Here is a 56,415-nt window from a genome sequence, read left to right on the forward strand (position 1 = left end):
GGGCGAGGACTCCGGCGACGAGGTGGCCGAGGACGCCGGTGCGGCGGACGGAGGCGCCGAAGAGGACCGGGCCGCGGACACCGGAATCGCCACCGCCGCATCCTCTTCCGGGTCCGCCGTGGGAGAGGAAGCTCTCGGCGAATCCGTGGAGACCGGATCGGAAACCGCGGACTCCGGTGCGGTGGCGGCGAAGTCCGGTTCGGCGACGGCGGAATCGCCGGCGGCCGAGACCGGGTCATCCGATGATTCGGTGCCGGCCGAGGACGGCGAAGCGGCCGAATCCGCTGCCCCGCGAGGTAAATAGGACTCCGTTCGGCGGTCGGCGCGGGCGTCTGGCAGCATCTTGGCCCAGGGGAGGCGACATCGGGTTGTCTTCCGCTGCCGGGGGTACCGACCAAGGAGGAACGATGACCGATCCGTACCAGCAGGGCGGACCGCAGTACGGCCCACCCGGAACCGGGCCGGACCTGAGCAAATCGCCCGGTGCGCCGGGCTATCCGTCGCAGCCGCAGCCGCAGCCCTACCAGTCCTACCCGTCCCAGCCGCAGCCGTACCCGCCCCAGGGCGGCCAGTACGGGGCGCCTCCCGGCTACGGTCAGCCCCCCGTCGGCTACGGCCCGCCGATGGGTCCGGGCGGGTACAACCCGATGGATCCCGAGGCGCCCTACGGCCGGGATATGAACGGTGTCCCGTACTCGGACAAGCAGAAACTGACCGCCGGCCTGCTGCAGATCTTCCTGGGCGCGTTCGGCGCGGGACGGTTCTACATCGGCGATACCGGTATCGCCATCGCCCAGATCGCCGTCACCTGGCTCACCTGTGGTTTCGGTGGTATCTGGCCGCTGATCGACGGCATCATGATGCTCACCGGCAGTGTGCAGGACCCGCAGGGGCGCCCACTGCGCGAGAACTGACCCGCCACACACTTTCCGCAGACCCCCGGTTCCCCGGGGGTCTGTCCCGTCTTCCGGCCGGTCCACGCGTCGCCGCGATGCGGGTCGTCATCCGGGCGGGCGGGCCCGCGAGATGCCCGATCGCGTGTGGCGTAGCGCGGAGTTCATCAATGTGTAGCTATCCGGTGAATTTTGTATGGCAGAGTTAGCTTCGCAGGTCTGCCCGCTGATTCGCCCGGGTTCCGGTCCGGCGGATCGCCCGGGGGCGGACGGAACGGGACAACGCGGCAGGATTAGGCTCGACACGTGATGCGACGGACGAAGATTGTGTGCACCCTCGGCCCGGCCACTGCCACCGAGGAACGTATTCGAGAGCTCGTCGAGAGTGGTATGGATGTCGCCCGGCTCAATTTCAGCCACGGCGAGCACTCCGACCACGCCGAAAACTACAAGAAGGTGCGGCAGGCCTGCGACGATCTCGGCCGCGCCGTCGGCATACTCGCCGATCTGCAAGGCCCCAAGATCCGGCTGGGTCGTTTCGCCGAGGACCGGACGATCTGGGCGACCGGTGAGACCGTGCGGATCACCGTCGACGAGATCGTCGGCAGCCACGACCGCGTCTCCACCACCTACAAACAGCTCGCCGCCGACGCCAAATCCGGCGACCGGCTGCTGGTCGACGACGGCAAGGTCGGGCTCGAGGTGATCCGCGTCGAGGGCAACGACGTGGTGTGCGAGGTGACCGAGGGCGGCCCGGTCAGCAACAACAAAGGTGTTTCGCTGCCGGGCATGGACGTTTCGGTGCCCGCGCTGTCGGACAAGGACATCGAGGATCTGGAATTCGCCCTCAACCTGGGCGTGGACTTCATCGCACTGTCTTTTGTGCGCTCTCCCTCCGATATCGAACTCGTCCACGATGTGATGGACCGGGTCGGCCGCCGGGTGCCGGTGATCGGCAAATTGGAGAAGCCCGAGGCCATCGACAACCTCGAGGCCGTGGTCCTGGCGTTCGACGCGGTCATGGTGGCCCGCGGCGACCTCGGTGTGGAACTGCCGCTCGAGCAGGTGCCGATCGTGCAGAAGCGGGCGATCCAGATGGCGCGGGAGAATGCCAAGCCGGTCATTGTGGCCACCCAGATGCTCGAATCGATGATCGAGAACTCGCGGCCCACGCGCGCGGAGGCCTCGGATGTGGCGAACGCGGTGCTCGACGGCGCGGACGCGGTCATGCTGTCCGGGGAGACCTCGGTCGGTAAGTATCCGATCGAGACCGTGCGCACCATGGCCCGCATCGTGCACGCGGTGGAGACCGAATCCACCAGCGTCCCGCCGCTCACCCACACCCCGCGGACCAAGCGCGGTGTGATCTCCTACGCCGCCCGCGATATCGGGGAACGTCTCAACGCCAAGGCGCTGGTGGCCTTCACCCAGTCCGGTGACACGGTGCGCCGGCTGGCCCGGCTGCACACGCCGCTGCCGCTGCTGGCGTTCACCCCCCTTCCGGAAGTGCGCAGTCAGCTGGCGCTGACCTGGGGTACCGAAACCTTCATCGTGCCCACCGTGGACAGCACCGATGCCATGATCAAACAGGTCGATCAGGCGCTGCTGAGCATGAACCGGTATCGCAAGGGCGACCTCGTGGTCATCGTCGCGGGCTCTCCTCCCGGTACCGTCGGTTCCACCAACCTGATCCATGTGCACCGTATCGGCGAGGAGGACCACTGATGACCGAGGATCGCGGAGCTGCCCGGTGAGCGCGCCGGTCGGCGACCCGGTGACGGACAACCACACCGATCTCGACACTCTGCTCGAACTGCTGGATCTCGAGATGGTGTCCGAGGACGTCTTCCTCGGACACCATCCGGCGAAGGTGTCCAGCCGGACCTTCGGGGGCCAGCTCGTCTCCCAGGCGGTGATCGCGGCGGGCCGGACCGCCGGACATCGCCCGATCCACGCGCTGAACGCGCATTTCGTGCGCGGCGGCGATGTGAAGAAACCGATCGAGTACCACGTCGAGCGGCATCGCGACGGCCGGGCATTCGCCAACCGTACGGTTACCGCCACCCAGGACGGCCAGGAACTGTTCGTCATGCTGGCCTCGTTCCAGGAATGGGGTAAGGGCCTCGAGCATGCGCACGAGCGGCCCGATGTGCCCGATCCGGAGACGCTGCCGCGGATCCAGGAGAGCTTCGCCGGGTTCGAGGACAAACTCGAGATGTTCGTCAACGCCCCGCATCCGATCGATATGCGGTACACGAACGATCCGGCCTGGATTCTCAAGGGCACCGGGGAGAAGCTCAACCACAACCGGGTGTGGATGCGCGCCGACGGCACCCTGCCCGACGATCCGCTGATCCATGTCGCGGCGCTGAGCTATTCCTCCGACACCACCGTGCTCGATTCGATCCTCACCACGCACGGTCTGTCGTGGGGTCTGGACCGGATCGTGGCCGCCACCGTGAACCATTCCATCTGGTTCCACCGGCCGTTCCGTTTCGACGACTGGGCGCTGTACTCGACCGAGTCCCCGGTCGCCGCGGGATCACGCGGCCTGGCCACCGGCCGGTTCTACTCGCGCGCGGGTGACCTGCTGGCCACCACGGTGCAGGAGGGCGTGATCCGGCACTTTCCGGCCCGCCGCTGAGCGGTGGCGCCCTGCCGGATCAGAGGCGCTCCGGCAGTAGCGGCTCCCATTCGAGATCGGTGCGCTGTTCGGCGCTGAAGGTGAACGGAGCGCCGGGGCCGTGCGCGTCCAGGCCCCGGAGCAGCCGGTGTTCGAGAGCGGCGAGATATCCATCGGTGAGTTCGGCCGGATCGCCGGCCAGGCTCAGCGCGATCTCGAACGTCGCGTGGCCCTGCGGCTGCGCTCCCGGATTGGCCGTGCGCCAGCGATTATCGAACTCGCGGTGCCGGGAATCGTCCTCGGCGACGGGCAGGGTGAAACGCCACGCGCAGATATCACCGTCGCCCAGATGCTCGTCCAGTTCCGCTCTGACGGTGTCGACGAGATCGTCCAGGATTTCCGGTGTCACATAAACATGAAGCGAAACATCCGAAATGCGTTTCGGCATGCCTGATTCCTGTCGTGTGTCGAACCTGCAACGGGATCGGATTCTTCGGATCGATGGTCCGGATGGCGAGTGTAGTGCCCGGAACGTGGAAAGTCAGGTCGCGCGCCGGTATTCGCGGCCGGCCGGGGCGCGCGCGATCCGTACGCGGGCCGGCCGTATGTGGCGGGCCGGGTTCGGCAGCGGAACGGCGCCGCGTACCCGGCGCGCGGGCCGCGCGCCGGGTCACACCGATGTTCGGGCTCGGGTCCTCATGCGTACCAGCCGGTGTGCTGGGCCGCGACCAGCGGCGAGAGCCGGGTCGTCGCGGCATTCGGTCGCACTACCAGGGGCGGCCGGCCCCAGTGCTGATCCCCGGGCGTGGCGGCGGGGGCCAGGGCCACCAGAAGCGGTACCAGCGCATCGGCGATCCGGTCACCGACCTCGCAGTACGCCTTGGCCGACAGGCCGACCGGGTCGGCGATGTTCTCCCGCCCGACCCGGGACAGGTTGTGCCGGTAGCGATGCAGATCGGCCACGGTGCGGGCGCCGGTCACGCGGGCGATCCGATAGGCCTCCGGCAACGTGAAGGTCCGGGAGGCCGAGCCGGCGGCCGTTTCGCCGACCTCGTCGCGAATGTTCTCGCTCATGGTGAGTACGAGATCCGCGCGGTCGATATGCTCGGGCCTGAGTTTGCGAGCACGGAAACCGCTGGGATCCCCACCGAGCCCGGTGATGGCCTCGGCCGCCCGCGGTTCCACCGGGAACCCCACCAGGGCGCGAGTGCCGGCACTTTCGGCGGTGATGCCGGTGAGCCGGTATTCGACCGCGATGGAACGGGTGAGTCGTTCGGCTATCACCGACCGGCACACGTTTCCATTGCAGACGAACAGGATGTGCATGGCGCAACGGTAATTCGTGCTGCCCGCGCCCGGCATCGGTCTCTGTGCGATATCACAGCTCTTCGAGTGTCAATTCATCTGCGTGTAGCGTGCCGTACACGAATCCGGCCGGAGTTTTCCCGGCGGTACGAAAAATGTTTCCGTGAATACCGTGCCGGAGGCTCGGGCGGCAGTGGCATATGACGAAACGATCGACGCCCACCGCGTCGACGGCGGGTTCACCCGGTCCGGGTGAACCGGCACGCACAGCCCGCGCCGTACGGTCGCCGAAGTATGCCCGGAGGACCGTCTGGCAAGGGAAGGTGGCTGCTCATGGCCGGCTCTGTCGGTGTCGCGGGTCCGAAGATGACACCGGACCACGCGCGGGCGGTGGCGCGGACGGCGTACCTGTGGGGCTGGCCGCTGGTGAACATGCACAACCGTCGCGTCGCGATGGCCCAGCTCCCGGAACCCGGGCTGCTGGCCGGGGTCGTACCCGCCGGACCGCCCGGCACGCTGAGCATGCTGGGCGATTACATCCGGCCCGAGGAACGGCTCGTCGCCTGCCCGGACCAGGATGTCGTCTACGGGTTCGGCGTCCTGGACGCGCGGCTGGAGCCCTCGGTGGTGCAGGTGCCCGAATTCGGTGACCGGTTCTGGGTGTACCAGGCGGTGGATCAGCGCACCGATTCGTTCGCCCGGCTCGGCGCCGGGCACGGGACCGCGCCCGGGTTCTATCTGCTCGCCCACGAATCGTGGACGGGCACGGTCCCCGCCGGGGTCACGGGTGTCTTCCGCTACGACACCCGCTGCGCGGTGGTGATCCCACGGGTCTTTCTCGACGACACCGCGCGCGACCGCGCGGCGATCGCCCCACTGCTGGACCGCATCGATATGTATGCCCTGTCGGAGTTCGACGGCAGTGTGCGGATCGCCGACCGGTCGGCGCTGCCCTCCTTCGGTGCCGCCGCCCGGAACCGGAACGAGACGCAGTGGGTGGATCCGGAACAGTTCTTCTCCGTGCTGGGTGAGGTCCTCGACGAGGTGCCGCCGCGGCCGGGCGAACAAGCGCTGTACGGGTGGTTCCGCGCCGTGCTGGCCGCGGCCGCGCACGATCAGGAGATCGCCGAGGCGCTGCGGCGGGCGGCGGTCGACGCCGACGCGGTGGTGGGGGAGTTGTTCGAGTTCCGCAATATCGGCCTCCCGGTGGCCCGGCACTGGACCACCCCGCACAACGGCGCCGCGTTCGGGACCGACTACCTGTCCCGGACCGCGATGGCGAAATCGAATATCTTCGTCAACACCCCGGAGGAAACCGCCTACTTCAATCAGGATCTCGACGACAGCGGCGCCCGGTTGCACGGTGCCCGCACCTACACCGTGCACTTTCCCGCCGGGCAGTTGCCGCCGGTCCGGGGTTTCTGGTCGCTGACGGTCTACAACAGGCAGCACTTCTTCCACTCCAACGAACTGGATCGATATTCGCTGGGGACCAGGAATCAGGACCTCACCTACGGTGACGACGGCTCCCTCACGCTCACGGTCGGCGGCGCCGGTCCCAGCGATCCCGGACAGCTCGCCAACTGGCTGCCCGCGCCCGATGACGAATTCTCGCTCTGCCTGCGTGCCTATTGGCCGGAATCCGGCGTGCTCGACGGCAGCTGGTCTCCGCCCGCGGTCACACCGGGGAGGTGAGCGGGCCTTTCCGGTGCGCCGACCGCCGGTTCTCCGCACCGGTCCTGGGGACCGGCCCGCCGGTGTCGTCGCTCGGCGACGTCGCGGGGGAACCGGCGCACGGCCACCTGTCACCGGGCGAGCCGGACGCGGTGGTGACGGGCAGGGACCTCGGGGCGCGAGCCGCCGCGGATCCACTGCGGATCGGATGAAGGGGAAGGGGCGGCCCGGATCCGGAAATACCGGTCCGACCTTGGTGCCGAGTGTGGGACTCGAACCCACACGTCCTTTCGGACAACGGTTTTTGAGACCGTCGCGTCTGCCAGTTCCGCCAACTCGGCGCACCGGGTGCACATAGTAGCCGCTGCGCGCCCGGAACACCGAATCGCGGGTGCCGCGATAGCGCCGGAACCGTGATACGCAGGGTATATGCACCGCCGATCACGGTGAAAGGTAGTCTCTACACCACCCGATCGCGTGACGGCGGATCGACGGCCGTGCCCCGGCCGGGATCCGTCGTCCGTGCTCTCGGGACGAGGCATCGGAACCAGAGGGGTCGTTTATGAGCACTAGTGCGGACGCCGCGGCGAAACGCGTGGTCGTCGCCGAAGACGAGGCGTTGATCCGGATGGATCTGGTCGAGATGCTGACCGAAGAGGGATACCAGGTGGTGGGGGAGGCCGGGGACGGCCAGCAGGCGGTGGATCTCGCGGTGGAGCACCGGCCGGATCTGGTGATCATGGATGTGAAGATGCCGCGCCGGGACGGAATCGACGCCGCGGCCGAGATCGCCTCGAAACGTGTTGCGCCCGTGGTCATCCTGACCGCGTTCAGCCAGCGCGATCTGGTCGAGCGGGCGCGCGATGCCGGTGCCATGGCCTACCTGGTGAAGCCGTTCACCAAATCCGATCTGGTGCCGGCGATCGAGCTGGCGGCCAGCCGGTTCCACGAGATCACCGCGCTGGAGAGCGAGGTCGCCGGGCTGTCCGAGCGGTTGGAGACCCGGAAGCTCGTCGAGCGGGCCAAGGGTGTGCTCATGCAGACGCAGGGGCTCAGTGAGCCGCAGGCCTTCAAATGGATCCAGCGCACCGCCATGGATCGCCGCACCACGATGAAGGCGGTGGCCGAGGTCGTCCTGGAGAATCTCACCCCGCAGTAATCCCCGCGGCGAGGCGCGGAGCGGCCTTAACAGCGCGGAAACACAAGCCCGAAAATAATTTGCGGCGACATCATCCCGATGATCCGAATGTGACACGGGATCAACATGCCGGAGTTATGTTTCTCACGAGTCGGAGTCTTCGGCTCCCTCGGCCGGCCGAGGTTGATGAGGAACATAGGGGTAGATCGTGCTCGGTTCGATATGGCTGTCGGGTGCCCCCCGGCGCGGACGCACGGTACGCGGAATAGCGAGTATCGGGGCCGCCGCCGTGCTGGTCCTGACCGGATGTGGTGACAAGACCACCGAGAATGCGGATACGTCGAATGCGGGGGGACTGTCCATCCAGCCGCTGATGCAGATCGACTCGGCGGGTAAGGAAGTACCGTCCGCCGATACCGCCGCCGCGGCCGATCCGGCCGGCAACGGGGCGGCGACCTGCCCGCCGACCACCACCATCGCCATGGCCGGCGCGCTGACCGGCCCCGACGCGGCGCTGGGCATCAATATCGTCAACGGCGTGAAACTGGCGCTGGACCAGCACAACAAGGCGAACCCGGGCTGTCAGATCAAGCTGAAGGAATACGACACCGAGGGCGATCCGCAGAAGGCCAGTCAGGTGATCCCGCAGATCGTGAACGATCCGTCGGTGATCGGTGTGGTCGGCCCCGCCTTCTCCGGCGAGACCAAGGCCACCGGTCAGATCCTCAGCGACGCCGGGCTGGTCGCGGTCTCCTCCTCGGCCACCAATGCCACGCTGACGAAGAACGGCTGGAAGACCTTCTTCCGCGGCCTGGCCAATGACGACGTGCAGGGTCCCTCGGTGGCGAAGTACCTGGTCGGCACGGCCGGCTACAAGAAGGTGTGTGTGGTCCAGGACAACACCGATTACGGGGTGGGCCTGGCCCAGAGCATCACCGCCGGCCTGGGCGCGGCCGCCGATCCGGCCTGCGCGGCCAGTATCAAGAAGGGCGACAAGGACTTCTCCGCCACCGTCACCAAGATCTCCGCCGCCCAGCCCGACGCGGTTTTCTACTCCGGGTACTACGCCGAGGCGGCGCCGTTGGTACAGCAGCTGCGCTCCGGTGGCGTGGACGCCACTTTCGTCGCCGCCGATGGCACCAACGATCCGCAGTTCGTCTCCCAGGCGGGCGGCTCGTCGGAAGGTGCGCTGCTGTCGTGCCCGTGCGGTCCCGGACCGGAGGAGTTCACCCGGGCCTATGAGGAACTGAACGGTCAGGCGCCGGGCGTGTACTCGGTGGAGGGTTACGACCTCACCACCATCCTCGCGGCCGGTATCGATGCCGGCAAACTCACCCGCCCCGCCCTGCTGGAGTTCGTCCGCGGCTACAGCGGCGACGGTCTGGCCCGGCACTACCAGTGGAATGCCGACGGAGAACTGTCCTCCGCGCTGATCTGGGTCTACAAGGTCGGATAACGGCCGGCGGGCGGTACGCGCCACCGGCACCGGCCGGTGGCGCGTACCGCGCGCTGCTCGGGTGAGGGTCCGATGATGATGAGGGCGGATTTCCAATGACAGCATCCTTGCCGGCCGCCGCGGCCGTACTGGCGCAGGGATCGATCGACTTCAACTACCAGGGTGTTATCGATCAGTTCTGGCGGCTCACGGTCGACGGTTTGTCCTACGGCGCGATATATGCGCTGGTAGCGGTGGGGTACACCCTGGTCTACGGCGTACTCCGATTGATCAATTTCGCGCATTCCGAAGTGTTCATGCTCGGCATGTTCGGGCAGTACGTGGGCCTGATGCTGCTGGGGTTCGCGCCGAGCGGCAATGTCTACAGCCAGGGCGTGATCCTCACGGTGACCTATATGGGCCTGGCGATGATCTTCGGAATGGCGGTGTCCGGGGCGGCCGCGGTCGGTTTGGAGCGTGCGGCCTATCGGCCGCTGCGCCGCCGCGGCGCCAAACCACTGACCTTCCTGATCACCGCGATCGGTATGTCGTTCGTACTCCAGGAGTTCGTGCACTTCGTACTGCCGAAGCTGTGGCCGGACCTGGGCGGTACCAATGCACAGCAGCCGATCATGCTGGTCGAACCGACGGTGCAGTTCACCATCGGCGGCGCGGACGTCACCAATGTGACGCTGGTGATCGTGGTGTCGGCGGTGACACTGGCCGTCCTGGCCGAGGTGCTCATCAACCGCACCCGGTTCGGGCGCGGGATCCGCGCGGTGGCCCAGGATCCCGATACCGCCACGCTGATGGGGGTTTCGCGGGAACGGGTCATCATGTTGACCTTCCTCATCGGCGGTCTGCTGGCCGGCGCCGCCGCGATGCTGTACGTGATGAAGATTCCCAACGCCATCATCTTCTCCGGCGGGTTCGTGCTCGGTATCAAGGCGTTCAGTGCCGCGGTGCTGGGCGGTATCGGCAATCTGCGCGGCGCTCTGCTCGGCGGTCTGCTGCTGGGCCTGGTCGAGAACTACGGCCAGATGCTGTTCGGCACCGAATGGCGTGACGTGGTGGCGTTCGTGGTGCTGGTGCTGGTGCTGTTCTTCCGGCCCACCGGCATTCTCGGTGAGAGTCTCGGGAGGGCCCGCACATGAGTACGGTGCAGATCGAGAAGGCCGCGGGGCACGGTCTGGGCGACGAGATCCGCGCCTGGTGGGCCGGGCTGAGCCGGCCGGCGCAGTGGGCGGTGGGCATTCCCGCGCTCGCCGTGCTGGCGCTGCTGCCGTTGTTCCCGCCGCCGCTGCTGGACACCCCGGGGACCAGTTTCGGCGGGGTCATGGCGCAGTTCGCCATGTACGCCCTGATCGCCATCGGCCTGAACGTGGTGGTCGGTCAGGCCGGGCTGCTGGACCTCGGATATGTCGGCTTCTACGCGGTCGGCGCCTATACCGTCGGGCTGCTGACCAGCCCGAACAGTCCGTGGAACCAGACCGACGGCGGCTGGCTGCACTCCGATTGGGCATGGCTGGCCTGCGTTCCGCTGGCCATCCTGGTCACCGCGGTGTCCGGCCTCATCCTCGGTTCGCCGACGCTGCGGTTGCGCGGGGATTATCTGGCCATCGTGACCCTCGGTTTCGGTGAGATCGTCCGCCTGCTCGCCGACAACCTGGGTGAACTCACCAACGGCAGCCTGGGTCTGTCCGGAATCGCCTATCCGCATATCGGCGAATCGGAAACCCGGCCCAACGGCGTGTTCTCGGCCGGCAATGTCGGTAACCCGGACAGTGCCGACCTGCTCGACCGCGCCAACTCCGGGACCTGGTGGTACTGGGTCGGCATCCTCGCCGTGGTGGCGGTGCTGCTGCTGGTCGGCAATCTGGAGCGCAGCCGGGTCGGCCGGGCGTGGGTGGCCATTCGCGAGGACGAGGACGCCGCGGAGATCATGGGCGTCCCCACCTTCAAGTTCAAATTGTGGGCGTTCATGATCGGCGCCGGGATCGGTGGCCTGTCCGGGGCCCTGTTCGCGGGGCAGGTCCAGTTCATCAATCCCACCGGGTTCAACATCATCAATTCGATGCTGTTCCTGTGCGCGGTGGTGATCGGCGGCCAGGGCAACAAACTCGGGGTGATCGTCGGGGCCTTCCTGGTGGTCTACCTGCCGAACCGGTTGATGTCGGTGGAGATCACCGACGACGAGACCACCGGATACGTCCAGCTCGTGGTCGCGGTGGTGGTGGTCGCGGCGCTGACGGTGGGCTGGCGGCTGCGCGCCCGGCGGCTGGCCGGACCGTGGCGCTGGGGGTATCTCGCGGTGACCGTGCTGGCGGCGGTGTACGCCGTGCTCCTGCTGAGCAGTGTGCTCATGTTCTATTCCGGGGGTGCGCAGAGTCTCGGTGACCTCAAATATCTGTACTTCGGAATCGCACTGGTGGTGATGATGATCCTGCGACCCCAGGGCCTGTTCCCGGTCCGGCAGAAACTGCTCGCCTACGGCCGCCAGATCGTGCGGGCCGTCCGCCGGCCCACCGGGGAGGTGACGTCGTGACCGGGCCGAACGCGGGGGACGCGCTGTTCGACAATGAGGACCTGGCCGCCGGATACGCGGCCGGGCAGCCGGTCGAATCGGCCGGTGAGGTCGATGTGACCGCTGTCGATCCGGCGCTGGCCGACGCGGCGACGGTGGCCGAGGTGGTGGCCGCGCACCGGGAGATCCGCACCGAGGTCGGGGCGCCGCTGCTGCGTACCGAGAATCTCACCGTGAAATTCGGCGGGCTCACGGCTCTCGAGGCGGTGAGTTTCGAGATCCGGCGCGGTGAGATCCTGGGCCTCATCGGGCCCAACGGTGCCGGGAAGACCACCTGTTTCAACGCGATCACCGGGGTGTACCGGCCCGCCGCGGGCGCGGTGTACTTCGACGGGAAACCGCTCACCAAGAGCAAACGTAACGCGATCACCCGGCTCGGGATCGCCCGGACCTTCCAGAACGTGCGGCTCTTCGGCGAGATGACCGCGCTGGAGAACGTGGTGGTGGGCACCGACGCCCGGCACCGGACCTCGGTGCCCGGGGCGATCCTGCGGACGCGGCGGCATCGCCGGGAGGAACGCGACGCGCTCGAACGCGGGATGGCGCTGCTGGAGTTCGTGGGGATCGCGCCGCGCGCGGTGGAGAAGGCGCGCAATCTCTCCTACGGCGATCAGCGGCGCCTCGAGATCGCGCGGGCGCTGGCGACCGAACCCAAACTGCTGTGCCTGGACGAGCCGGCCGCCGGGTTCAATCCCAGCGAGAAATCCGCCCTCATGGACCTGATCCGCAAAATCCGCGACGACGGCTTCACCGTGCTGCTGATCGAGCACGATATGCGGCTGGTGATGGGGGTTACCGATCGGATCGTGGTGCTGGAGTTCGGGCGCAAGATCGCCGACGGTCTGCCCGAGCAGATCCGCGCCGATCCCGCGGTTATCGCCGCCTACCTGGGCGTACCCGACGAGGAGCTGACCTCGGCGGATATCTCGGTGTCCACGGCGGCGCTGCGCGCGGAGCAGGACGCGGCCGGCGATACCGGGCGCGGAGCGGAGGAGCGGGAATGACCACGACGGCATCGGACCAGTTCACGAAGGATCCCGGCACCGCGCCGCTGCTCGAGGTCACCGATATGGTCGTCGCCTACGGCAGAATCGAAGCCCTGCACGGCATTTCGCTGCGGGTCGCACCGGGGGAGCTGGTCACGCTGCTGGGCGCGAACGGCGCCGGGAAGACCACCACCATGCGCGCCCTGTCGGGGCTGCTGCCGTTGACCCGCGGGCAGATCCGGTTCGAGGGCCGCGATATCAGCCGGTTGAAGGCGCACGAACGGGTGATCGCCGGGCTGGTGCAGGCGCCCGAGGGTCGCGGTGTGTTCCCGGGGATGACCGTGCAGGAGAACCTCGATATGGGCTGCTACGCGCGGCCTTTCGCGAAGAAGGCCGAGTACGCGGCCGCCCTGGACCGGGTCTTCGAACTGTTCCCGCGGCTGCTGGAGCGGCGCAGGCAATCCGGCGGCACGCTCTCGGGCGGCGAGCAGCAGATGCTCGCCATCGGACGGGCGCTGATGGCCCGGCCGCGGTTGCTGCTGCTGGACGAGCCGTCCATGGGCCTGGCGCCGATGGTGATCCAGCAGATCTTCCGGATCATCGCCGAGATCAATGCCACCGGCACCACCGTGCTGCTGGTGGAGCAGAACGCCCGGCAGGCGCTGGCCCGCAGCGACCGCGCCTACATCGTGGAAACGGGAGAGATCACCAAGACCGGGCGCGGTCCCGAGCTGCTCGACGATCCCGCGGTCCAGGCCGCTTATCTGGGGGTCGGCTGAGGTCGGCCACCGACTTCCGGGCGGACCTTCGGTCACCGGGCCTCGGAGGCGCGTGGGAGGCCGGGTAAATATCCGCCGGGGCGGCTCCGGCCCCGGATGGTGTCAGCGGAGGCGAGCCGGAACCGAGTGGCGTCGGCGGGCCGGTGCGGTACCAGGTGGGTCGGCTCGAGCCGACGCGGTACCAGGTGGGCGGTCCGGTATGGGGTGGCTCCGGCTCGGGACGGCCCAGTTGTCGGGCGTCGGCGGGGCCGGTCCGAGGTGGGGGCGGTGCGGAATCGGGAATGGCCCGGTGACAGGGCGCCGCCGTGGCCCATCGGATACGGGACGGCACCGGCCCGGGCCGACCTGGTACGGGTGTGGGCGGGTGTCGGTGGGGGTCCCTAGACTCTCGGGGTGTGACCTCACCGACCACTGCGCAGCCGACGACCTCCGCCTCCGCCGCCCCGGGTTCCTCGGGAGAGCGGCCCACGCTGCTGCTACTGGACGGGCATTCGCTGGCCTACCGGGCCTTCTTCGCGCTGCCCGCGGAGAATTTCCAGACGGTCACCGGGCAGACCACCAACGCGGTATACGGGTTCACCGCCATGCTCATCAATCTGCTGCGCGACGAGAAACCGACCCATGTGGCGGCCGCTTTCGACGTCTCCCGGCAGACCTTCCGGGTGGAGGCCTACCCGGAGTACAAGGCGAACCGGTCGGCGACTCCCGATGAATTCCGCGGGCAGGTCGAGCTCACCAAAGAGGTGCTGGGGGCGCTCGGTATCCCGGTGATGGCCATCGAGGGGTACGAGGCCGACGACATCATCGCCACCCTCACCACCCAGGCCGTCCCGCAGGGGTACCGGGTCCTGGTGGTCACCGGCGACCGTGACTCGATCCAGCTGGTCTGTGACGATGTGACGGTGCTGTACCCCCGCAAAGGGGTCTCCGACCTCACCCGCTTCACCCCCGAGGAGGTCGAGAAGAAGTACGGGCTCACCCCGGCGCAGTACCCGGATTACGCGGCCCTGCGCGGTGACCCCAGCGACAATCTCCCCGGTATCCCGGGCGTGGGGGAGAAGACCGCCGCCAAATGGATCCGGGAGTACGGCGATCTGAACACCCTCGTGGACAAGGTGGACGAGGTCCGCGGCAAGGTTGGCGATGCGCTGCGTGCCAATCTGAGCAGTGTGGTGCTCAACCGGCAGCTCACCGAGATGGTTCGCGATGTCCCGCTGCCCTATACCCCGGATCAGCTGGCCCAGGGGGCCTGGAACCGGGAGCGGATCCACCAGCTCTTCGACGATCTGGAATTCCGGGTACTGCGCGATCGGCTCTTCGAAACCCTGGCCCCACCGACCGTGGAGGCCGAATCGGGTTTCGAGATCAGCGGGCAGACGCTGGAACCGGGCAGTGTGGCGGACTGGCTCGCCGAGCACGCGAAATCCGGTGCCCGGCACGGCCTTTCCCTGTCGGGTACGACCACGCCCGCGGCCGGTGACGTGCGGGCGCTCGCCATCGCCGCCGCCGACGGCGAATCCGCCTACATCGATATCACCGCCCTCACCGCCGAGGACGAATCGGCGCTCGGCGCCTGGCTCACCGATACCTCGCATCGCAAGGCCTTGCACGAGGCCAAGGGCGCGCTGCACGCGCTGCGCGGTCGCGGCTGGACGCTGGGCGGTCTGAGTAGCGATACCGCGCTGGCGGCCTATCTGGTCCGGCCGGGGCAGCGCAGCTTCAACCTCGACGATCTGTCGCTGCGGTACCTGCACCGGGAACTGCGCACCGAGACCGAGGCCGCGCCGCAACTCTCCCTGCTCGACGCCGAGGACGCGGTCGACGCCGAACTCGCGCAGAACGAGATGCTGCGCGCCCGCGCGGTCGCCGATCTGGCCGACGCCCTGGACGAAGCGCTTGCCGAGATCGAATCCACGCCGCTGCTCGACGAGATGGAACTGCCGCTGCTCGGCGTGCTCGCCGAACTCGAGGACGCCGGTATCGCCGTCGACACCGATCAGCTCGGCGAATTGCAGCGGCAGTTCGCGGACAAGGTCGCCGAGGCCGCGAACGCGGCCTACGACGTGATCGGTAAGCAGATCAATCTCGGGTCCCCGAAACAGCTACAGGTCGTGCTGTTCGACGAACTCGATATGCCCAAGACCAAGCGCACCAAGACCGGCTACACCACCGACGCGGACGCGCTGGAATCGCTCTACGAGAAGACCGAGCATCCCTTCCTGCAGCATCTGCTCGCCCACCGCGACGCCACCCGCCTCAAGGTCACCGTGGACGGCCTGCTGAAATCCGTGGCCGACGACGGCCGGATCCACACGACCTTCAACCAGACCATCGCGGCCACCGGGCGGCTGTCGTCCACCGAACCGAACCTGCAGAACATTCCGATCCGCACCGACACCGGCCGGATGATCCGTGACACCTTCGTGGTGGGTCCGGGCTACGAGTCGCTGATGACCGCCGACTACAGCCAGATCGAGATGCGGATCATGGCCCACCTCTCCGGTGACGAGGGCCTGATCGAAGCCTTCAACTCCGGCGAGGATCTGCACAGTTTCGTCGCCTCCAAGGCGTTCGACATCCCGATCTCCGAGGTCTCCCCGGAGGTGCGCCGCCGGATCAAGGCCATGTCCTACGGCCTCGCGTACGGCCTGAGCTCCTACGGTCTGTCCGCCCAGTTGAAGATCAGCACCCAGGAGGCGAAGGAGCAGATGGACATCTACTTCGCCCGGTTCGGCGGTATCCGCGACTATCTGCACGCCGTGGTGGAGCAGGCCCGCAAGGTGGGCTACACGCAGACCCTCTTCGGCCGCCGCCGCTACCTGCCCGACCTCGACCACAGCAACCGGCAGCGCCGCGAGGCCGCCGAGCGGATGGCGCTCAACGCCCCGATCCAGGGCACCGCCGCCGATATCATCAAGGTCGCGATGATCAATGTGCACACTGCGCTCACGGAGTCCGGGCTGCGTTCCAGAATGCTGTTGCAGATCCACGACGAGCTCGTCTTCGAGGTCGCGCCCGGCGAGCGGGAACAGTTGCAGGAGTTGGCCCGGGAGCAGATGGCCTCCGCCATCGAACTCTCGGTGCCGCTGAGTGTTTCGGTCGGCGTCGGACGCAGCTGGGACGCGGCGGCGCACTGAGTCGTGCGCGGCCGCGGCGGTCGCCGGCGCCCGCCCGGATCGATGATCGTGGGCGGGACCGGCCGGTGCCGTGCGGTCCGGGCCGGGCAGCGGCCGTGACCGATCCGGGCCGCGAGGCGCCGGCCGCTCGTGCCGATCCGCGTTCCGGAAGGCGGGATGGACGGCGTCTGCTCCTCGATCAGTGGAGTATTCGGCGCGTGGCCTGTGCCCGGTACCGGGCACAGCTGTTTATGATGCTCCGCGAGTACTGCTCACCGACTCATCGGCGAATCTCGGGGCGGTACGGATAGTGGCTTCGGCGGTAATCGCCCTGGAAATCGGGTTCGTTGCGCGATCCGGATTTCGTGACAGTCGGCGGTGTCCGAGTTCGTTGAATTTTCGTTCGTGTGAATTCTCGATCCGAACATGAGGACTGGAGCACGATGAACCGCAAGTATTCATCCATTGTGGCCACGCTCGCCGCGGCGATATCGGCCGCCACCGGCGCTGTCTCCACCGTCGATACCGCGGCGCAGGCGGCGCCGGGGGAAATCACCTCCGGTGGGCTGCGCGTGGTGGCGTCCGCGAATTCCAGTAATTCCGAGCCGTCCGGTGACACGGCGATGGGGGTGCCCTTCGCGCACGCGGTGAAGGTGTCCGGGGACTTCTCGGTCGCCGCCGACGGCGGCGCACCGCTGCGCGGCGGTGAGATCGTCGCCGGCTATCTGCTGGGCTGCGCAGTCGATATAGCCAACGGTATCTCGGTCGCCATCGCGCCGAGTGTCGCTGTCGCCACCGAGGTCGCACCTGAGGTGGGTGTCGATCTCGGGGTCGATCTCGGTCTCGGAGCGATCGAACCGCCTGCGGTCGAGCCGGACCCCGAGGGGGACGGACCGCCGACGATCGATCCCAACCTCGACCTGGTGACACCGCCCGAGGTCGGCGTCAGTGCCGGTGTGAATGCCGGCCTGGCACAGGCCTTCGGTATCGAGAACGGCCTCGCCGGCGAGCTCGCGGTCAACCTGGCGCCCGGCACGGTGACGACGGCCGTGATCGGCGCGGCGGAACTCGACGAGGAGTCGACCTTCCCGTACACCTTCGCGCACAGCAATACCCCGTTGCAGGTCAACGGCTGTCTGTCCCCGGCCTCGGCCATGCCGTTCGTCACCGTGCGCGCCGATACCCCCGGCGGCACCGTGCAGACGACGGGTTACGGGACCTCGTTCACGTTCTGACCGGACCTCCAACAGCGGTCTCCGCCTCCGCCGTCGGGGCTCGATGCGGCTCTCCGGGGTGGCGGCAGCGGTGAAGGCCACCCGTGCCTTCGGCGGTGGAACGCGGCGCCCCGCCGCCGCCCGCGCGCGTGGAGTTACCGCGGCGGGCCTGTCGGCCGCAGGCCGAGGCCGGGGGTGTGCGGGCGCGCGGACGAAGGATCCACCCCGGACTTCCAAACCTCCGGGTCCGCGCCGGACAGCGGCGGGGAATGGCTGCGATTACGTGTCCCGGCGCCGCGTGGGCGGTGGTCGACGTGGCTCGCTCGGCTGCCTCCGGCGGCGGCGCGGCGTCTGTTCCGTCACCGGCGCGCGGCGCCGCTTTCCGGGTTGGCTGCCGGTGACCAGGGAGAACAGTACTCGGCGGTAGGAGAAACGGCGGGCGAATATGGTTGCCATCTTCCTGCGGAGTCTTTATTCTCGACCCCGTGCAAATTCCTGCCGCCGGCCTGTGCGCCGCGCCGATGTTCGCAGATCGCGACGGTGCGGTGCTCCTCTCGCGTACCGCGGAGTCGGCTCGTCGGCTACTTGCCGTAGTAGTAACCCGCCGTAGCGGGGTCTGATTCGGACCGGCCCCCTCGCTGCGGGCCCCCCTTTTCTGCTTTTGCTGGTCCCCCAAACCTGCCGACCATCTCTGGGAAGACCTACGTGCTCATGACCACACTGACTCTGGAAAACGACGCCCTGACCACGGCCGCCCCGCGCGTCCTGCGTACCGAATGCGCGGAGCTGACGGCCACCCAATTCCACGACCGCTACGGCGAATGCGCCGGACCGATCCGGCTCGCGGGCTGGTCGTCCACCGGCGCGCGCGGCGGCGCCTTCACCGCGACGCTCGAATTCGCGGGCTGGTCCCGTTCGGTCGTGGCGGCGGGCAGCCCCGTGGCAGCCATGACCTCGGCGCTCTACGAAGCCGGCTATCCCGTCGAGATCCTGCGGTTCCATCAGCGGCGCACCGCGGCGGGCACCGCTACCTTCGTGCAATGTGAATGCGACGGCCGCCGCGGCTGGGGCGCTGCCCTCGCCGCCGACGGCGCGGAATCCTCGGTGCGGGCGATGATCGCCAGCGTGAACCGGTTGGGGGCCCTGCGCTAGCGGGCTACCGGCCCCCCGGCACCACAACGCGACGGCGGGCTCCACACCATCCCCGGAAAGTGTGGAGCCCGCCGTCGTTCGTCAATTCTATTCGGCCGCTTCGCCGTTGGTCGCCTGCTGCTCGGCGAGTTGCTTACGGACCTCGTCCATATCGAGAGCCTTCACCTGGGAGACCAGGTCCTCGAGCGCCGCGGGCGGCAGCGCGCCGGGCTGCGCGAAGACGAGAACACCCTCGCGGAAGGCCATGATGGTCGGGATGGACTGGATATTGGCGGCCGCGGCCAGGCCCTGTTCGGCCTCGGTGTCGACCTTGCCGTGCACGACATCGGGATGCTTTTCCGACGACGCGTCGTAGGTCGGGGCAAAGCTGCGGCACGGTCCGCACCAGGAAGCCCAGAAATCGACGAGTACGACGTCGTTACTGGTGACTACGTCATCGAAATTCTGCTGCGTCAGTGTCTGGGTGGCCATGACGTCCTCTCGTGGTCGGTATTCAGGCTGTAACGCCGGCCCCGGCCGCGGTGTTCCGCGGCGGTGTCGTACGCCACCGGACCCCACCCTACGTGGCGGCGTCCGGGGGCGGGCCGGCTCCGGTCAGCCTTGTTCGGCCACCGGCCACGCGCGGCGCCGGTCGCCGTCCCAGCGCCGGATGCCCACCACGGTCGCGGTGGTGTCCCGGTCGGCCGCGACGGCGGCCACCGCGTCACCGATCCGCTGCGGCAGGACCCGCCGCGCCAGCGTGACATGCGGTGTCCACTGGTTCGGGCGCAGATTGGCCGGGATATCGGGACACGGCTCGACCACCTGGTGGATGCGGCGATGCCAGGCCAGCAGTTGTTCGGACGGGACCACGGCCCGCACCAGGATCGGCCGCCGCGCCCCGAACACCAGCACACCGCCGAGACGCACCGGAAAGGGCCGGAAGGTCAACCGGTCGAGTTCCTGTTCGATCCGCGGCCAGATCTGCCGGGCCACCGCCACGGTGATGTGCGGCCGGTGGCTCTCGGTGTCCCCGTCCCGTCTGCCCTGCCCCAACCCCGGTAGACCGGCTTCGGCGAGCAGTTCCCACTGCCGCCGGATACGTTGCTCGGCCGCCTCGTCGAGCAGTAGTTCCACCGACTGCACCATGATCTGGAGACGGTAGCGGGTCGCGCGCCCGAGTACGGGCGGTACTTCCGCGGACGCCGCGCCGAAGATCAATCTTGTGTTACTCGGCTGTGCCGCGGGCCGTGGTCGCCTACTGTGCCTGACAAGGTCGGCGAGCGGCCGAGGCCGACGATTCGTGGCGAGCGGCAGGTGGTGGCGGTGTTGGATCGATCCGGTACCCGGGTGCGGCGCATGCTGTGCGGGCTGGCCGGTATCGCGCTGGTGGCCGGGTGCGTGACCAATGTCGAGGACACCGGGCCGGTCCCGCCCAAGATCACGGTACAGGCGGTGGACGCGCTGGCCGCGCGGGTGCCGGCCGATATCGCCGCCGCCGGTGAGGTGGTCGTCGGGGTCAATGTGCCGTATCAGCCGAACGAGTACCGCGACCGTCACGGTGCGATCGTCGGTTTCGATGTGGATCTGATGGACGCGGTCACCGCGGTGCTCGGTCTGCGCGCCCGCTACACCGAATCGGCGTTCGAGAAGATCATTCCCGCCGTCCAGGCCGGTACCTACGATATCGGCATGTCCTCGATCACCGATTCGGTGGAGCGGGAGGAGCAGGTCGATTTCGTGACCTATTTCAGCGCGGGGGTGCAGTGGGCGCAGCGCACCGGCCGGCATGTCGACCCGGCGAACGCGTGCGGTATGCGCGTCGCGGTGCAGGCGACCACGGTCGAGCACATCGAGGAGGTCCCGGCCAAGAGCGAGGCGTGCGTCGCCGCGGGCCGGGAGCCGATCATCATCGACGCGTTCGACGAGCAGAGCGCGGTGACCAATGCGCTGGTGCTCGGGCAGGTCGACGCCATGTCGGCGGATTCCCCGGTCACCGCGTATGCGATCAAACAGACCGATGGCAAGATCGAACCGGCCGGTCCGGTTTTCGATGCGGCACCGTATGGGTGGGCCGTCGCCAAGGGTTCACCGCTCGCACCCGTACTGCGCGACGCGGTGCAGCACCTGATGGACACCGGGCAGTATCGGCAGATCACCGAGAACTGGGGTGTCCAGGAGGGCGCACTGCGCGCCTCCGTGATCAACGGCGCGAGGGAGCCGACGTGATGACCGCCGATCCGAGGGGAGCCGCCGGACCGGCCGCCGAACCCGAACCCATCGCCGCCGTGCCGTTGCGCCGGCCCGGCCGCTGGCTGGCCGCCGTACTGATCCTGGCGCTCGCCGGATTGTTCGTCTACGGGGCGGCCACCAACCCCGCGTATCGCTGGGATGTGTACTGGCAGTATCTCCGCGATACCCGGATCGCCGCGGGCGCGGTGGTCACCCTGGAGCTCACCGTGCTGGCGATGATCATTGCCGTCGTACTCGGTACCGCGTTGGCGGTGATGCGGCTCTCGCCGAACCCGGTGCTGCGGGCGAGCGCCTGGGTCTACCTGTGGGTGTTCCGCGGGACCCCGGTGTATGTGCAGCTGGTCTTCTGGGGGCTGGTCCCTTCGCTCTATCAGAACGTCGCGTTCGGCGTGCCCTTCGGTCCGCGCCTGCTCGAGGTCGACGTGCAGAGTCTGCAGGCCGGGTTCGCGTTCGCGGTGATCGGGCTGGGACTCAACGAGGCGGCGTATATGGCCGAGATTGTCCGGGCCGGTATCAACTCGGTCGGGGAAGGTCAGCGCGAAGCATCCATCGCACTCGGTATGTCCTGGTCGCAGACCATGCGGCGGACAGTGCTGCCACAGGCCATGCGGGTGATCATCCCACCGACGGGCAACGAACTCATCAGCATGCTGAAGACCACCGCGCTGGTCACCGCCATACCGCTCAGTACCGATCTGTTCGGGCGGGCCCGCGATATCTACGGGGTGAACTTCCTGCCCATCCCGCTGCTGCTGGTCACCGCCACCTGGTACCTGGCGATCACCAGTGTGCTGATGGTCGGCCAGTACTACCTGGAGAAATACTATTCACGGGGCATCTCCCGGCAGCTGACCGCGAAACAACTCCGGGAACTGGCCGACGCGCGCGGAGAGGTACCGGCGAAATGAGTGCGACCGAACCGATGGTCCGTGCCGACCGGGTCTGCAAGAGTTTCGGGGCGCTTCGGGTGCTCGAGGGGATCTCACTCGAGGTGCCGCGCGGTCGGGTGCTGTGCCTGATCGGGCCCTCGGGTTCGGGGAAATCCACCTTCCTGCGATGTATCAACCATCTGGAACAGGTCGACGCGGGCCGGTTGTACGTGGACGGGGAACTGGTCGGCTACCGCGAGAAGGGCGGCAAGCTCTACGAGCTGCACCCCCGCGACGCCGCCCGTCAGCGGCGCGAGATCGGGATGGTGTTCCAGCATTTCAACCTGTTCCCGCATCGCACCGCGCTCGCCAACATCATGGAGGCGCCCGTCCAGGTGAAAAAGGTCCGCCGGGCCGACGCGGAGGTGCGGGCGAAGGAACTACTGGACCGGGTCGGGCTGGCCGACAAGGCGGGCGCCTACCCCGCACAGTTGTCCGGTGGCCAGCAGCAGCGGGTGGCGATCGCCCGGGCGCTGGCGATGGACCCGAAGCTCATGTTGTTCGACGAGCCCACCTCCGCGCTGGATCCGGAGCTGGTCGGTGAGGTGCTCACGGTGATGCGCGAGCTGGCGGCGTCGGGGATGACGATGATCGTGGTGACCCATGAGATGGGTTTCGCGCGCGAGGTGGCCGACCAGCTCGTCTTCATGGACGGGGGAGTCGTGGTCGAGGCGGGGCCACCCGGCGATCTGCTGACGAATCCGGCTCACGACCGCACCAGAGCGTTTTTGTCCCGGCTGCTGTAGTCACCGTCCTGGCCGGGCCGCGCAAAGACCTCCATACGGTGGCGAGACTGTCGTTGCGCCGCACGGCCGTGGAGCCTTGTCCCCCGCGGACCCGCGGCGGCGCGGAACCGCGCGGCTGACCGGCACCGTATCCGGTGGCGCCGGCCGGCCGGGCGTGGCCCGGCGACCGCACCTAGCGGAAGTGCACCCGGGCGGTGACCTGTTCGGTGAATTCGCCGGTCGAGGCCTGGCCACCCAGATCGGCGGTGGCGATGCCGGCGGCGAAGGTCGCCGCGACCGCGTGCTCGATCCGCTCCGCCGCCCGGGTGAGTACCGGCCGGCCGTGCCGCTCGGCCAGCCAGCGCAGCAGCATGGCGGCGGACAGGTGCAGGGCCACCGGATCGGCGCGATTGTGGCCGGCCAGATCGGGGGCCGCGCCGTGGACCGCCTGCGCCATCGCCCGGTCGGCCGAACAGTTCAGTGAGGCTGCCGTACCCAGTGACCCGCCGAGCTGTGCGGCCAGGTCGGACAGGATATCGCCGAAGAGGTTCTCGGTGACCAGGACATCGAAATCACCGGGGGAACGGACCAGATGCGCGGCGGCCGCGTCGACGTGCTCGTCCGTCACCGTCACCCCGGGGTACTCGCGCGCCACGGCATAGCAGGTGTCGCGGAACAATCCCATGGTCAGCGGCAGCACATTCGCTTTGTGCACGATGGTCACCCGGCCGCGCCGGGCGGCGGCCAGCCGGAAGGCCTCGTGCGCGATCCGTTCGGACGCCGCCCGGGTCACCAGGCCGACCGACAGCGCGATATCCGGCGTGGGACAGAACTCGCCGGAGCCGACCGCCATGTTCCGGTCGGCGTAGAAGCCCTCGCTGTTCTCCCGGACGACCACCAGGTCGATATCCGGTGCGACCGCCGCGACACCGGGAAACGCTTTCACCGGCCGGATATTGGCGTACAGGCCGAATCGGCGCCGGATCGCACCGCCGGGCGCGATGCGGTGCTCCGCTGGGTAGGAAGCGTTGTCGTGCGGGCCGAGGATCCAGCCGTCGGTATCGCGCAGACCGCTCAGGGTGGATTCCGGTAGCGGGGTGCCGAATTCGTCGATGGCCCGGCGGCCCATCGGCAACGGGACCCAGTCGACCCCGGCCGCCCCGGTGGCGGACAGTGCCTCGTCCACCACTCGGCGCGCCGAGCCCACCATCTCGGGCCCGATTCCGTCGCCCTCGATCACGCCGAGGCGTAGCCGCTCACCCTGTGCCGTCCGGTCCATCCGCACATGGTCGCAGGCATCCGGCGGAGTCCGGCCGCGGGGCGGGGCGACCCGCGATCCGCGTCGCGGCCGGCCGGCCCGTCCACCATGCTATCTTGGTGATATCACTTTGATAGAGGGAGGATGTCATGACATTCCGGAACGCCGCGCGGGTCAACGGGTTCGTCGTGCTATTGATCTGGCTGGTGCTCACCATCGCCCTCGCGGCGGTGGCGATCGCAGGTTTCGCGGCATTCGCGCAACACGAGAACGCCGCGGCCCTGGCGGGAGCGATCGTCGCGTGCGTGCTGGCAGTGATCCTCCTGCTCGGCATCACCGGTCTGACGGTGGTGAACCCCAATGAGGCCAAAGTCGTCCAGTTCTTCGGCCGCTACATCGGGTCGGTGAGCGAACCCGGATTCTTCTCGGTCCTGCCGCTGACCGATCGCCGCAGTATCTCGCTGCGGGTCCGGAACTTCGAAACCCAGAAACTCAAGGTGAACGACGCCGACGGCAATCCCGTGGAGATCGCGGCGGTGGTCGTCTACAAGGTGGTCGACAGTTTCAAGGCCGCTTTCGCCGTCGACGACTACGAGGAGTACGTGGAAACCCAGTCCGAGGCCGCGGTCCGGCATCTGGCCACCACTCACCCCTACGATGCGCACGACGCCGGCCGCACCAGTCTGCGCGACGGCGCCGAGGTCGCCGAGGAGCTCACGGTGGAACTGCGCGACCGCACCGAAACCGCGGGCATCGAGGTGATCGAGGCGCGGATCACCCACCTCGCGTACGCGCCGGAGATCGCGCAGGCCATGCTGGTCCGTCAGCAGGCCGCGCAGGTGGTGGCCGCCCGGACGCAGATCGTCGAAGGAGCCGTGGGCATGGTCGGACTGGCGCTGAACCGGCTCACGGCCGAGGGCATGGTCGAACTGGACGAGGAACGCAAGGCCACCATGGTCTCGAACCTCCTGGTGGTGCTGTGTGGTGACCGGCCGACGCAGCCCGTGGTCAATGCGGGATCGCTGTACAGCTGATGGCCGAACGCAAGAAGGTCCTGCTCCGGCTCGACCCGGCGGTCCACGACGCGATCGCCAAATGGGCGGCCGACGATCTGCGCAGCGTCAACGCGCAGATCGAGTTCGCCCTCCGGCGGGCGCTGGAGCAGGCCGGGCGCGCGCCGAGGCCGCCGCGCGGTGACGAATCCTGATCGGGGACCGTTCTCCCGGCTCGCGGGTATTCCCGGAAGCCGGGAGATTCTTGCGCCCGGCACCGCCGAACGTTTTTCCGGCCGTGCCGGGTTTTTCCCGACCCCTCCGCGGGAGCCGTGGACCCGTGCGTACTTTCGGAAATATGGACGGACCCGTGGATATCGCCGCGAACGGTGGCCGGAATTCTCCCGGCGGATTCAGTTCGTCGTGCGCGCGCCCGGCTCCGGCGGCTTATGGCTGACGAAGATCGCCGTCCCGGGGAACAATTGCCCACGCAGTGGGCTCCACTGGCCCCACTCCCGATCCAGCCACTCCGGCCAGTCCGGCTCGACGATATCGTCGAGCAGCAACCCGGCCCCCACTATTTCCCGGACCCGGTCGCCGATGGTGCGATGGTGTTCCACATAGGTGCACCGGCCCTCGCTGTCGATCTCGGTGTAGGGGGTGCGGTCGAAATAGGGGATCACGGCTTCGAGACCGTCCGGGCCGGGATCGTCGCGGAAGATCCACCGCATCGGATGATTCACCGCGAACACCCAGCGCCCGCCCGGCCGCAGTACCCGGGCGACCTCCCGCATCACCAATGCCGAGTCGGCGACGAAGGGGACCGCCCCGAAGGCCGAACAGGCCAGGTCGAAGGATTCGTCCGCGAACGGCAGGGCCTCGGCGCCCGCCTGTACGAGTGGCACCCGCGGTCCACCCCGGGCCATGGCGGCAAGCCCCCGCGACAGCATTCCCCGTGAGATATCGAGTCCGACCGGGTGGGCGCCCTGACCGGCCAGCCAGCGGGCGCACGGCGCCGATCCGCAGCCGATCTCGAGGATCCGTTTGCCGGTGACCTCACCGAGGAACCGCATATCGCCCTCGTGCAGGCCCTCCGGGCACCAGATGAATTCGCCGCCGATACTGTCGGCGCCGAGGAAATCCCCGTGCGTATCGTGGTACTGGCCGGCGTCGGCGTCCCACCAGCGCCGGTTGGCGCGTTCGCTCTCGGCCGACCCGACCCGCAGGCGTGCCGCACCCGCGGTGCCCAGTAGTTCGGTGGCCTGAGCGTGGCGATCTTGGACGAGGTCGTCGGACACGATGTGAAGCTTATAGATCCGCTGCGGGGGGTCGTTTGCCCGCCCGGTTCCGGGTCGCGTACGCTGAACGCGCAAGTGATCACACCTGGAGCCGCTGGGTGTATCGCAGCGTACCGAAAGTCTCAATGTCCGCAACCGATCACAATCCGTCCGGAGCAAACCGCCACATGCCCACCACCGTCACCTCGCCGCAGGTAGCCGTTAACGACATCGGCTCCGCCGAGGATTTCCTCGCCGCCATCGACGCCACGATCAAGTACTTCAACGACGGCGATATCGTCGAAGGAACCATCGTCAAAGTCGACCGCGACGAGGTCCTGCTCGACATCGGTTACAAGACCGAAGGCGTCATTCCGTCTCGCGAGCTCTCCATCAAACATGATGTCGACCCGAACGAGGTCGTTTCCGTGGGCGATGAGGTGGAGGCCCTTGTCCTCACCAAGGAGGACAAAGAGGGTCGCCTGATCCTGTCCAAGAAGCGTGCGCAGTACGAGCGCGCCTGGGGCACGATCGAGGAGCTCAAGGAGAAGGACGAGGCCGTTCGCGGCACCGTGATCGAGGTCGTCAAGGGCGGTCTGATCCTCGATATCGGTCTGCGCGGCTTCCTGCCCGCCTCGCTGGTCGAGATGCGGCGGGTGCGTGATCTGCAGCCGTATGTCGGCAAGGAGATCGAGGCCAAGATCATCGAGCTGGACAAGAACCGCAACAACGTGGTTCTGTCCCGTCGCGCCTGGCTGGAGCAGACCCAGTCCGAGGTGCGCAGCGAATTCCTGCACCAGCTGCAGAAGGGCCAGGTCCGCAAGGGTGTGGTCTCCTCCATCGTCAACTTCGGCGCCTTCGTCGATCTCGGCGGTGTCGACGGTCTGGTGCACGTCTCCGAGCTCTCCTGGAAGCACATCGATCACCCGTCCGAGGTGGTCGAGGTGGGCAACGAGGTCACCGTCGAGGTGCTCGACGTCGACCTGGACCGCGAGCGCGTCTCGCTGTCGCTGAAGGCCACCCAGGAAGATCCGTGGCGGCAGTTCGCCCGCACCCACGCCATCGGCCAGATCGTGCCGGGCAAGGTCACCAAGCTGGTTCCCTTCGGCGCGTTCGTGCGCGTCGAAGAGGGCATCGAGGGCCTGGTGCACATCTCCGAGCTGGCCGAGCGCCACGTGGAGGTCCCGGACCAGGTCGTGGTCGTCGGCGACGACGCCATGGTCAAGGTCATCGACATCGACCTGGAGCGTCGCCGGATCTCGCTGAGCCTCAAGCAGGCCAACGAGGACTACAGCCCCGAGTTCGATCCGTCGAAGTACGGCATGGCCGACAGCTACGACGAGCAGGGCAACTACATCTTCCCCGAGGGCTTCGATCCCGAGACCAACGAATGGCTCGAGGGCTTCGACAAACAGCGCGAGGAGTGGGAAGGCCGCTACGCCGAGGCGGAGCGCCGGCACAAGATGCACACCGCGCAGATGGAGAAGATGGCGGCCGACGCCGCGGCCGAGGCCGCCGGTGGCGGGGGTTCGTCGAACTACTCCTCCGAGAGCGGCGCGCAGTCCAGCGCCAGCCAGCAGGAGTCGGCCGGCGGTTCGCTGGCCAGCGACGCCCAGCTCGCGGCCCTGCGGGAGAAGCTGTCCGGTAACGCCTGACAGGGCGGATATCGGTAGCCGATAGCCGAACAGCAGACCCCGGTCCCTGGTGGACCGGGGTCTGCTGCGTCAGTACCCGACGGTGAACCTACGCTGGATGTACTGCGGAAGCTGCGCTTCGTCCAGTAATGCCACCGCGACATCCTCGGCGGAGATGTCGCGGCCGCCGGTATCGAGCAGTTGATCGCCGCCGATACGGAATCGGCCGGTCCGTTCCCCGGGGTCGATGCGGCCCGAGGACGGGCTGAGGTAGGTCCAGAGCCGATTCGAGGTGCGATAGATGTTCAGCGCGTCTCGCAATGCGGCGACGACCCGGTGATACTCGCGGGGTACCCCGAGAGCGGTGGGAAGGTTGTCCGCGAAGCCCGGTTCGTCCACGAGTTGCCGGCCGGGGGCGACCTCGAGACTGCCCGCGCCACCGACCACGAGCACCCGCGTGTGCGGATGCCGTGCCAGGGCGGCCACCATGGCCCGCGCGCCCGTCACGAAGTCGCCGGCGCGCCCGATCGTTTCCTCGATTCCGTGCCCGGCGTTGACCGCACTGATCACCACGTCCAGCCCGGCGATCGCGCCGGCGATACTGTCCGCGTCGCGCCAGTCGGCCACCTGCCAGTCGACGCCGCTGCGCTCTTCCGGAAAGCGGGACTCCTCGGTGGTGAAGGCCCGTATCCGATGACCACGGCGTACGCCTTCGGTGACAGCGCGTGAGCCGATCACGCCGGTCGCGCCGAAAACTCCGATATACATGCCCACTCCTGGTTCGTCATGCTGTGGTTCATGCCGTGCATTTACTACACGGTGTTCAGTAACTACACGAGGAACACTAGCTGCACTCTGTAGAGTGTCAAGCGTGGCCGAGGTTGTGATGAGCCGCCGGGAGCGGCTACGTGCGGAGACCACCCGCGAGATCAAGGCGATCGCGCTACGGCTGCTCGCCGAGGGGGGCCCCGATGCGATCGCCCTACGGGCGATCGCCCGGGAAATGGGGATGACGGCGGGCGCTGTCTACGGTTACTACGCGACCCGTGACGATCTGATCTCCACCTTGATCGCCGATGTCTACGCGGCCCTGGTCGATCGCCTCGAAGCGGCCCGGGACGCGATCCCGGTGGCAGACCCCGGCGGCAGGATCGTGGCGTGGGGCGAAGCGGTACGTGGCTGGGCGGTGGAGCGGCCCGCGGAATTCCGGCTCGTCTACGGGGACCCGGTTCCCGGCTATCGACCACCTCCGGGCGGCGCGGCCGCCGAAGCCGAGCTGCGGGCCTGCACCGGATTGGTCGGCCTGGCGGCGGCCGTCTGGCCCCACCGTCGCGGCCGGGCCGCGGACGCCGACGTCGAATGGGACGATTTCGGCCCGGAGCTCACGGGGCACGTCCGAGCGGAATTTCCGGCGTTGCCGCCCGCCGGACTGGCCTTCGCGCTGCGTATGTGGGGCCGGATGCACGGCCTCATCTCGCTCGAGGTCTACGGCCATCTGCGTTCGCAGACCGCCGACCCGGCCAAACTCTTCCGCGCCGAGATGGAGGAGCTGGTCGACGGATTGGGACTCTAGCGCCCGGAATACAACGGTGGCCCGGTCCGAGGACCGGGCCACCGTTGTCCGTCGAGGTACTAACCTGCCGGGACCGGGACCCAGCGCGGCCAGACGATCGACGGACGCGGGCGATGAGCGGCGAGACTGTGGCGTGGTGCGATGGTGAAAAGACTGAGCCAGGGCCGGCGATTCTTCGACAGATACGCCGCCACGGCCGGAATGGTGAGACAGTGCACCCGCCCCGGCGCCCCCAGCCGGTGCCGGCCTGTGCGGTAGTGCCTGATGCGCATGCTCGTTCCTTTGCTATCCGTAACAGAAGCGGTGAATCGGGGCGTGCACTCAGGCCGAACACTAACGCAGTTACTGGCGTAATCAGGACATTTGCGCCGTTCCGCCGCGCCTGGGCGTGTCGAGCGGGTAGTGCGCGAAACACCTCGCCGCCACGCCGGTACGGGCGGATGCGAGACTGAGCGAATGTTACGAATCGGCCTCACCGGCGGTATGGGAGCGGGCAAATCGACGGTCGCGCGAGCGCTGGTGGAGCGGGGTGCGGTGCTCATCGACTCCGATGTCATCGCGCGCGAGGTGGTCGCGGTCGGAACGCCGGGGCTCGCCGCTCTGGTCGAGGCATTCGGCTCGGATATTCTGGCCGCGGACGGCAGCTTGGATCGGCCGGCCCTGGCGGCCAAGGCTTTTCGCGACGACGAATCCCGCAACACCCTGAACTCCATCACCCATCCGCTGGTCGGGCAGCGTACGGCCGAGCTCTTCGCCGCGGCCGCGCCGGACGCCGTGGTGGTCCAGGATGTGCCGTTGCTGGTGGAGAACCATATGGCGCCGTTCATGAACCTGGTGCTGGTGGTGGATGTGGCCGCCGAGACCCGGATCCGGCGCCTGGTGGAATTCCGTGGTGTGCCCGAGGAGGACGCGCGGGCCCGGATCGCGGCCCAGGCGACCGACGAGCAGCGCCGGGCCGCCGCCGATGTGCTGCTGGACAACAACGGCCCCGCCGGAGCGGTCGAAGCCGCCGTGGCGCGGCTGTGGGACGAGCGGTTGGTCCCGTTCGAGGCGAATATGCGTACCGGTACCGCGGTACGGCCGGCGCCGCGGCTGGTCGACCCGGATCCGGAATGGGCCGCGCAGGCGCAGCGGCTGATCGCGCGGCTGCGGGTGGCCGCCGGTGCCGCCGCGGTGCGGATCGACCATATCGGGTCCACCGCCGTGCCCGGCCTGCCGGCGAAGGATCTCATCGACCTGCAGATCACCGTGCCGCACCTCGCCGCGGCCGACGGTATCCGCGACGCGTTGGCCGCAGCCGGATTCCCGGCGATCCCGCAGCACACCCACGACGCGCCGAAGCCCGATGCCGGGGCGGATCCGGGGCGCTGGGAGAAACGCGTGCACGGTAGCGCCGATCCCGGCCGCCCGGCGTATGTCCATCTGCGCGCCGCCGGTGGGCCCGGCCAGGAGTTCGCGCTCGCCTTCCGTGACTGGCTGCGCGCCGAACCGGACGCGCGGGCGGAATACGTCGAGGTGAAGCAGAAAGCCGCGGCCGCGGCCGCGGGACCGGACCGGGAGGAAGCGGTCGACGCTTATCCGGCGGTCAAGGAGCCCTGGTTCGATGCGGTGTACCCGCGGGTGCTCGCCTGGCGGGCCGCGCATCCGGAGTAGCGGCGGCGGTATCGGGGTGGGTGCGTCCGCTGCGCGGGGCGAGCGCCGGGCCGGACCCGATGCGGGGTCCGGGGCGTCACAGCCAGGTGAGCGGCATATCCAGGGAGGCCGTCCAGGCCAGGAAATCGTGGTCGTGGGCGGCGATACCGTCGATCGCCCGGGTGGCGGTGGCGATCGCCCGCTCCGCGGCGCGGGCGTCGAGCAGACCCACGGCGTGGGCGGCGAGCAGTTCGTCGACGTCCAGCAGTTCGGTTTCCCGGCCCGTGCGGACCACCAGATCGAGATAGTGGTCCTCCGAGCGCCATTTCTTCGGCCCGACCTCGCCGAATTCGCCGATATCGAGGTAGTAGTCCTGATCGCGCCGATGGGCCGGGTGGAAATGGAACACGGTCGCCCGCAGGTGCAACGCCGGGAGCAGCCACGACTCGATGTAGTGGAACTGGGGGTGGTCGGCGGTCCGCGCCATGTACAGCCCCCAGGGTTCGAGGTGGTAGCGCTCCACATCGCGGACGAAACCCTTGGGGTCGGTGTTCGTCAGTTCCGCGATATCGAAGTACTCCACCTTCGGCCGGTGGACGTCCACGGTCGGTGCCTCTGTCACAGTTGCCGAATCTACCCACTGGCCGCACCGGGCGCCTCGGGGCCGCCGGGCGTGCCGGAGCCACGCCCCCGCCCTGCGGTCTCGGTGCGTGGGCTCCGGCACAGGTCGAGGGCGGGATTCTGTCGGTGTCCGCGCCTAGTCTTGGGGCATGGCATTCGCAACCGAACTCCGTGCGGCCGGCGTCAGCGGGACCGAGGCCGACGGAGAGACTCCGCTGGCCCGATCGGAGTTCCGTCCGGTCGGTGAGATCGAACGCACCGGTGGGCGGTTCGAGGTGGTCAGCCCGCATCGGCCGGCCGGTGATCAGCCCGCCGCGATCGAGGAACTGGAGCGCCGGATCACCGCGGGCGAACCCGATGTGGTGCTGCTCGGCGCCACCGGCACCGGCAAATCCGCGACGACGGCGTGGCTCATCGAGCGGCTGCAGCGGCCGACTCTGGTGATGGCGCCGAACAAGACGCTGGCGGCGCAGCTGGCCAACGAACTACGCGAAATGTTCCCGCACAACGCGGTCGAGTATTTCGTCTCCTATTACGACTATTACCAGCCCGAGGCGTATATCGCCCAGACCGATACGTATATCGAGAAGGACAGCTCGATCAACGACGATGTGGAGCGGCTGCGCCATTCGGCGACCTCCGCGCTGCTGTCGCGCCGGGATGTGGTGGTGGTCGCGTCGGTGTCCTGTATCTACGGTCTGGGCACACCGCAGTCCTATCTGGACCGCTCCGTCCTGCTCGAGGTGGGCTCCGAGGTCGACCGCGACGCGTTCCTGCGGATGCTGGTGGACGTCCAGTACACGCGCAACGACATGTCCTTCACGCGGGGCTCGTTCCGGGTGCGCGGCGATACCGTCGAGATCATTCCCTCCTACGAGGAGCTGGCGGTCCGGATCGAATTCTTCGGCGACGAGATCGAGGAACTCTATTATCTGCACCCGCTCACCGGGGATGTCGTGCGCAAGGTGGATACGGTGCGTATCTTCCCGGCCACGCACTATGTGGCGGGGCCGGAGCGGATGGAACGGGCCGTCGTCGCTATCGAGGCCGAACTCGAGGAACGCCTCGCCGAGCTGGAGCGCAAGGGCAAACTGCTCGAGGCGCAGCGATTGCGGATGCGGACCCAATACGACCTCGAAATGATCCGGCAGGTCGGATTCTGCTCCGGTATCGAGAACTACTCGCGCCATATCGACGGCCGGCCCGCCGGTTCGGCGCCGGCCACCCTCCTCGACTATTTCCCGGACGATTTCCTGCTGGTGATCGACGAATCCCACGTGACCGTGCCGCAGATCGGCGGTATGTACGAGGGGGATATGTCGCGTAAGCGCAACCTCGTCGAATATGGTTTCCGGCTGCCCTCGGCGGTGGACAACCGCCCGCTCACCTGGGAGGAGTTCGCCGAACGGATCGGGCAGGCGGTGTATCTGTCGGCCACTCCGGGCGACTACGAGCTCGGCCGCACCGGCGGCGAGGTGGTGGAGCAGGTCATCCGTCCCACCGGCCTGGTCGATCCGAAGGTCGAGGTGAAGCCCACCAAGGGACAGATCGACGACCTGGTGCACGAGATCCGGTTGCGGACCGAGCGCGACGAGCGGGTGCTGGTCACCACACTCACCAAGAAGATGGCCGAGGATCTCACCGACTATCTGCTCGGTCTCGGGGTGCGGGTGCGGTATCTGCACTCCGAGATCGACACCCTGCGCCGGGTCGAGCTGCTGCGACAGCTGCGGCTGGGCGAGTACGACGTGCTGGTCGGCATCAACCTGCTCCGCGAGGGCCTGGACCTGCCCGAGGTCTCGCTGGTCGCGATTCTGGACGCCGACAAGGAGGGCTTCCTGCGCAGTACGAAGAGCCTGATCCAGACGATCGGCCGGGCCGCCCGCAATGTGTCCGGTGAGGTGCACATGTACGCGGACAAGATCACCGACTCCATGCGCGACGCCATCGACGAGACCGAACGCCGGCGCGCCAAACAGCTCGCCTACAACGCGGAGATGGGTATCGATCCGCAACCGCTGCGCAAGAAGATCGCCGATATCCTCGATCAGGTCTATTCCGAGGCCGGTGACGAGGTGGAGGTCGGCGGTTCCGGCCGTAATGCCAGCCGTGGCCGCCGGGCCCAGGGCGAACCCGGCCGGGCGGTCAGCGCGGGCATCGTGGAGGGTCGCGATATCAAGTCCATGCCCCGCGCCGAACTGGCCGATCTGGTCGCCGAACTCACCGATCAGATGATGAACGCGGCCCGCGAGCTGCAGTTCGAGCTCGCGGGCCGGCTGCGCGACGAGATCGCCGACCTGAAGAAGGAGCTGCGCGGTATGGACGCGGCCGGATTGCAGTGACCTGGTCCGGACCGCGCCGGCCGCCGGGTTCAGGCCTGGGTGGCCATCCATTCGTTCACGCGCCGCTCGGCCTCCTCGCGGGAGACGTCCTCCACCCGGGTCATCACGACCCAGCGATGGCCGAACGGATCCTTCAGGGCGCCGTACCGGTCGCCGGTGACGAAGGTGGCCGGGTCTTCGGCCACCCGGGCGCCGTGCTCGCGGGCGCGGGCGATCACGCCGTCGACATCGGGGCAGTAGTGCACCAGCGAGGTGTGCACCCAGTCGCCGCTGGGCGCCAGCACATTCTGGTCCGGGACCGGGAGCCCCAGCTGGATGGTGGAATCGCCGATCTTCAGTTCGGCGTGGGCGGGCTGACCGTCGGGCATATCGTTGCGCGAGATCACCTCGGCGCCGAATACCGCGGTGTAGAAATCGATGGCGGCGTTGCCGTCGGAGACCGCGATGAACACGGTGATGGAGTGGTAGCCCTCGGGGATGGGATCGACTGTTTCGCTCATGCCCATGACTCTGCCGGGCCGGAGTCGTGGATTCTTGTAAGAAAGCGACAGCTCACGATGGCACTGCCCGGGCCCACCGGTACACCCGCGCAGTGCCGTCGGGTGGGCGGCGCTCGTCCTCCTTTCCCGGTCGCTCGCGCCGGGTGGCGCCCGTGGAGCGGAGCCGGGCACGAGATGCCACGCCCGGCCACCCCGTACGAGGTGGCGGGCCGGTGCCGATGCACTCCTGGCTCGGTCCCGCCCGATTCGGCCGCCGCGGGTACGGGTAGCCGCCCGCTCCCGTCGACCGGGGGCGCCGCCGGGCCGGCCGGCATCGGGGCGCGAGGTCGCGACCGGCCGGCGGTCGCCTTCCGGCCGCCGGAAACCGGTGCCGACACCTCCAGGTCCGGGTAGGGAAGGCCGAGCCCGTGACCGACGCCCGGATACCGGCGACCGAAGTACCTTCTCCCGGCGACCGCAAGGCGATCCTGCACCCGCACGAGCAGGAGCGGTACCGCACGCTGAACCGCCTGCCGGCGGGCGCCGCGGTATCGGACTATGTGGACTGGTACTGGTCGGTGCGCTGGGATCTGCGTGGCCGGGCGCCCTACTACGCGGAGGTGCTGCCGTATCCGTGCGTCCACATCACCTTCGAACGGGACGGCGAATGCCGCGGTGGTTTCGTCAACGGCGTCTGCACGAAGAAGTACGTGCGTGAACTGATCGGCCGGGGGGAGACCTTCGGTGTCCGGTTCCGGCCCGGCGGCTTCGGGGCGTTCACCGGACTCGACGTCGGCGCGTTCCGGGATCGTGCGGTACCGCTGGACGAGGCGCTGCCCGATACCGGTGACCTCGTCGACCGGGTGCTGGCCGAACCCGGCGATCCCGGCCGCCGCCGCCTGGTCGAGGAATATCTGGGCACCCGCGCGCGCCGGGACGACGCCAATTACCGGCTGGTGCTCACAATCGCCGCCGCGATGGCCGGTGATCCCGAACTGACCCGGGTCGACCAGGTCACCGAGCGATTCGGTGTGCCGGTGCGCACACTGCAGCGGCTGTTCCGCCGCTATATCGGTGCGGGACCGAAATGGGTGCTGCGGCGATATCGATTACAGGACGGCGCGGATCTCCTGGCCCGCGGTCGTATCGCGGATCTCGCGGCGCTGGCGGCCGAACTCGGTTATTTCGATCAAGCGCATTTCACCCGTGAGTTCACGGCGGAAGTCGGAATGGCTCCGCTGGAATATGCCAAGAATTCGTTACGCTCGCGCGATGAGGTGACCTCCAAGGTCCTCCCGGCCTCATAATCGTCAGAGCGAATCTCGGGCGAAGCGGTACCGTCGGCGACTGATGAGGAGCTGTACATGGATGTCGTGGTGTTGATCGGCCGCGTGATGTTCGTCATTCTCTTCCTGAGTTCGGCGCTGGGACATTTCACCCAGACCAAGGCCATGGCGGGCTATGCGCGGGCCAAGGGGGTGCCGGTGCCGGAGCTGGCGGTACAGGGGTCCGGGCTGCTCATGCTGCTGGGCAGTATCAGCATCCTGTTCGGGATCTGGGCCGACCTGGGCGCCCTGCTGCTGTTGATCATGCTGGTACCCACCATGATCATGATGCACGCCTTCTGGAAGGAAACCGAGGCCGAGGCCACCCAGGCCGAGACGATCCAGTTCAACAAGGACCTCGCACTCGCCGGGGCCTGCCTGATGCTGTTCGCGTTTTTCGCGCACACCGAGGAATTGGGTCTGACGATTACCGGTCCGCTGTTCTCCCTCTGACCGCACCGAAATGGCACTGCCGGTTCCGACGGGCACCGGCACTGTGAGGAAAGTCCTACGGCGCCAACGGCGTTCGTATTGCTTGTGACCCCTCACAGGTTTGGCCGGGCCGGTGGGGAAAGTGCCAGGTAGACGCGGCGTGCCTCGTGGGCCCGTGTGGAAATGTGAAACGGCACCGTAGTCGAACACCGCTGTGATGTACAACGAATCCGGATATTCCGGCCGGTGTTCCGGCTATGGTCTACGCAGTCGCTGCGCCGTCGCCCGACTTTCCACGAGCAAGCGGCGCAGCCGCGTTTATACCCCGCACAGTTGGAGGAGAGAATGACCGCCTACCGGACCATTGTCGTCGGTACCGACGGCTCGGACTCGTCGTACGTCGCCGTGGAAAAGGCCGCGTCACTGGCCGGCGCCGCGGGCTCGACGTTGATCGTGGCCTGCGCCTACTACCCGACCGACGACCGTGACGTCGCCGCCGCGAGCGATATGCTCAAGGACGAGGCGTACCAGGTTCGTGGTTCGGCGCCCACCAACGAGATCCTGCGCGTGGCCCGCGACAAGGCGGCTGCCGCCGGGGCCAAGGAGATCGTCGAGAAAGCCATTGTCGGCGAACCGGTCGAATCCCTGCTCGACCTGGTCAAAGAGACTCAGGCCGATCTGCTCGTGGTCGGTAACCGGGGCCTGAACACCCTGGCCGGTCGGCTGCTGGGCTCGGTGCCCTCCGATGTGGCGCGCAAATCGAAGTCCGATGTGCTGATCGTGCACACCGTGCGCTGATACCGCGATCGCGGACCGCCCGCCCCGCCCGGATCACGTCTTCCGGGCGGGGCGGGCGCGTTCCGCCGGCCTCACTCGGCCAGCCGGTGCAATTCCGAGGGGAGATCGCCGCTGTGCACGACGGTGAGCCGCTGGGTGGCCCGGGTGATGGCGACGTACAGATCGTTACGGCCCCGCGGTGATTCGGCGATCACCGCACCCGGTTCCACCAGGTACACCGCATCGAACTCCAGACCTTTCGCTTCGGTCACCGTCAGCACCCGCACGTATTCGCTTGCCAGCCCGGATAATTCGCCGACCAGAGCGGCCGGGGTCAGCACCGCGGCGGTGCCCGGGCCCTGCTCCGCGGCGAGCAGACCGGACAGTTCCGCCGGCAGTCGCGCCGCCGCTACCCGGTGCGCCCGCGGCGGCACGCCCGAATCGCGGACCGAGCGCGGTACCTCGGCGGTGGGGTCGATCGTGGCCAGCACGTCCGCCGCCACCGCCATGATCTCCGACGGGGTCCGGTAGTTGACGGTGAGCTCGGTGCGTTTCCACCGTTTGGCCACATACGGTTCCAGCATGTCCGCCCAGGAGCTCGCGCCCGCCGGATCGCCGGTCTGCGCGATATCGCCGACCACGGTGATCCAGCGATTCGGGATCCGGCGCATCACCATGCGCCAGGCCATCTCCGACAGTTCCTGCGCCTCGTCCACGATCACGTGGCCGTAGGTCCAGGTGCGATCGCCCGCGGCGCGTTCGGCGGTGGTCTGGCGGTTGCGCACCTGCTGGCGTTCGGCCAGCTGGCTCGCGTCGATGAGGTCGTAGGCCATCAGGATCTCCGGGTCGAGCTCGTCCTCGAGATCCTGCGGGGCCGATCCGGTCAGGATGTCCAGTGCGTCCTGCGCCTCGGCGAGCTGGGCGCGCCAGCGCCGGCGGGCACGTTCGCGTTCCTCGGCGTCGTCGGTGCCCAGGAGTTCGGCGAGTTCGTCCAGCAGCGGGGCGTCGGCGGCACTGAACTCGCCGGTACCGGTGCGCAGTAGTTCGGCGCGGTCGGCCGGATCGAGCACCTTGCCGGCGGCGCGTTCGAGCCGATCCGCGTCGGCGAACAGGTCGCCCAGCACCTGCTGCGGAGTGAGCATCGGCCACAACTCGGCCAGCACCCGCTGGATCTTCGGGTCGGCGCGCAGCTCGTCGCTGATCTCGGACAGATCCGCCGCGCTGAGCAGACTGCGGCCGTTACCGGCCGGGTCGGCACCCATGGTCTGCGCGAGCTGATCGGTGAGCGCTTCGATCACCATCGACGCGAAAATGGGCCGGGCGAGGTTGTGCGGTCGACGTGACGAGCGGGCCCGGCCGCGGGCCCGGGTGACGATCTTGCGGTCCAGGGTCACCGGATAGCCGTCGAAACTCAGGGTGATCGGCTCACCCGGCACCTGCTGGCGGTCGCGTACGGCGTTCTTCAGGATGTCCAGCACACTCGTCGAACCCTTCAACTGCCCGGCGCGCAGGGAGTCGGTGAGCGTGGCCTTCACTCCCGGGTACAGATCGCCGATGGTGGACAGCAGCACCCCGGTCTCACCGAGCGACGGCAGCACCTGGCCGATGTAGTCCAGGAAGGTGGCGTTGGGGCCGATGATGAGTACGCCGCTCTTGGCGAGTTGCTGGCGATAGGTGTACAGGAGATAGGCGGCGCGGTGCAGGGCCACCGCGGTCTTACCGGTGCCCGGGCCACCCTGCACCACGAGCACGCTCTTGTGTTCGGCGCGGATGATCGCGTCCTGTTCGCTCTGGATCGTCTCCACGATGTCGGCCATCTGGCCGGTGCGGGCGGCGTTCAGCGCGGCCAGCAGGGCGCTCTCGCTACCGACGCCACCGTCGGAGGTGGTGACCCCGGCCCGGTGCGCGGCTTCGAGATCGAGGTATTCGTCGTTGACCGCGGTCACCCGGCGGTTGCGGGAGCGGATGTGGCGGCGCCGCAGCACCCCGTCCGGTGCCGCGGTGGTGGCCAGATAGAACGGCCGGGCCAGCGGAGCCCGCCAATCGAGCAGCAGGGGTTCGTAGTCGTTGTCCTCGTCGAGGATCCCCAGCCGGCCGATATAGCGCTGTTCCGGATCGCTGTCCGCGGTGGCGAGATCGATGCGGCCGAAACACAGGCCGTGCTCGGCGGCATCGTATTTGGCCAGGTCCTCGGTGTAGAGCTGGGTGAACGACTCGCGTTCGGTGCGGGCCTGCGGGGTGCCGCCGGTCTCCAGCAGGACGGTGCGCAGCCGATTGTCGGCGTAGGCGCGCATGCCGTCGAGCCGCTCGTACAGCACCGACAGGTACGCCTGTTCGTGGTCGAGGTCCCGCGTCGCCGTGTCCGGAGACGCCACCTCGGGCGCCGGTTCGGTGGGGCGTTCCTCGGTGCGGTTGTCGGGCAAGTTCTGACTCCTTCTCACCCACGGCGGGACGGGCTCGGCGGGGCACGGCGGGATGGCGTGCACAGAGTTGTCGAGTCTACTGCGGGTTCGTATCGGATGTTGTTCGCGCAGGTCACACCGGTGCGATCACGAGACGTGCGAATTGTCGCCGCGTATGCCGCGGCCGCGCGTGCCATCGCGCCGGCTCGGCGACTTGGCCTCGTACATGGCCACATCGGCATCGTGCAGAACCGCTTCCGGGGTGCGCGGATCGCCCGGCTCCAGGGTGGTCACCCCGATGGACGCGTTCACCGCGATCCGATGCCCCCGCGCGACGATCGGTTCGGCCATGGCCGCGCGCAATCGCCGGACCAGCGGCTCGAGCTCCTCGTCGCCGGGCCGCCCGGACAGCAGTACCAAGAATTCGTCACCGCCGAGCCGGCCCACCAGATCCTCGCTGCGCAGCGCGCGCTGTAGTCGATGCGCGACGATTCGCAACACCGTGTCGCCGATGGCGTGGCCCATGGTGTCGTTGATCGATTTGAAGCCGTCGAGGTCGATGAACATCACCGTGGACACCTGATGCGTACCGCTGGCCGCGAGCGCTCCGGACAGCTGGGACAGGATCAGCGACCGGTTGGCCAGCCCGGTGAGCGGATCGTGGGTGGCCTGGTATTCGAGCTGCCGGCGGCTGGCCAGATATTCGGTGATATCGGCGAACGAGCACACCGCGGCGGTGCCCTTCTCGTCGGGATTGAGCAGCCGGCTCGATACCGCGAGCCAGCGGCGCTGACCGTCGGGGCGGACGACCGCGAACACGTACGCGGTGACGGTTTCGCCGGTGGCCAGGGTGCGCGCCACCGGATGCTGCTCCTTGGGCATCGACCTGCCGTTCGAGTCCAGCAGTTCCAAGGGGAGCGCGGTGATATTGGAGCCCACCAGCGGTATCCGGTCGTCGATGCCGAAGATCCGGCGGGTGGCGGGGTTGGCCGAGGCGATGGTGCCGTCCCGGTAGATGACCGCCACCCCTTCCTCCAGCTGGGAGACCACCGTGGTGAAGTGCTGCTCGGCCCGTCGCTGGGCGCGTTCGGCCGCTTTCTGGGCGGTCAGATCGTGGATGACCACCTGGTAGGCGAGGCGATCGTGCCAGGCGGTGAGTACCGAGACTGTCTCCACCGGGACCTCGCGGCCGTCCAGTGCCAGGAGAACCATCTCGGTGGGCTCGGAGGCGTTACCCGTGGCGGTCAGGCCGGCGATCCGCTCGTACATGGGCTGGCGGAAATCGGGGTGGACGAAGCGCGCGATGTGCTGCCCGAGGACCTCGGCGAGGTTCTTGGCGCCCATGATGCGCAGGGCCGCCGGATTGGCGTAGACGACGATGCCGCGTTCGTGGACACAGATGCCGTCGGGGGAGTGCTCGACCAGGGAGCGGTACCGATGCGCGAGTTGCTCGGCGGCGGACGCCCTGCGCTCTCCCATACCAACCCCCATCGTCGGCGGACCCGGACATTCAAACACGGCACTACTCCGGTATCCACACGCATAAAATCGGACATAGTGGACGTGATCTCGATTGATCACGCCAAGACGTGTTCCCGGCGGTGCCGAGGGCGGGAACCGGCGAGGAGATTGTCATGGCGGGGACCGGATTCAGCATCGATCTTATGTCGATAGTCGGGATCGGTGCCGTCACCGGATACGGATGGGGTCGGGAAACATTGTGGGAGGGAGTGCTGAGCGGGCGCTCCGCGGCCCGGTTCGAACCCGGCTACGGAATCGACCCCGCCACCGGGGGCTGGGCTGCCCTGGTGCCCGAGGGCGGCGATCCGGCGTACGGCACCCGGTACGGGCGCGCGGTATTCGCGGCGGTGGACGAGGCGGTGGCCGATGCCCGTGCCCGCGGCTGGGAACCCGGTCCCCGAGTCGGCCTGGTGCACGCGGCCGTGCTGGGCGATGTCCGGCACCACGCGGACTTCTCCGGTCCCGCCGGCGCCGGGTTCCGCGGGCGGGACTTCCTGCGGCTGCTGCCGTCCACCCCGGCCTCGGTGGTGACCCAGGCGTTCGGGTTCACCGGCCCGGTGATGGGAGTGTCGGCGGCGTGCAGTTCGGCCAATGTCGCGATATTGCAGGCGCGGCTGTGGCTGGCGGCCGGTCTGGCGGACGATGTGGTGTGCGTGGCCTCGGATCTGTCGGCCACCCCGGAGTTGGTGCGGCAGTTCGCGAAGCTGGGCGCCGCTGCGGTCGATGTCGAATCGCTGCAGGGCTGCCGGCCGTTCCAGGAGGGCAGCCGGGGATTCAGCGTGGGGGAGGCGGCGGTGGGGTTCGTCCTCGGTCGCGGCTCCGGCCGGGCCTACGCCCGCGTCCTCGGTGGTGCGATGAACAGTGAAGCCCACCATGTGGTTTCGGTGGAGCCGAGCCACGACCGGATCGTGGACTGTGTGCGGGGCGCCCTGTTCGACGCCGGTGTCGGCGCGTCCGATATCGGTTTCCTCAATGCGCACGGGACCGGTACCGCCCAGTGCGACCGGGCCGAACGCGATGTGCTCGCCCGTGTCTTCGACGACCGGCCCGCGGTGTACTCGATGAAGCCACTGGTCGGGCATTGCCAATCCGCGTCGGGTGCCGTGGAGCTCGCGGCCGCGGCGCTGGGTTACGAGCGCGGGATCGTGCCGGCACCGCCCGCGGTGGCGCGGGCGCATCCGCGGTTGCTGAACGGGCCGGCTCCGGCGGGTACGGAGTTGACCGCGAAGCTCTCGCTCGGGATGGGTGGGAACAATTCCATGGTGATTCTGGCCCCGGCCGCCTGACGGTGGCGGCCGGGCGCCGGGGAGTGGCCGGTGCCACGCCCCCTGGACACACCGGGTTGGCCTACTCTGGATTGGTGAGCCCGTCCGGCCGGCGCATGCCGCCGGTTGCCGGCGCCCGCCCCGAGATCCTGCCGGGGCGCCCCGAGCGAAGGTAGGCGCGGCAGTCGGGTCACGTCCCGTGAACTGCTCGGGTGCGGCCGTCCGGCGAAACTTGTCGGTGGCCGGTCCTACCATCACCGCGGGCCCGCCCTGTGGCCCGGGCCGGCGGCGACCGGCCGGGCGGATCGGGCCGTTCACCGCGCTGTTGCGGACACGGTGTGACCCCACACGGTGCGAACGGGCGCGGCGGCACTAGCGATGACGAACGATGACGAGAAGGGACCGACCTGGTGGCGGAACGCCTGACTGTGCGCGGAGCTCGGGAGCACAACCTCAAGGGGGTGGACCTCGATCTGCCCCGCGACAGTCTCATCGTCTTCACCGGTTTGTCCGGGTCGGGTAAATCGAGCCTGGCGTTCGACACGATCTTCGCGGAGGGGCAGCGCCGCTACGTGGAATCGCTGTCGGCCTACGCGCGGCAATTCCTCGGCCAGATGGACAAACCCGATGTGGACTTCATCGAGGGGCTCTCACCCGCCGTCTCGATCGATCAGAAATCCACCAACCGCAACCCCCGGTCCACGGTCGGCACCATCACCGAGGTCCACGACTACCTGCGACTGCTGTACGCGCGCGCCGGTGTCCCGCACTGCCCGGTGTGCTCGGAGCTGATCGCCAAGCAGACCCCGCAGCAGATCGTCGACCAGGTCCTGGCCATGGAACCGGGTGTGCGGTTCCAGGTGCTGGCGCCGGTGGTGCGTACCCGCAAGGGTGAATTCGTCGACCTCTTCGACCAGCTGCACGCGCAGGGTTACGCCCGGGTCCGGGTGGACGGGGTGGTGTACCCGCTCACCGATCCGCCGAAGCTCAAGAAGCAGGAGAAGCACGATGTCGAGGTGGTGGTGGACCGCCTCGCCGTGAAACCGACCGCCAAACAGCGGCTCACCGATTCCATCGAGACGGCGCTGCGCCTCGCCGACGGCATCGTGGTGCTCGACTTCGTGGATCGCGACGAGCACGCGCACGACCGGGAGCGCCGTTTCTCGGAGAAACTGGCCTGCCCCAACGGCCACCCCCTCGATATCGAGGACCTCGAACCGCGCTCGTTCTCCTTCAACTCGCCCTACGGTGCCTGCCCCGACTGCACCGGTCTCGGAATCCGCAAGGAGGTCGACCCGGAACTGGTGGTGCCCGATCCGGAGCTGAGCCTGGCCGAGGGGGCGATCGCGCCGTGGTCGCGCGGGCAGAGCGCCGAATACTTCCTGCGGCTGCTGTCCGGCCTGGCCGCGGCCCAGGGCTTCGATCTGGATACACCCTGGCGGGAGCTGCCGCCGCGGGCCCGCAAAGCGGTACTCGAGGGCAGCTCGGATCAGGTGCACATCGTGTACACGAATCGCTACGGCCGGAAACGCTCCTACTACGCCGATTTCGAAGGGGTCATGCCGTTCCTGCAGCGGCGGCTGGACTCCACCGAGTCCGAGCAGATGAAGGAGCATTACGAAGGCTATATGCGGGATGTGCCGTGCCCGGTCTGCAACGGGGCGCGATTGCGGCCGGAGATCCTGGCGGTCACGCTCACCGCGAACGAGGAGCGGAAATCCATCGCCGAGGTCAGTGAACTGTCCATCCGCGACTGTTCGCAGTTCCTGAACGCGCTGACCCTGGGCGAGCGGCAGGCGGCCATCGCCGGGCAGGTGCTCAAGGAGGTGCAGGCGCGGCTGGGCTTCCTGCTCGATGTCGGCCTGGACTATCTGACACTGTCCCGGGCCGCGGCCACCCTCTCCGGCGGTGAGGCCCAGCGCATCCGGCTGGCGACCCAGATCGGGTCGGGCCTGGTCGGAGTGCTCTACGTGCTGGACGAACCGTCCATCGGCCTGCACCAGCGCGACAACCGGCGCCTCATCGAGACGTTGACCCGATTGAAGAACCTCGGCAACACCCTGATCGTGGTCGAACACGACGAGGACACCATCCGTGCCTCGGACTGGGTGGTCGATATCGGCCCGCTCGCCGGCGAACACGGCGGCCGGGTCGTGCACAGCGGCACCTATGCCGACCTGCTCACCGACGAGCACTCGCTGACCGGCGCCTATCTGTCGGGGCGGGAGCGGATCGAGATCCCGCCGGTGCGGCGCCCGGTGAACAAGAAGCGGCGGGTCACCGTGGTCGGGGCGACCGAGAACAATCTCCGGGGCATCGATGTGGCCTTCCCGCTGGGTGTGCTCACCGCGGTCACCGGCGTATCCGGTTCCGGTAAGTCCACGCTGGTCAACGACATCCTGGCGACCGTCATGGCCAACAAGCTCAACGGCGCCCGCCAGGTCCCGGGCCGGCACACCCGGGTCAACGGACTCGATCAGCTGGACAAGCTGGTGCGGGTGGACCAGTCGCCGATCGGGCGTACCCCGCGCTCCAATCCCGCCACCTACACCGGCGTCTTCGACAAGATCCGCAGTCTGTTCGCCTCCACCACCGAGGCCAAGGTGCGCGGGTACCAGCCGGGCCGCTTCTCCTTCAATGTGAAGGGCGGCCGCTGCGAGGCGTGCTCCGGCGACGGCACGCTCAAGATCGAAATGAACTTCCTGCCGGATGTGTACGTGCCGTGCGAGGTCTGCCACGGCGCCCGCTACAACCGGGAAACCCTCGAGGTGCACTACAAGGGCAAGACCATCGCCGAGGTCCTCGATATGCCCATCGAGGAGGCCGCCGAGTTCTTCGAACCGGTCACCTCCATCCACCGCTACCTGTCGACCCTGGTCGACGTGGGGCTGGGTTATGTGCGGCTCGGGCAGAGCGCGACGACGCTGTCCGGTGGTGAGGCGCAGCGGGTGAAACTGGCCGCCGAACTGCAGAAACGCTCCAACGGGCGGACGGTCTACATCCTCGACGAACCCACCACCGGCCTGCACTTCGAGGACATCCGCAAACTGCTCGCGGTGATCAACGGCCTGGTGGACAAGGGCAACACCGTGATCGTCATCGAACACAACCTGGACGTGATCAAAACCGCGGACTGGGTGATCGATATGGGTCCCGAGGGTGGATCGGGCGGCGGCACGGTGGTCGGCGACGGGACACCCGAGGACATCGCCGCGAATCCGGACAGCTACACCGGCCAGTTCCTGAAGGAGATCCTGGCCGAGCCCGCGGCCCCGCCGAAGCAGGCGGCCTCGGCGAAGAAGGCGGCCCCGGCGGCGCGAAAGGCCGCGCCTTCGGCGAAGAAGAAGGCCGCCGCGACGGAGGAGCCGGCCGCTAAGATACCGGACCCGCAGAAAGCCAAACGGCTGGCGCGGAAGGCCGCCGCCCTGCGCTGACCGGCGGTCGCATGCGGGCAAACGGCGGGTGCCGGGAGGGGCCGGGTGAGTCCCGGGTCGGCGCGCGACCGGGCGATCACCTGCCCCGCCCGGAGTGCCACCCAGCGGGCCGGCCGGGCGTGGCCCCGTCGGTATAGGTGCTCGCGCCGCGGATCACCGGCGCGGGTACCGGGGGCCGGCGCTGATCGTTGCGTCGATCCGCTGTGGCAAGCGCCGGACCGACCTGAAGGTGGCGGTGTACATACAGATTCAGATCATCGGCGACGTCCGGCCCGCGGGCGACGCGTATCCGCCGCCCTACTCCACGCCGCCCCCGCTCGGTGCCGCGTGGAGCAGGGCGGCGACCGGGCCCGGGCGGTGCCGCGCCGGCCGGGTGGGAGTAGCGAGTGGGGGACTGCCGTGGGCGTCGTACCGAGTGTCCGCGCCCGCCGGCGGTGCGGCCGGGTCGGGCTGTCTCGTATCCGGAAACCGCACAGGATCTACCGGGACACTGCTGCCCTCGGGTATCCGGGTCAGTAGACGGGACCGGTGTACTTTTCACCCGGGCCGGCGCCGGGCGCGTCGGGTACGGCCGAACTCTCCCGGAACGCCTTCTGCAGCGACTGCAGCCCCTCCCGCAACGGCCCCGCGTGCGGGCCCAGATACTCCACGGACGCCGTGATCAGCCCGGCCAGCGCGGTGATCACCCGCCGCGCCTCGTCCATATCGCGGCGCGGGCTGTTGTCCGGATCGTCGTCGCCGAGCCCGAGTTTCTCCGCCGCCGAGCTCATCAGCATCACGGCGGCACGACTGATCACCTCCACGGCGGGGATTTCGGCCAGTTCGCGCACATCGCCTTCGGGCTGTTCGGTCATGATCCCAGGCTAGAGAACCGGGGGCCGGGGTCAGTGCACCGGTCCGGCGGCGCGCAGCATGCGCAACTGGCCGATCTCGGTCACGTTCTTCATCAGCTCGGCATCGACCCACGCGGCCAGGTGGGCGACGGTCAGTCCGGCCTCCGCCGGCCAGGGGTAGGAGGTGGCGGCGTCGAGTGCGGCCTCATCGGCGCGGTCGAGCACCGCGAGCCATTGCTCGCGCAGGGTGTGCAGCCGGGCGAGGGCCGCGGCGATATCGCCCGCCCAGTACACCTCGGTGCGCTCGGGTACCGGCCTGCGCTGGGCGTGCGCGATGGCCGAACTCCACCACCAGTCGATATGCCAGGTGAGCCAGCCGATGGTCGGCACCGGTACGGGATCGGGCTCGGTCTCCGCGAAATCCGGGCGCCAGCGGCCGTCGGCACCGCGGTGCACGGTCCAGCTCACCGCGGCGGGCGTCCAGTGCGTATCGTCATCGGTCAGGGCCTCGAAATGCAGCTGGGACAGCGACCAGACCAGGTCGAATTGCCAGCGCAGCAGGTCACGTCGGCTGCTCACGGGCGTCGAGCCTGGCACGGCGCCGCCGGCGGGGCAAGCGGTTTATGCCCGGGGTCCGGGGCGCGATTCGCCGGATGCCGACCCCTGCTGTTAGACTTTTCGGCGACGACCGCCCCGGTCCTGTCCGGGGCAGACAAGTGGAGCCCGACTCCCACCGTTGCCGGCGAGTGATCGCCTGGTCAAACGGTCCGGTCGCCCGCCTCTGGCAGGCGGGTTCGTGATCCGCCTCCGGGCGTGCTCGCGGCGCAGGCGTGTACGACCTGCGCGGACCGGTCGACATCGGGCCTCGTGGCGGCGAAATATCGCGGCGGGGCCTTCGTGTTGAACAAGGGGTTCATTTCGAGCGGTCGTCGGACGACACCGCTAGACCTAGGAGGCCCCATCAGCACTGAGACCCGCATCAACGATCGCATCCGTGTTCCCGAGGTCCGGCTCATCGGACCCGGCGGTGAACAGGTTGGGATCGTGCGTGTTGAAGATGCACTACGCGTCGCCCTGGAAGCAGACCTCGACCTCGTAGAGGTCGCGCCGGACGCACGTCCGCCGGTCTGCAAGATCATGGACTACGGCAAGTTCAAGTACGAGACCGCGCAGAAGGCGCGCGAGTCCCGGAAGAACCAGGTCCAGACCGTGATCAAGGAACAGAAGCTGCGGCCCAAGATCGACGATCACGACTACGAGACCAAGAAGCGCAATGTGGTGCGCTTCCTGGAGGCGGGGTCGAAGGTCAAGGTCACCATCATGTTCCGGGGGCGCGAACAGTCCCGGCCCGAACTCGGGTTCCGGCTGCTGCAGCGGCTGGCCTCCGACGTGGCGGAATTGGGTTTCGTCGAGACCTCGGCCAAGCAGGACGGCCGCAACATGACGATGGTCCTCGCCCCGCACAAGGGTGCGAAGACGCGGGCCAAGGCCGCCGAGGATTCGGTCCGGTCGCAGCCCGGCGGCGCGGCGCCGAATGCCGGTCGGCCGGTCGCGCAATAACAACGGCGTAGGCCGCGAACACTGCGGCGCCCCGCCGCACATATCGCGGCGCACGCCGCAGCGTCATTGCGTCGAGTCCGCAATAACGCTGATCAGTACACCTGGTCCGCCCCTGCGCGGGCACGACACAGATTGAGGTTGCCATGCCGAAGATGAAGAGCCACAGCGGCGCTTCGAAGCGTTTCAAGGTGACCGGTAAGGGCAAGCTGCGCCGTCAGCAGGCCAACCGCCGGCACCTGCTCGAGCACAAGCCCACCCGCCGGACTCGTCGTCTGGACGGCACGGAGTCGGTCGCCGCGTCCGACGTCCGCCGTGTGAAGAAGCTGCTGGGTATCTGATCCCCTCCCCGGGACCGATACCGTCCGGCACCGCCTCCGCGACCGGACGCCGAAGAACCGACCCACTCGGGTGCGCTCGACCGGGCACCCCCAAGATCGATTAGGACTGACCAGTGGCACGCGTCAAGAGGGCCGTCAACGCTCAGAAGAAGCGCCGTTCCATCCTCGAGGCCTCCAAGGGCTACCGCGGGCAGCGCTCGCGCCTGTACCGCAAGGCCAAGGAACAGCAGCTGCACTCGCTCACCTACGCCTACCGGGACCGCCGGGCCCGCAAGGGTGATTTCCGCAAGCTGTGGATCGCCCGGATCAACGCCGCGGCCCGCGCCAACGACATCACCTACAACCGTTTCGTGCAGGGCCTGAAGGCCGCCGGTGTGGAGGTCGACCGCAAGATCCTCGCCGAGCTGGCCGTCTCCGATGCCGAGGCGTTCGCCGGTCTGGTCGCCGTCGCCAAGGCCGCGCTGCCCGAGGATGTCAACGCTCCGGCTGCCTGAGTCGTTATTCCGGGTCCGGTCCGACTGTCCGGCCCGATGTGCAATAAGGCCCCCTCCTCCTTGGGTTCACGCGGTCGTCGCAACACTCTCGATATGAGAGGTTGCGGCGACCGTGTCGTTTTCCGAGGATGTTGCCCGGTTCGGTGATCAGCTGATCGGGTTGATCGGTTCCGGGGTGGCGGTGACCGAAGCAGCTGCGGTGTTGGGGGTTACGCGGCAGCGGTGTTACGCGATCCTGCGTGCGAAGGGTGTCGGGCTGGGAAGGCCCAAGCGGGTGATCGGGCCGGCCGAGGAATCATTGGTTCTTCGAGTGTTCGGTGAGACGGGCTCGGTGAACCAGGCATGCAAGGCTGCGGGAGTCGCGTTTTCGGTGGCTCGCCGGATTCTGGTGACCCGGGGGTTGTTCGACGCGGCGCCACGCGGCCATGGAAAACCCGAGGCCAAGCGGCGGTTTCTGGAACTGATCGCGGCGGGCTGGTCGATGAAAGAGGCCGCTGCCGAGGTCGGTGTGCACTATCGGACCGCCAAGGATTGGCGGGCAGGGATCCGCAGGTCAGGTCGAGCACGGATCCGTCCGGATGGTGTCGTGGTGCACTATCGGCCCGGTGGCGGCTACAAACATGCGGTGATCAAAACCGGTGGTGCCGCTGGCGCGGTGATCAGTGATCGATACCTGTCGTTGCAGAACCGGCTCGACATCGCCGACGGGCTACTCACCGGGCAGGCAGTGACCGCGATCGCGGCCCGGATCGGCAAACACAAGTCGACAGTCTCGCGGGAGATCCGGGCGCACCGCATCGAGGGCCACTACCTGACTCATCAGGCCGACGCGCGTGCCGAAGCGGCCCGAGCACGCCCGAAAACATCGAAGCTGGCCGCCGATGGCCTCTTGCGCCATGCTGTTGCCGATGGACTGTCCAGGCGGCGGTCGCCGGAACAGATATCGCACCGGCTCCGCCTCGACCACCCCGACGACGAGAGCATGCGGGTGAGCCACGAAACGATCTACCAGGCTCTCTACTGCCAAGCCCGCGGAGGCCTCAAACGCGAGCTGGTCGCGGCCCTGCGCACCGGGCGGACCCGCCGTCGGCCGCGGCGGGCACCCGATCAGCGCACCCGCCGGTTCGTCGATCCGATGATCATGATCAGTGACCGGCCCGCCGAGGTCGACGACCGCGCGGTGCCCGGCCACTGGGAAGGCGATTTGATCGTGGGCACCGAAAGCCGATCCGCGATCGGCACCCTGGTCGAACGATCCACCCGCTACACGATGCTGGTCCACCTACCGGGCAGCCACGACGCCGAGACCGTGCGGGACGGGCTGATCGCTACCATCTCGACGCTGCCCGCTCACCTGCGCGGCTCACTGACCTGGGACCAGGGAGCCGAGATGGCGCGGCACCGGCAGATCTCCCTGGCCACCGACATGCAGGTCTACTTCTGCGATCCCGCTAGCCCCTGGCAGCGCGGTTCGAACGAGAACACCAACGGCCTGCTCCGCCAATACTTCCCCAAAGGAACCGACCTGAGCGTCTACGGCCCCGAAGACCTCGAACACGTCTCCCAGGAACTCAACGACCGCCCACGCAAAACGCTCGGCTGGGATACCCCAGCCGAGCGTCTTCGTGATCTACTCACCACCTGACAATGCAGGCAGTGTTGCGACGACCCCTGGAATCCAAGCTCCGGGAGGGGGCCTTCTTGCATTTCCGGGGTGCCGCGGCCTTGCCGGAGGCGGTGGCCGGCCGGGGTGCGCAGTCCGGTCGCGGACGAGCACTCGGTCCGCTCGGCAGTGTCGCTCCGGTGCCGGAGCGGGGGCCGGGTGCGAGCCTGCGGGTGCCGATCGTCACCCGTTCTGTGGATGGTCGCACCGTGCGGCGTCCAGGGGGTGCCGGCCGTCGGACTTGCGGAGGGTGGGGGCATCGACTCATACTTAGCCACATGGCTAAGTATTCGGAGTCGCTGGACGGTGTGTTCGCCGCACTGTCGGACCCGTCCCGGCGGTGGGTGGTCCAGCGACTCGGCGCCGGGCCGGCCAGCGTCGGCGAACTGGCCCGGGATCTGCCGATCACCTTGCCGTCGTTCATGAAGCACCTGCGTGTGCTGGAGGGCAGCGGGCTGATTCGGACGAGCAAATCCGGGCGGGTGCGCCGGTGCGAACTCGATCGCGCACGGTTCGCACTCATCGACGGCTGGCTGGCCGAACAGCGGCGCGTCTGGGAAGAGCGCACGGACCGACTCGAACAATTTCTGCTGGAAACCGAGGAGCCCACCGATGAATCCTGATCTCGACCTGACCCTGCATCGGGTGATCCGCGCGCCGCGCGGCAGTGTGTGGAACGCCTGGACCGATGCCGGTAGCCTCGCCCGCTGGTGGCTGCCGGCCCCGGCCCGCTGCCGCGTCGAACGGCTGGAGGTGCGCCCCGGCGGCGCCTTCGTGACCAGGATGAGCGCGGACGGCGGCGAATTCGTCCCGCATCTGGACGCCTGTTTCGTCGTGGCCGACGACCGGGAACGCCTGGTCTTCACCACCGCGCTCGACAGCAGCCGGCGGCCGGCCACCGCGGAGATCGTGATGACCGCGGAGATCACCCTGCGTGACCACCCGGACGGCACCGACTACCACGTTCTGGTCCGGCACGGTGATCCGGCCGCGCGGGCCCGGCACGAGGAGCTCGGGTTCGCGCACGGGTGGGGCACGGTCACCGATCAGCTGGCCGCGCTCGTGGAGAGCGAGGTGCGGGCATGAAACTCGTGCTCACCGAATTCCTCACCCTCGACGGAGTCGCGCAAGGGCCGGGCTCGCGCACCGAGGACACCAGCGACGGCTTCGACCGCGGCGGCTGGCTGGTCCCGTACCTGGACGAGGTCTTCGTGCGACGGACCTCCGATTGGCTCGACGCGGCCGACGGACTGCTGTTCGGCCGCCGTACCTATGAGGCCTTCGCCCGCGACTGGCCCGCGATCACCGACCCCGGCGACCCGTTCGCGAAGCGGATGAACACGCTGCCGAAATACGTGGTCTCCAGCGTCCTGACCGAGGGAGAGTGGAACCCGACCACTGTGCTGCCGGGGGATCCGGTCGCCACGGTCGCGGAGCTGTTGCGGAAGCCGGGGCGCGAACTGCAGATCCACGGCAGCTCTCGGCTGGGCGACGCCCTGCTCGCCGCCGGGCTGGTCGATACCGTCCGGTTGGCCGTCGCGCCCACCGTACTGCGGACGGGCCGGCGGCTGCTCGCCGGCGCCGGGCCGGCCACGGGTCTGCGCCTGACCCGCCACGAGGCCACGCCGAGCGGCCTGCTCCTACTCGAATACGAGGTCACCGGACCCGCGCCACTCGCCGAATTCGACGGTGTCTCCCAGTTCGCCTGAAACAACTCCCCCGTCGCCGGTCCGGTCACACCCTGCACCGAAACGCGGGCGTGGGTGCGGCCGGATTGATACGGTGGCTGCTCGCCACGATGAGGCCGAGGAGTGATCATGAACGGTAGGGTGCGCAATATCGTTGCCGTGGGGGCGCTTTCGCTGGCGATCGGCCTGCCGCCGGCCTCGGCGGCCGCGGAGGGGATCGCGGTGCGGCCCGCCCCGCCCACCGAGCGGATCGAGACGACGACGGCGCCCTTCGATCCGATCTGCCCCCTGTGCTTTGTCCGGGAATTCCTGGAGACCTTCTCCTAACCTGCTTCGGAACGCTCGATGCCGAGTTCCGCGGCCCAGCCGTCGGCCCAGGCCGAGATCGGCCGGAGATGGCCGAGGAGCCGGTTTCCGGACTCGGTGAGGGTGTAGCCCGCCTCGGCTCGCCCGACGAGGCGGGTTTCGGTGAGTTCGTGCAGCCGGCGGGTCAACAGGCTGGAGGACATGTTGTCGCACCGGGCCCGCAGGTCGCGGAAGGTCACCGGGCGGGCGGCCGAGTGCAGTTCCCACAGGACGCGCAGCGCCCAGCGCCGGCCGATCAGATCCAGTAGCGCCATGACCGGCCGGCCGGTGGACGATCCGCGGACCGGCGTTCCGGGTTCGGGGACCGCGGAGGGGGATTCGGCCGTCATTCGGGCCGCCCGGGCAGCGGTGAGCGTTCGAGCCGGGTCCGCATCGCGGCAATCGCCGTGCGCAGGACCGCGAACGGCCGGAGGAACAGGGTGATGTGGACGAGCCGGCCGGTCGGATCGCGCTCTTCGTGGAGGAGGCCGTGGAGCTCGTCGCCGCCGATGGATGCGACGAAGCGGCTGAACGTGGTGGTTTCGCTCGCCTGCTGTTCGATCAGGGTGGGGTCTTCGATGACCTCGCCGATCGTCGCGAGTATGTGCAGCGCCGCGTCCCGGCCGCGATAGTCGGTCACGGGACTGGAGAACACCACGGAGTCGGCGACGGTCGCCGCCAAGGCGTCGGTTCCACCGGTCCGCCATGCCGTGAGCACAGGTGAAATGGTCCGCATGCCTCTAAAATAGAGGCAAGCGGCCGGTTTGTCACCGAGCGCGCGGGGCGGGTGGCCCGCCGGCACCCACTACGATTTCCTGGTGCCCGACCGATACGAACCCATCGACGTGCGGAATCCCCGCGTGGTCGCCGCCGTCAAGCTCCATCGTGGCGCAGCGCGCAGGCGGGCCGGCAGATTTCTGGCCGAGGGCGCGAATTCGGTCGGTGCCGCCCTCGAGGCCGGCCGGGTCCGCGAGCTCTTCTACTCCGCCGAGGGCGCCGGCCGGGAACACGCGCTGATCGCCGGGGCCGAGGCCGACGGTGTGCGCACCACGCTGGTCTCCGACCGGGCCGCGCAGGCGCTGGGGGAGACGGTCACGCCGCCCGGTCTGGTGGCGGTCTGCGATCTGGTCGATGTGCCGCTGGATCGGATCGTGTCCGCGGATTCCGGGGCGAGCGTTCCGCGCATACTGGCGGTGCCGGTGGCGATCGCCGACCCCGGCAATGCGGGCACCCTCATCCGGGTGGCCGACGCGGTCGGGGTGGACGCCGTGGTGCTGGCCGGTGACAGTGTGGACCCGCACAACGGTAAATGTGTACGTTCCTGTGCCGGCAGCCTCTTCCATGTCCCGATCGTGCGCGCCCGCGATACCGCGGCGGTGCTGGATCGCCTCGAGACCGCGGGGATCACCACCGTGGCGACCACCGCCACCGGCGAGGTCGACCTCGAAGACGCCGACGAACTGTTCACCCGGCCGGTCGCCTGGTTGTTCGGCAACGAGGCCCACGGCCTGGACCCGGACATCGCGCGCCGGGCCCGGCACCGTATCCGGATCCCGATCCGGGGACGGGCCGAAAGTCTGAACTTGGCCACGGCCGCCGCGATCTGTCTCTACGCGAACTCGCGTATCCGCTTCGGCCGCGGCTGACCACCGCGACCCCGCACGACCGGGGCCTTCCGTGACGGCGCCACCGCCGGGATCGGGCCCGCCGGCCACCGGTGCACGGCACTGCCGTCCGCGCCGTAGCGATCCGCTCGACCGGTGGCGCGGAACGGTGTGTTCGCTCGGTGGCCGTGTCTGCCGTACGTCAGGTGATTCGGTGCCGGCGCGGATTCACATTCCGTGCTCGTACAGATCGGCCAGGATCTCTTGGGCCCAGTCCGCCGTGATGGCCTCCGGGCCGGTGACCCGCAGCGCGGCCATCACGGTGAGCAACATGCCGGTCGAGAGGAATCGCCGGGTGTCGGCGATCGAGGCGCCGGTGAGTTCCCGGACGAGCCGGTAGATGCGGCCGTATCGGTCGCGGACGACCGGTCCGATCTCGGGGTCGCCGGCCGCCGCGAAGGCGTGTAGCAGCACCTGGAGCAGGGTGCGCTCGGCGAGGAAGTGCTCGTAGGCCTCCGACAGCGAGTCGAGGGGAGCGCCGGGTCCGGCGCCCGCCGCGGCCTCGGTGAAGACCTCTTCGATGCGATCGCAGACCTGGGCGACCGCGGCGAGGAACAGGCGCTGTTTGGAACCGAAGAGGCGGATGACGTACGGCTGGGAGACCCCCGCCCGGCGGGCGATCTCGTCGGTGCGGGTGGCCGCGTAGCCGGATTCCGCGAAGGCCTCGACCGCCGCGGTCAGTACCTGAGCTCCCCGTTCGCCGGCGGTCATCCTGGTCCGGCTGGTCGATTCCGGCATGGTCCTCCTCGTCGTCACGCGCGCTCTTGACATGTTATCAGTCGATGCATACCGTCATTACCAGCCTAATTATCAGTCGATTACAACAAGGACTGGATATGACCGAGATTTTGAGCCCACCAGCTCCGATACCACCCGCCACCCCGGTCCTCACCTCGCCGGCCGATACCGGTCGGCGGCCGCTCGCCGCGGTGCTGGCCGCGGTCGGCATCCCGATGTTCATGGTCACGCTGGACAACCTCGTGGTCACCAACGCGCTCCCCGTGATCCGCACCGAACTGAACGCCTCGCTCGGCGACCTGCAGTGGTTCGTCAACGCCTACACCCTGTCGTTCGCCGCCCTGCTGCTCACCGCCTCCGCCCTCGGCGACCGGCTGGGCCGCCGTCGCGTATTCCTCGCCGGTATCGCGGTGTTCACCGCCGCCTCGGCGGCCTGCGCGCTCGCCACCGATCCGGCGATGCTGGTCGCCGCGCGGGTGGTGCAGGGCTTCGGCGGCGCCGCGGTGATGCCGCTGTCGCTGACCCTGCTCTCCGACGCGGTACCGGAGCGGCTGCGCAGCGCGGCCATCGGAATATGGGGCGGCATCGCGGGGCTCGGCGTGGCCGTCGGGCCGCTGCTGGGCGGTGCGGTGGTCGACGGATTGAGCTGGCAGTGGATCTTCTGGGTCAATGTGCCCATCGGCGTCCTGGTGCTGCCGCTGGTGGTCTGGACACTGCGTGAATCGCGGGGCGGCGACGGCCGCCTGGACCCGGTGGGCCTGGTGCTGGCTTCGGCGGGTGTGCTGGCGGCCGTCTGGGGCATCGTGCACGGCGCCGACGACGGCTGGACCTCACGCGGGGTGCTCACCGCGCTGCTCGGCGGCGCGGTGCTGCTGGCCGCGCTCATCGCCTGGGAGCAGCGGGCCGCGGCGCCCATGCTGGCGCCCCGGCTGTTCCGGATCCGGGCTTTCGGCGTCGCCAATGTGGTGGCCTTCGCCTTCTCGATCGGCGTTTTCGGGTCGATCTTCCTGCTCGCCCAGTTCTTCCAGGTGGTCCAGGGCTACAGCCCGTTCGAATCCGGTATCCGGACCATGCCGTGGACGATGGCGCCGATGGTGGTGGCCCCGCTCGCGGGCCTGGTGATCGACCGCGTCGGCGCCCGGGTCCTGCTGGTCGCCGGGCAGACGCTGCTGGCGGTGGCGCTGGCCTGGATGGCCGCGATCACCGCTGTGGACCTCGGCTACGGCCCCTTCGTGGCGCCGTTGCTGCTCGCGGGAGTGGGGATGGGCCTGACCTTCGCGCCGCTGGCGACCGTGGTGATGGGGGCGGTACCGGAGGCGGACCGCTCGGTGGCCTCGGGCACC

At 68.5% G+C, this 56,415-nt stretch carries 55 protein-coding genes and 1 tRNA gene (1 of these 56 only partly in view); 38 read left to right on the forward strand and 18 right to left on the reverse strand.

Features of this window, described 5'->3' with window-relative positions; all coding sequences use genetic code 11:
* The 4 genes from ON38_RS08855 to ON38_RS08870 form a co-directional block, all read left to right on the forward strand.
* Window positions 1–304: hypothetical protein (locus tag ON38_RS08855; RefSeq protein WP_039823911.1), on the forward strand; the 304-nt coding region annotated here is incomplete at its 5' end.
* 103 nt (window positions 305–407) lie between these two features.
* Entirely contained in the window at window positions 408–914 is a 507-nt protein-coding gene (locus tag ON38_RS08860) for a TM2 domain-containing protein (RefSeq protein WP_039823913.1), read from the forward strand.
* Between the two features lie 285 nt (window positions 915–1,199).
* Window positions 1,200–2,618 (forward strand): pyruvate kinase, encoded by a 1,419-nt coding sequence (gene pyk, locus ON38_RS08865; protein WP_083872449.1) that lies wholly within the window; start codon window positions 1,200–1,202, stop codon window positions 2,616–2,618.
* A gap of 103 nt (window positions 2,619–2,721) precedes the next feature.
* On the forward strand, window positions 2,722–3,537 hold the full coding sequence (locus ON38_RS08870) for an acyl-CoA thioesterase (protein ID WP_051164530.1): 816 nt from the start codon (window positions 2,722–2,724) through the stop codon (window positions 3,535–3,537).
* 19 nt (window positions 3,538–3,556) lie between these two features.
* On the opposite strand, the gene ON38_RS08875 is transcribed toward ON38_RS08870, so the two are convergent.
* Complete coding sequence (locus tag ON38_RS08875) at window positions 3,557–3,925, reverse strand: type 1 periplasmic-binding domain-containing protein (RefSeq protein WP_245563973.1); 369 nt, start codon at window positions 3,923–3,925, stop codon at window positions 3,557–3,559.
* Window positions 3,926–4,212: 287 nt separating this feature from the next.
* Window positions 4,213–4,842, reverse strand: coding sequence for an arsenate reductase/protein-tyrosine-phosphatase family protein (locus tag ON38_RS08880; protein WP_039823916.1), 630 nt, complete (start codon window positions 4,840–4,842; stop codon window positions 4,213–4,215).
* A 312-nt stretch (window positions 4,843–5,154) separates the two neighbouring features.
* Here ON38_RS08880 and ON38_RS08885 point away from each other — a divergent pair, with 312 nt between their 5' ends.
* The gene (locus ON38_RS08885) at window positions 5,155–6,516 is read left to right on the forward strand and encodes a DUF1254 domain-containing protein (RefSeq protein ID WP_039823917.1); all 1,362 of its coding nucleotides are present in this window, start codon (window positions 5,155–5,157) and stop codon (window positions 6,514–6,516) included.
* A gap of 233 nt (window positions 6,517–6,749) precedes the next feature.
* On the opposite strand, the gene ON38_RS08895 is transcribed toward ON38_RS08885, so the two are convergent.
* Window positions 6,750–6,836, reverse strand: a tRNA-Leu gene (locus ON38_RS08895).
* 221 nt (window positions 6,837–7,057) lie between these two features.
* Here ON38_RS08895 and ON38_RS08900 point away from each other — a divergent pair.
* The 9 genes from ON38_RS08900 to ON38_RS08940 all read left to right on the forward strand — a co-directional run bounded on the left by ON38_RS08900 (window position 7,058) and on the right by ON38_RS08940 (window position 18,899).
* Window positions 7,058–7,654, forward strand: a complete 597-nt coding sequence (locus ON38_RS08900; protein ID WP_030523743.1) for an ANTAR domain-containing response regulator — start codon at window positions 7,058–7,060, stop codon at window positions 7,652–7,654.
* A 187-nt stretch (window positions 7,655–7,841) separates the two neighbouring features.
* Window positions 7,842–9,089, forward strand: coding sequence for a branched-chain amino acid ABC transporter substrate-binding protein (locus ON38_RS08905; RefSeq protein ID WP_373281201.1), 1,248 nt, complete (start codon window positions 7,842–7,844; stop codon window positions 9,087–9,089).
* A 95-nt stretch (window positions 9,090–9,184) separates the two neighbouring features.
* On the forward strand, window positions 9,185–10,222 hold the full coding sequence (locus ON38_RS08910; RefSeq protein ID WP_039823921.1) for a branched-chain amino acid ABC transporter permease: 1,038 nt from the start codon (window positions 9,185–9,187) through the stop codon (window positions 10,220–10,222).
* Window positions 10,219–11,613 (forward strand): branched-chain amino acid ABC transporter permease, encoded by a 1,395-nt coding sequence (locus ON38_RS08915; protein ID WP_039823923.1) that lies wholly within the window; start codon window positions 10,219–10,221, stop codon window positions 11,611–11,613. The genes ON38_RS08910 and ON38_RS08915 overlap by 4 nt, the downstream gene beginning before the upstream one ends.
* A gap of 95 nt (window positions 11,614–11,708) precedes the next feature.
* On the forward strand, window positions 11,709–12,656 hold the full coding sequence (locus ON38_RS08920; protein ID WP_245563977.1) for an ABC transporter ATP-binding protein: 948 nt from the start codon (window positions 11,709–11,711) through the stop codon (window positions 12,654–12,656).
* Window positions 12,653–13,417, forward strand: coding sequence for an ABC transporter ATP-binding protein (locus ON38_RS08925; RefSeq protein WP_051164526.1), 765 nt, complete (start codon window positions 12,653–12,655; stop codon window positions 13,415–13,417). The genes ON38_RS08920 and ON38_RS08925 overlap by 4 nt, the downstream gene beginning before the upstream one ends.
* A 395-nt stretch (window positions 13,418–13,812) precedes the next feature.
* Window positions 13,813–16,554 (forward strand): DNA polymerase I, encoded by a 2,742-nt coding sequence (polA, locus tag ON38_RS08930; protein WP_039823924.1) that lies wholly within the window; start codon window positions 13,813–13,815, stop codon window positions 16,552–16,554.
* A 386-nt stretch (window positions 16,555–16,940) separates the two neighbouring features.
* Window positions 16,941–17,768 (forward strand): MspA family porin, encoded by an 828-nt coding sequence (locus ON38_RS08935; RefSeq protein WP_157181708.1) that lies wholly within the window; start codon window positions 16,941–16,943, stop codon window positions 17,766–17,768.
* Window positions 17,769–18,458: 690 nt separating this feature from the next.
* A complete protein-coding gene (locus ON38_RS08940; protein ID WP_039823927.1) occupies window positions 18,459–18,899 on the forward strand; it encodes a 2-isopropylmalate synthase in 441 nt (146 codons plus the stop codon).
* Between the two features lie 87 nt (window positions 18,900–18,986).
* Here the strand turns inward: ON38_RS08940 and trxA are convergent, their stop codons facing one another.
* Window positions 18,987–19,370: a thioredoxin gene (trxA, locus tag ON38_RS08945; RefSeq protein ID WP_039823929.1), complete on the reverse strand. Its 384-nt coding sequence runs from the start codon at window positions 19,368–19,370 to the stop codon at window positions 18,987–18,989.
* A 123-nt stretch (window positions 19,371–19,493) separates the two neighbouring features.
* Window positions 19,494–20,099 (reverse strand): 2'-5' RNA ligase family protein, encoded by a 606-nt coding sequence (locus ON38_RS08950; protein ID WP_245563974.1) that lies wholly within the window; start codon window positions 20,097–20,099, stop codon window positions 19,494–19,496.
* Between the two features lie 138 nt (window positions 20,100–20,237).
* Between ON38_RS08950 and ON38_RS08955 the strand changes: the two genes are divergently transcribed.
* Genes ON38_RS08955 through ON38_RS08965 form a run of 3 tightly spaced genes read left to right on the forward strand, consistent with a single transcriptional unit; the run spans window position 20,238 to window position 22,806 of the window.
* The gene (locus ON38_RS08955) at window positions 20,238–21,107 is read left to right on the forward strand and encodes an ABC transporter substrate-binding protein (protein WP_083872463.1); all 870 of its coding nucleotides are present in this window, start codon (window positions 20,238–20,240) and stop codon (window positions 21,105–21,107) included.
* Window positions 21,107–22,039, forward strand: coding sequence for an amino acid ABC transporter permease (locus ON38_RS08960; protein WP_039823931.1), 933 nt, complete (start codon window positions 21,107–21,109; stop codon window positions 22,037–22,039). The genes ON38_RS08955 and ON38_RS08960 overlap by 1 nt, the downstream gene beginning before the upstream one ends.
* A gap of 14 nt (window positions 22,040–22,053) precedes the next feature.
* Window positions 22,054–22,806 carry an amino acid ABC transporter ATP-binding protein gene (locus tag ON38_RS08965; RefSeq protein WP_169333260.1) on the forward strand — a complete coding sequence of 251 codons (753 nt, stop codon included), beginning with the start codon at window positions 22,054–22,056 and terminating at the stop codon, window positions 22,804–22,806.
* A gap of 172 nt (window positions 22,807–22,978) precedes the next feature.
* On the opposite strand, the gene ON38_RS08970 is transcribed toward ON38_RS08965, so the two are convergent.
* The gene (locus ON38_RS08970) at window positions 22,979–24,064 is read right to left on the reverse strand and encodes an isocitrate/isopropylmalate dehydrogenase family protein (RefSeq protein WP_039823933.1); all 1,086 of its coding nucleotides are present in this window, start codon (window positions 24,062–24,064) and stop codon (window positions 22,979–22,981) included.
* A 128-nt stretch (window positions 24,065–24,192) separates the two neighbouring features.
* On the opposite strand from ON38_RS08970, the gene ON38_RS08975 reads away from it, so the two are divergent.
* The gene (locus ON38_RS08975; RefSeq protein ID WP_039823935.1) at window positions 24,193–25,077 is read left to right on the forward strand and encodes an SPFH domain-containing protein; all 885 of its coding nucleotides are present in this window, start codon (window positions 24,193–24,195) and stop codon (window positions 25,075–25,077) included.
* A complete protein-coding gene (locus ON38_RS36615) occupies window positions 25,077–25,250 on the forward strand; it encodes a type II toxin-antitoxin system antitoxin (RefSeq protein ID WP_169333258.1) in 174 nt (57 codons plus the stop codon). The genes ON38_RS08975 and ON38_RS36615 overlap by 1 nt, the downstream gene beginning before the upstream one ends.
* Window positions 25,251–25,448: 198 nt before the next feature.
* On the opposite strand, the gene ON38_RS08980 is transcribed toward ON38_RS36615, so the two are convergent.
* A complete protein-coding gene (locus tag ON38_RS08980) occupies window positions 25,449–26,333 on the reverse strand; it encodes a class I SAM-dependent methyltransferase (RefSeq protein ID WP_039823937.1) in 885 nt (294 codons plus the stop codon).
* A 167-nt stretch (window positions 26,334–26,500) separates the two neighbouring features.
* Here ON38_RS08980 and rpsA point away from each other — a divergent pair, with 167 nt between their 5' ends.
* Entirely contained in the window at window positions 26,501–27,967 is a 1,467-nt protein-coding gene (gene rpsA / locus ON38_RS08985) for a 30S ribosomal protein S1 (RefSeq protein WP_039823939.1), read from the forward strand.
* 69 nt (window positions 27,968–28,036) lie between these two features.
* Here the strand turns inward: rpsA and ON38_RS08990 are convergent, their stop codons facing one another.
* Window positions 28,037–28,714, reverse strand: a complete 678-nt coding sequence (locus ON38_RS08990; RefSeq protein ID WP_039823941.1) for an NAD(P)-dependent oxidoreductase — start codon at window positions 28,712–28,714, stop codon at window positions 28,037–28,039.
* Window positions 28,715–28,817: 103 nt separating this feature from the next.
* On the opposite strand from ON38_RS08990, the gene ON38_RS08995 reads away from it, so the two are divergent.
* Window positions 28,818–29,519, forward strand: a complete 702-nt coding sequence (locus ON38_RS08995) for a TetR/AcrR family transcriptional regulator (protein WP_218000749.1) — start codon at window positions 28,818–28,820, stop codon at window positions 29,517–29,519.
* 59 nt (window positions 29,520–29,578) lie between these two features.
* Here the strand turns inward: ON38_RS08995 and ON38_RS35910 are convergent, their stop codons facing one another.
* On the reverse strand, window positions 29,579–29,791 hold the full coding sequence (locus tag ON38_RS35910; RefSeq protein ID WP_157181709.1) for a hypothetical protein: 213 nt from the start codon (window positions 29,789–29,791) through the stop codon (window positions 29,579–29,581).
* A gap of 184 nt (window positions 29,792–29,975) precedes the next feature.
* On the opposite strand from ON38_RS35910, the gene coaE reads away from it, so the two are divergent.
* Window positions 29,976–31,172 carry a dephospho-CoA kinase gene (coaE, locus tag ON38_RS09000; RefSeq protein ID WP_039823945.1) on the forward strand — a complete coding sequence of 399 codons (1,197 nt, stop codon included), beginning with the start codon at window positions 29,976–29,978 and terminating at the stop codon, window positions 31,170–31,172.
* Window positions 31,173–31,248: 76 nt separating this feature from the next.
* On the opposite strand, the gene ON38_RS09005 is transcribed toward coaE, so the two are convergent.
* Window positions 31,249–31,773, reverse strand: a complete 525-nt coding sequence (locus ON38_RS09005; RefSeq protein ID WP_039823946.1) for a ribonuclease FAU-1 family protein — start codon at window positions 31,771–31,773, stop codon at window positions 31,249–31,251.
* 148 nt (window positions 31,774–31,921) lie between these two features.
* On the opposite strand from ON38_RS09005, the gene uvrB reads away from it, so the two are divergent.
* On the forward strand, window positions 31,922–34,114 hold the full coding sequence (gene uvrB, locus ON38_RS09010) for an excinuclease ABC subunit UvrB (protein ID WP_281004606.1): 2,193 nt from the start codon (window positions 31,922–31,924) through the stop codon (window positions 34,112–34,114).
* A 29-nt stretch (window positions 34,115–34,143) separates the two neighbouring features.
* On the opposite strand, the gene ON38_RS09015 is transcribed toward uvrB, so the two are convergent.
* Complete coding sequence (locus ON38_RS09015) at window positions 34,144–34,614, reverse strand: VOC family protein (protein WP_039823994.1); 471 nt, start codon at window positions 34,612–34,614, stop codon at window positions 34,144–34,146.
* A 407-nt stretch (window positions 34,615–35,021) separates the two neighbouring features.
* On the opposite strand from ON38_RS09015, the gene ON38_RS09020 reads away from it, so the two are divergent.
* The 3 genes from ON38_RS09020 (at window position 35,022) to ON38_RS09030 (ending at window position 37,148) form a co-directional block, all read left to right on the forward strand.
* Entirely contained in the window at window positions 35,022–35,900 is an 879-nt protein-coding gene (locus tag ON38_RS09020) for a DUF6597 domain-containing transcriptional factor (protein ID WP_245563975.1), read from the forward strand.
* Window positions 35,901–35,957: 57 nt separating this feature from the next.
* On the forward strand, window positions 35,958–36,371 hold the full coding sequence (locus ON38_RS09025; RefSeq protein WP_039823947.1) for a DoxX family protein: 414 nt from the start codon (window positions 35,958–35,960) through the stop codon (window positions 36,369–36,371).
* 324 nt (window positions 36,372–36,695) lie between these two features.
* Entirely contained in the window at window positions 36,696–37,148 is a 453-nt protein-coding gene (locus tag ON38_RS09030) for a universal stress protein (protein ID WP_039823948.1), read from the forward strand.
* 71 nt (window positions 37,149–37,219) lie between these two features.
* Here ON38_RS09030 and ON38_RS09035 read toward each other — a convergent pair whose 3' ends face one another.
* Entirely contained in the window at window positions 37,220–39,502 is a 2,283-nt protein-coding gene (locus ON38_RS09035) for a HelD family protein (RefSeq protein WP_039823997.1), read from the reverse strand.
* A gap of 174 nt (window positions 39,503–39,676) precedes the next feature.
* Window positions 39,677–41,008, reverse strand: a complete 1,332-nt coding sequence (locus ON38_RS09040) for a sensor domain-containing diguanylate cyclase (protein ID WP_039823950.1) — start codon at window positions 41,006–41,008, stop codon at window positions 39,677–39,679.
* 155 nt (window positions 41,009–41,163) lie between these two features.
* On the opposite strand from ON38_RS09040, the gene ON38_RS09045 reads away from it, so the two are divergent.
* Together ON38_RS09045 and uvrA are read left to right on the forward strand one after the other, a co-directional pair.
* Window positions 41,164–42,336 carry a beta-ketoacyl synthase N-terminal-like domain-containing protein gene (locus ON38_RS09045; protein ID WP_245563976.1) on the forward strand — a complete coding sequence of 391 codons (1,173 nt, stop codon included), beginning with the start codon at window positions 41,164–41,166 and terminating at the stop codon, window positions 42,334–42,336.
* 389 nt (window positions 42,337–42,725) lie between these two features.
* Window positions 42,726–45,749: an excinuclease ABC subunit UvrA gene (gene uvrA, locus ON38_RS09050; RefSeq protein ID WP_039823952.1), complete on the forward strand. Its 3,024-nt coding sequence runs from the start codon at window positions 42,726–42,728 to the stop codon at window positions 45,747–45,749.
* Window positions 45,750–46,261: 512 nt separating this feature from the next.
* Here the strand turns inward: uvrA and ON38_RS09055 are convergent.
* Both ON38_RS09055 and ON38_RS09060 read right to left on the reverse strand, forming a co-directional pair.
* Window positions 46,262–46,603, reverse strand: coding sequence for a DUF1844 domain-containing protein (locus tag ON38_RS09055; protein ID WP_030523712.1), 342 nt, complete (start codon window positions 46,601–46,603; stop codon window positions 46,262–46,264).
* Window positions 46,604–46,633: 30 nt separating this feature from the next.
* The gene (locus ON38_RS09060; protein ID WP_039823953.1) at window positions 46,634–47,161 is read right to left on the reverse strand and encodes a DinB family protein; all 528 of its coding nucleotides are present in this window, start codon (window positions 47,159–47,161) and stop codon (window positions 46,634–46,636) included.
* 336 nt (window positions 47,162–47,497) lie between these two features.
* On the opposite strand from ON38_RS09060, the gene infC reads away from it, so the two are divergent.
* From infC to ON38_RS09100, 8 genes are all read left to right on the forward strand, one after another.
* A complete protein-coding gene (gene infC / locus ON38_RS09065; RefSeq protein WP_039823999.1) occupies window positions 47,498–48,142 on the forward strand; it encodes a translation initiation factor IF-3 in 645 nt (214 codons plus the stop codon).
* A gap of 143 nt (window positions 48,143–48,285) precedes the next feature.
* Window positions 48,286–48,480 carry a 50S ribosomal protein L35 gene (rpmI, locus tag ON38_RS09070; protein WP_030523709.1) on the forward strand — a complete coding sequence of 65 codons (195 nt, stop codon included), beginning with the start codon at window positions 48,286–48,288 and terminating at the stop codon, window positions 48,478–48,480.
* 113 nt (window positions 48,481–48,593) lie between these two features.
* On the forward strand, window positions 48,594–48,974 hold the full coding sequence (gene rplT / locus ON38_RS09075; protein ID WP_039823954.1) for a 50S ribosomal protein L20: 381 nt from the start codon (window positions 48,594–48,596) through the stop codon (window positions 48,972–48,974).
* Between the two features lie 481 nt (window positions 48,975–49,455).
* A complete protein-coding gene (locus ON38_RS09080) occupies window positions 49,456–50,619 on the forward strand; it encodes an IS30 family transposase (RefSeq protein WP_245563978.1) in 1,164 nt (387 codons plus the stop codon).
* A gap of 296 nt (window positions 50,620–50,915) precedes the next feature.
* Complete coding sequence (locus ON38_RS09085; RefSeq protein ID WP_039823961.1) at window positions 50,916–51,260, forward strand: ArsR/SmtB family transcription factor; 345 nt, start codon at window positions 50,916–50,918, stop codon at window positions 51,258–51,260.
* On the forward strand, window positions 51,250–51,723 hold the full coding sequence (locus tag ON38_RS09090) for an SRPBCC domain-containing protein (protein ID WP_039823963.1): 474 nt from the start codon (window positions 51,250–51,252) through the stop codon (window positions 51,721–51,723). Before ON38_RS09085 ends, ON38_RS09090 begins: the two co-directional genes overlap by 11 nt.
* Window positions 51,720–52,346: a dihydrofolate reductase family protein gene (locus ON38_RS09095; RefSeq protein WP_039823965.1), complete on the forward strand. Its 627-nt coding sequence runs from the start codon at window positions 51,720–51,722 to the stop codon at window positions 52,344–52,346. Before ON38_RS09090 ends, ON38_RS09095 begins: the two co-directional genes overlap by 4 nt.
* Window positions 52,347–52,454: 108 nt before the next feature.
* Window positions 52,455–52,652 (forward strand): hypothetical protein, encoded by a 198-nt coding sequence (locus ON38_RS09100; protein WP_157181710.1) that lies wholly within the window; start codon window positions 52,455–52,457, stop codon window positions 52,650–52,652.
* On the opposite strand, the gene ON38_RS09105 is transcribed toward ON38_RS09100, so the two are convergent.
* The gene (locus ON38_RS09105) at window positions 52,649–53,020 is read right to left on the reverse strand and encodes a winged helix-turn-helix transcriptional regulator (RefSeq protein ID WP_039823967.1); all 372 of its coding nucleotides are present in this window, start codon (window positions 53,018–53,020) and stop codon (window positions 52,649–52,651) included. The genes ON38_RS09100 and ON38_RS09105 overlap by 4 nt on opposite strands.
* Window positions 53,017–53,352, reverse strand: a complete 336-nt coding sequence (locus ON38_RS09110) for a hypothetical protein (RefSeq protein WP_157181711.1) — start codon at window positions 53,350–53,352, stop codon at window positions 53,017–53,019. The genes ON38_RS09105 and ON38_RS09110 overlap by 4 nt, the downstream gene beginning before the upstream one ends.
* 136 nt (window positions 53,353–53,488) lie before the next feature.
* On the opposite strand from ON38_RS09110, the gene ON38_RS09115 reads away from it, so the two are divergent.
* Window positions 53,489–54,316 (forward strand): TrmH family RNA methyltransferase, encoded by an 828-nt coding sequence (locus ON38_RS09115; protein WP_039824000.1) that lies wholly within the window; start codon window positions 53,489–53,491, stop codon window positions 54,314–54,316.
* Between the two features lie 186 nt (window positions 54,317–54,502).
* Here ON38_RS09115 and ON38_RS09120 read toward each other — a convergent pair whose 3' ends face one another.
* Window positions 54,503–55,072, reverse strand: coding sequence for a TetR/AcrR family transcriptional regulator (locus tag ON38_RS09120; RefSeq protein ID WP_039823972.1), 570 nt, complete (start codon window positions 55,070–55,072; stop codon window positions 54,503–54,505).
* A gap of 98 nt (window positions 55,073–55,170) precedes the next feature.
* Here ON38_RS09120 and ON38_RS09125 point away from each other — a divergent pair, with 98 nt between their 5' ends.
* Window positions 55,171–56,415: the 5' portion of an MFS transporter gene (locus ON38_RS09125; RefSeq protein ID WP_039823973.1), read on the forward strand. Its footprint extends 207 nt past the window's final position; only the first 1,245 of its 1,452 coding nucleotides appear in the window; the start codon lies at window positions 55,171–55,173; the stop codon falls past the right edge of the window.

The sequence above is a fragment of the Nocardia testacea NBRC 100365 genome (genome assembly GCF_000308775.1).
GTDB classification, from domain to species: Bacteria; Actinomycetota; Actinomycetes; order Mycobacteriales; family Mycobacteriaceae; genus Nocardia; species Nocardia testacea.

Bases quoted from the DNA above. Each gene is read 5' to 3' on its own strand.
- ON38_RS09030 (WP_039823948.1), top strand. From the start codon at position 36,696: ATGACCGCCTACCGGACCATTGTCGTCGGTACCGACGGCTCGGACTCG.
- ON38_RS09025 (WP_039823947.1), top strand. From the start codon at position 35,958: ATGGATGTCGTGGTGTTGATCGGCCGCGTGATGTTCGTCATTCTCTTC.
- ON38_RS08860 (WP_039823913.1), top strand. From the start codon at position 408: ATGACCGATCCGTACCAGCAGGGCGGACCGCAGTACGGCCCACCCGGA.
- ON38_RS08975 (WP_039823935.1), top strand. From the start codon at position 24,193: ATGACATTCCGGAACGCCGCGCGGGTCAACGGGTTCGTCGTGCTATTG.
- ON38_RS08960 (WP_039823931.1), top strand. From the start codon at position 21,107: ATGACCGCCGATCCGAGGGGAGCCGCCGGACCGGCCGCCGAACCCGAA.
- ON38_RS09055 (WP_030523712.1), bottom strand. From the start codon at position 46,603: ATGACCGAACAGCCCGAAGGCGATGTGCGCGAACTGGCCGAAATCCCC.
- ON38_RS08940 (WP_039823927.1), top strand. From the start codon at position 18,459: ATGACCACACTGACTCTGGAAAACGACGCCCTGACCACGGCCGCCCCG.
- ON38_RS09090 (WP_039823963.1), top strand. From the start codon at position 51,250: ATGAATCCTGATCTCGACCTGACCCTGCATCGGGTGATCCGCGCGCCG.
- rpsA (WP_039823939.1), top strand. From the start codon at position 26,501: ATGCCCACCACCGTCACCTCGCCGCAGGTAGCCGTTAACGACATCGGC.
- ON38_RS09040 (WP_039823950.1), bottom strand. From the start codon at position 41,008: ATGGGAGAGCGCAGGGCGTCCGCCGCCGAGCAACTCGCGCATCGGTAC.
- ON38_RS08885 (WP_039823917.1), top strand. From the start codon at position 5,155: ATGGCCGGCTCTGTCGGTGTCGCGGGTCCGAAGATGACACCGGACCAC.
- ON38_RS09045 (WP_245563976.1), top strand. From the start codon at position 41,164: ATGGCGGGGACCGGATTCAGCATCGATCTTATGTCGATAGTCGGGATC.
- ON38_RS08925 (WP_051164526.1), top strand. From the start codon at position 12,653: ATGACCACGACGGCATCGGACCAGTTCACGAAGGATCCCGGCACCGCG.
- uvrB (WP_281004606.1), top strand. From the start codon at position 31,922: ATGGCATTCGCAACCGAACTCCGTGCGGCCGGCGTCAGCGGGACCGAG.
- rpmI (WP_030523709.1), top strand. From the start codon at position 48,286: ATGCCGAAGATGAAGAGCCACAGCGGCGCTTCGAAGCGTTTCAAGGTG.
- ON38_RS09080 (WP_245563978.1), top strand. From the start codon at position 49,456: ATGAAAGAGGCCGCTGCCGAGGTCGGTGTGCACTATCGGACCGCCAAG.
- ON38_RS09100 (WP_157181710.1), top strand. From the start codon at position 52,455: ATGAACGGTAGGGTGCGCAATATCGTTGCCGTGGGGGCGCTTTCGCTG.
- ON38_RS08955 (WP_083872463.1), top strand. From the start codon at position 20,238: ATGCTGTGCGGGCTGGCCGGTATCGCGCTGGTGGCCGGGTGCGTGACC.
- ON38_RS08880 (WP_039823916.1), bottom strand. From the start codon at position 4,842: ATGCACATCCTGTTCGTCTGCAATGGAAACGTGTGCCGGTCGGTGATA.
- ON38_RS36615 (WP_169333258.1), top strand. From the start codon at position 25,077: ATGGCCGAACGCAAGAAGGTCCTGCTCCGGCTCGACCCGGCGGTCCAC.
- ON38_RS08965 (WP_169333260.1), top strand. From the start codon at position 22,054: ATGGTCCGTGCCGACCGGGTCTGCAAGAGTTTCGGGGCGCTTCGGGTG.
- ON38_RS09095 (WP_039823965.1), top strand. From the start codon at position 51,720: ATGAAACTCGTGCTCACCGAATTCCTCACCCTCGACGGAGTCGCGCAA.
- ON38_RS09015 (WP_039823994.1), bottom strand. From the start codon at position 34,614: ATGAGCGAAACAGTCGATCCCATCCCCGAGGGCTACCACTCCATCACC.
- ON38_RS08990 (WP_039823941.1), bottom strand. From the start codon at position 28,714: ATGTATATCGGAGTTTTCGGCGCGACCGGCGTGATCGGCTCACGCGCT.
- ON38_RS08915 (WP_039823923.1), top strand. From the start codon at position 10,219: ATGAGTACGGTGCAGATCGAGAAGGCCGCGGGGCACGGTCTGGGCGAC.
- ON38_RS35910 (WP_157181709.1), bottom strand. From the start codon at position 29,791: ATGCGCATCAGGCACTACCGCACAGGCCGGCACCGGCTGGGGGCGCCG.
- coaE (WP_039823945.1), top strand. From the start codon at position 29,976: ATGTTACGAATCGGCCTCACCGGCGGTATGGGAGCGGGCAAATCGACG.
- trxA (WP_039823929.1), bottom strand. From the start codon at position 19,370: ATGGCCACCCAGACACTGACGCAGCAGAATTTCGATGACGTAGTCACC.
- ON38_RS09120 (WP_039823972.1), bottom strand. From the start codon at position 55,072: ATGCCGGAATCGACCAGCCGGACCAGGATGACCGCCGGCGAACGGGGA.
- ON38_RS09085 (WP_039823961.1), top strand. From the start codon at position 50,916: ATGGCTAAGTATTCGGAGTCGCTGGACGGTGTGTTCGCCGCACTGTCG.
- ON38_RS08870 (WP_051164530.1), top strand. From the start codon at position 2,722: ATGGTGTCCGAGGACGTCTTCCTCGGACACCATCCGGCGAAGGTGTCC.
- ON38_RS08900 (WP_030523743.1), top strand. From the start codon at position 7,058: ATGAGCACTAGTGCGGACGCCGCGGCGAAACGCGTGGTCGTCGCCGAA.
- ON38_RS08970 (WP_039823933.1), bottom strand. From the start codon at position 24,064: ATGGACCGGACGGCACAGGGTGAGCGGCTACGCCTCGGCGTGATCGAG.
- ON38_RS09105 (WP_039823967.1), bottom strand. From the start codon at position 53,020: ATGACGGCCGAATCCCCCTCCGCGGTCCCCGAACCCGGAACGCCGGTC.
- ON38_RS08910 (WP_039823921.1), top strand. From the start codon at position 9,185: ATGACAGCATCCTTGCCGGCCGCCGCGGCCGTACTGGCGCAGGGATCG.